This window comes from Croceivirga lutea (genome assembly GCF_014235875.1).
In the GTDB taxonomy this organism is placed as follows: domain Bacteria; phylum Bacteroidota; class Bacteroidia; order Flavobacteriales; family Flavobacteriaceae; genus Croceivirga; species Croceivirga lutea.
The window spans coordinates 230,517-288,187 of the sequence record NZ_JACJUK010000001.1 but is presented as its reverse complement, the minus strand read 5'-3'; the positions used below and the strand labels follow the sequence as shown (position 1 = coordinate 288,187).

The 57,671-nt window shown below is 34.0% G+C and carries 47 protein-coding genes and 1 tRNA gene (2 of these 48 cut by a window edge); 28 read left to right on the top strand and 20 right to left on the bottom strand.

The features are described 5' to 3' along the window. From H5V42_RS01370 to H5V42_RS01335, 8 genes are all read right to left on the bottom strand, one after another. On the bottom strand, positions 1-137 hold the start of the coding sequence (locus H5V42_RS01370; RefSeq protein ID WP_185781320.1) for a YifB family Mg chelatase-like AAA ATPase. The gene continues 1,399 nt to the left of window position 1, outside the view; only the first 137 of its 1,536 coding nucleotides appear in the window; the start codon lies at positions 135-137; its stop codon lies off the left edge, out of view. A gap of 48 nt (positions 138-185) precedes the next feature. Continuing rightward, entirely contained in the window at positions 186-1,940 is a 1,755-nt protein-coding gene (locus H5V42_RS01365) for a hypothetical protein (RefSeq protein ID WP_185781319.1), read from the bottom strand. A 7-nt stretch (positions 1,941-1,947) separates the two neighbouring features. Further along, a complete protein-coding gene (locus tag H5V42_RS01360) occupies positions 1,948-3,273 on the bottom strand; it encodes a DUF4249 domain-containing protein (protein ID WP_185781318.1) in 1,326 nt (441 codons plus the stop codon). Beyond that, positions 3,270-4,505 carry a DUF4249 domain-containing protein gene (locus tag H5V42_RS01355; RefSeq protein WP_185781317.1) on the bottom strand — a complete coding sequence of 412 codons (1,236 nt, stop codon included), beginning with the start codon at positions 4,503-4,505 and terminating at the stop codon, positions 3,270-3,272. The genes H5V42_RS01360 and H5V42_RS01355 overlap by 4 nt, the downstream gene beginning before the upstream one ends. 3 nt (positions 4,506-4,508) lie before the next feature. Further along, entirely contained in the window at positions 4,509-7,295 is a 2,787-nt protein-coding gene (locus H5V42_RS01350; RefSeq protein WP_185781316.1) for a carboxypeptidase-like regulatory domain-containing protein, read from the bottom strand. Between the two features lie 96 nt (positions 7,296-7,391). Next, positions 7,392-9,791: a penicillin acylase family protein gene (locus H5V42_RS01345; protein ID WP_185781315.1), complete on the bottom strand. Its 2,400-nt coding sequence runs from the start codon at positions 9,789-9,791 to the stop codon at positions 7,392-7,394. A gap of 44 nt (positions 9,792-9,835) precedes the next feature. After that, entirely contained in the window at positions 9,836-11,146 is a 1,311-nt protein-coding gene (tilS, locus tag H5V42_RS01340) for a tRNA lysidine(34) synthetase TilS (protein ID WP_185781314.1), read from the bottom strand. 13 nt (positions 11,147-11,159) lie between these two features. Beyond that, positions 11,160-11,693 (bottom strand): NADPH-dependent FMN reductase, encoded by a 534-nt coding sequence (locus H5V42_RS01335; protein ID WP_185781313.1) that lies wholly within the window; start codon positions 11,691-11,693, stop codon positions 11,160-11,162. 133 nt (positions 11,694-11,826) lie between these two features. Here H5V42_RS01335 and H5V42_RS01330 point away from each other — a divergent pair, with 133 nt between their 5' ends. Further along, complete coding sequence (locus H5V42_RS01330) at positions 11,827-13,017, top strand: heparan-alpha-glucosaminide N-acetyltransferase domain-containing protein (RefSeq protein WP_313792109.1); 1,191 nt, start codon at positions 11,827-11,829, stop codon at positions 13,015-13,017. Between the two features lie 28 nt (positions 13,018-13,045). Here the strand turns inward: H5V42_RS01330 and lpdA are convergent, their stop codons facing one another. Beyond that, positions 13,046-14,452, bottom strand: coding sequence for a dihydrolipoyl dehydrogenase (lpdA, locus tag H5V42_RS01325; protein ID WP_185781311.1), 1,407 nt, complete (start codon positions 14,450-14,452; stop codon positions 13,046-13,048). Between the two features lie 98 nt (positions 14,453-14,550). Next, complete coding sequence (locus tag H5V42_RS01320; protein ID WP_185781310.1) at positions 14,551-15,012, bottom strand: Lrp/AsnC family transcriptional regulator; 462 nt, start codon at positions 15,010-15,012, stop codon at positions 14,551-14,553. 156 nt (positions 15,013-15,168) lie between these two features. On the opposite strand from H5V42_RS01320, the gene H5V42_RS01315 reads away from it, so the two are divergent. The 11 genes from H5V42_RS01315 (at position 15,169) to ribB (ending at position 26,046) form a co-directional block, all read left to right on the top strand. Next, on the top strand, positions 15,169-16,389 hold the full coding sequence (locus tag H5V42_RS01315; protein ID WP_185781309.1) for an aminotransferase class I/II-fold pyridoxal phosphate-dependent enzyme: 1,221 nt from the start codon (positions 15,169-15,171) through the stop codon (positions 16,387-16,389). Positions 16,390-16,453: 64 nt separating this feature from the next. Further along, positions 16,454-17,935: a Na+/H+ antiporter NhaC gene (gene nhaC / locus H5V42_RS01310; RefSeq protein WP_185781308.1), complete on the top strand. Its 1,482-nt coding sequence runs from the start codon at positions 16,454-16,456 to the stop codon at positions 17,933-17,935. 213 nt (positions 17,936-18,148) lie between these two features. Then, on the top strand, positions 18,149-18,793 hold the full coding sequence (locus H5V42_RS01305) for a peroxiredoxin (RefSeq protein WP_185781307.1): 645 nt from the start codon (positions 18,149-18,151) through the stop codon (positions 18,791-18,793). A 9-nt stretch (positions 18,794-18,802) separates the two neighbouring features. Further along, positions 18,803-19,117 carry a thioredoxin family protein gene (locus H5V42_RS01300; protein WP_185781306.1) on the top strand — a complete coding sequence of 105 codons (315 nt, stop codon included), beginning with the start codon at positions 18,803-18,805 and terminating at the stop codon, positions 19,115-19,117. Next, positions 19,098-19,355 (top strand): DUF6952 family protein, encoded by a 258-nt coding sequence (locus H5V42_RS01295; protein ID WP_185781305.1) that lies wholly within the window; start codon positions 19,098-19,100, stop codon positions 19,353-19,355. The genes H5V42_RS01300 and H5V42_RS01295 overlap by 20 nt, the downstream gene beginning before the upstream one ends. 96 nt (positions 19,356-19,451) lie before the next feature. After that, positions 19,452-19,958: a thiol peroxidase gene (gene tpx / locus H5V42_RS01290; protein WP_185781304.1), complete on the top strand. Its 507-nt coding sequence runs from the start codon at positions 19,452-19,454 to the stop codon at positions 19,956-19,958. Next, a complete protein-coding gene (locus H5V42_RS01285; RefSeq protein WP_185781303.1) occupies positions 19,951-20,346 on the top strand; it encodes a diacylglycerol kinase family protein in 396 nt (131 codons plus the stop codon). Before tpx ends, H5V42_RS01285 begins: the two co-directional genes overlap by 8 nt. A 21-nt stretch (positions 20,347-20,367) precedes the next feature. Continuing rightward, the gene (locus H5V42_RS01280) at positions 20,368-22,767 is read left to right on the top strand and encodes a DNA translocase FtsK (RefSeq protein WP_185781302.1); all 2,400 of its coding nucleotides are present in this window, start codon (positions 20,368-20,370) and stop codon (positions 22,765-22,767) included. A gap of 7 nt (positions 22,768-22,774) precedes the next feature. Further along, positions 22,775-23,419 carry a LolA family protein gene (locus H5V42_RS01275; protein ID WP_185781301.1) on the top strand — a complete coding sequence of 215 codons (645 nt, stop codon included), beginning with the start codon at positions 22,775-22,777 and terminating at the stop codon, positions 23,417-23,419. A gap of 73 nt (positions 23,420-23,492) precedes the next feature. After that, positions 23,493-24,911, top strand: a complete 1,419-nt coding sequence (locus tag H5V42_RS01270; RefSeq protein ID WP_229665649.1) for an LptF/LptG family permease — start codon at positions 23,493-23,495, stop codon at positions 24,909-24,911. Beyond that, positions 24,904-26,046, top strand: coding sequence for a 3,4-dihydroxy-2-butanone-4-phosphate synthase (gene ribB, locus H5V42_RS01265; RefSeq protein WP_185781300.1), 1,143 nt, complete (start codon positions 24,904-24,906; stop codon positions 26,044-26,046). Before H5V42_RS01270 ends, ribB begins: the two co-directional genes overlap by 8 nt. Positions 26,047-26,054: 8 nt before the next feature. Here ribB and H5V42_RS01260 read toward each other — a convergent pair whose 3' ends face one another. Further along, positions 26,055-27,245, bottom strand: coding sequence for a DegT/DnrJ/EryC1/StrS family aminotransferase (locus H5V42_RS01260; RefSeq protein ID WP_185781299.1), 1,191 nt, complete (start codon positions 27,243-27,245; stop codon positions 26,055-26,057). A gap of 358 nt (positions 27,246-27,603) precedes the next feature. On the opposite strand from H5V42_RS01260, the gene H5V42_RS01255 reads away from it, so the two are divergent. The 7 genes from H5V42_RS01255 to H5V42_RS01225 all read left to right on the top strand — a co-directional run bounded on the left by H5V42_RS01255 (position 27,604) and on the right by H5V42_RS01225 (position 38,335). Beyond that, positions 27,604-28,326 carry a LytR/AlgR family response regulator transcription factor gene (locus H5V42_RS01255; protein ID WP_185781298.1) on the top strand — a complete coding sequence of 241 codons (723 nt, stop codon included), beginning with the start codon at positions 27,604-27,606 and terminating at the stop codon, positions 28,324-28,326. A 204-nt stretch (positions 28,327-28,530) separates the two neighbouring features. After that, complete coding sequence (locus H5V42_RS01250) at positions 28,531-31,428, top strand: gliding motility-associated C-terminal domain-containing protein (protein ID WP_185781297.1); 2,898 nt, start codon at positions 28,531-28,533, stop codon at positions 31,426-31,428. Positions 31,429-31,451: 23 nt separating this feature from the next. Then, complete coding sequence (locus tag H5V42_RS01245; RefSeq protein WP_185781296.1) at positions 31,452-32,336, top strand: PorP/SprF family type IX secretion system membrane protein; 885 nt, start codon at positions 31,452-31,454, stop codon at positions 32,334-32,336. A gap of 388 nt (positions 32,337-32,724) precedes the next feature. Next, on the top strand, positions 32,725-34,527 hold the full coding sequence (locus tag H5V42_RS01240) for a sensor histidine kinase (protein ID WP_185781295.1): 1,803 nt from the start codon (positions 32,725-32,727) through the stop codon (positions 34,525-34,527). Positions 34,528-35,056: 529 nt separating this feature from the next. After that, a complete protein-coding gene (locus H5V42_RS01235) occupies positions 35,057-36,493 on the top strand; it encodes a DUF1593 domain-containing protein (protein ID WP_185781294.1) in 1,437 nt (478 codons plus the stop codon). A 97-nt stretch (positions 36,494-36,590) separates the two neighbouring features. Next, complete coding sequence (locus H5V42_RS01230; protein WP_185781293.1) at positions 36,591-38,078, top strand: ArnT family glycosyltransferase; 1,488 nt, start codon at positions 36,591-36,593, stop codon at positions 38,076-38,078. Between the two features lie 119 nt (positions 38,079-38,197). Then, positions 38,198-38,335 (top strand): hypothetical protein, encoded by a 138-nt coding sequence (locus H5V42_RS01225; protein WP_185781292.1) that lies wholly within the window; start codon positions 38,198-38,200, stop codon positions 38,333-38,335. A 290-nt stretch (positions 38,336-38,625) separates the two neighbouring features. On the opposite strand, the gene H5V42_RS01220 is transcribed toward H5V42_RS01225, so the two are convergent. Further along, positions 38,626-38,710, bottom strand: a tRNA-Ser gene (locus H5V42_RS01220). A gap of 124 nt (positions 38,711-38,834) precedes the next feature. Here H5V42_RS01220 and H5V42_RS01215 point away from each other — a divergent pair. Next, positions 38,835-39,167: an ArsR/SmtB family transcription factor gene (locus H5V42_RS01215; RefSeq protein WP_185781291.1), complete on the top strand. Its 333-nt coding sequence runs from the start codon at positions 38,835-38,837 to the stop codon at positions 39,165-39,167. A gap of 242 nt (positions 39,168-39,409) precedes the next feature. Here the strand turns inward: H5V42_RS01215 and dnaK are convergent, their stop codons facing one another. Next, positions 39,410-41,323 (bottom strand): molecular chaperone DnaK, encoded by a 1,914-nt coding sequence (gene dnaK / locus H5V42_RS01210; RefSeq protein ID WP_185781290.1) that lies wholly within the window; start codon positions 41,321-41,323, stop codon positions 39,410-39,412. A gap of 198 nt (positions 41,324-41,521) precedes the next feature. Between dnaK and H5V42_RS01205 the strand changes: the two genes are divergently transcribed. Next, on the top strand, positions 41,522-42,946 hold the full coding sequence (locus H5V42_RS01205) for an L-serine ammonia-lyase (protein ID WP_185781289.1): 1,425 nt from the start codon (positions 41,522-41,524) through the stop codon (positions 42,944-42,946). 207 nt (positions 42,947-43,153) lie between these two features. Here H5V42_RS01205 and H5V42_RS01200 read toward each other — a convergent pair whose 3' ends face one another. Continuing rightward, positions 43,154-43,912 carry an NIPSNAP family protein gene (locus H5V42_RS01200; protein WP_185781288.1) on the bottom strand — a complete coding sequence of 253 codons (759 nt, stop codon included), beginning with the start codon at positions 43,910-43,912 and terminating at the stop codon, positions 43,154-43,156. Positions 43,913-43,932: 20 nt separating this feature from the next. Further along, entirely contained in the window at positions 43,933-44,397 is a 465-nt protein-coding gene (locus tag H5V42_RS01195) for a nuclear transport factor 2 family protein (RefSeq protein WP_194336932.1), read from the bottom strand. A gap of 66 nt (positions 44,398-44,463) precedes the next feature. On the opposite strand from H5V42_RS01195, the gene panB reads away from it, so the two are divergent. Genes panB through H5V42_RS01180 form a run of 3 tightly spaced genes read left to right on the top strand, consistent with a single transcriptional unit; the run spans position 44,464 to position 46,559 of the window. Next, positions 44,464-45,282: a 3-methyl-2-oxobutanoate hydroxymethyltransferase gene (gene panB / locus H5V42_RS01190; RefSeq protein ID WP_185781287.1), complete on the top strand. Its 819-nt coding sequence runs from the start codon at positions 44,464-44,466 to the stop codon at positions 45,280-45,282. Positions 45,283-45,304: 22 nt separating this feature from the next. Beyond that, positions 45,305-46,006 (top strand): RluA family pseudouridine synthase, encoded by a 702-nt coding sequence (locus H5V42_RS01185; protein ID WP_185781286.1) that lies wholly within the window; start codon positions 45,305-45,307, stop codon positions 46,004-46,006. Positions 46,007-46,037: 31 nt separating this feature from the next. Next, positions 46,038-46,559 (top strand): DUF4252 domain-containing protein, encoded by a 522-nt coding sequence (locus H5V42_RS01180; protein WP_185781285.1) that lies wholly within the window; start codon positions 46,038-46,040, stop codon positions 46,557-46,559. Here the strand turns inward: H5V42_RS01180 and H5V42_RS01175 are convergent. Both H5V42_RS01175 and H5V42_RS01170 read right to left on the bottom strand, forming a co-directional pair. Next, the gene (locus H5V42_RS01175) at positions 46,556-47,428 is read right to left on the bottom strand and encodes a DMT family transporter (RefSeq protein ID WP_313792107.1); all 873 of its coding nucleotides are present in this window, start codon (positions 47,426-47,428) and stop codon (positions 46,556-46,558) included. The two genes, H5V42_RS01180 and H5V42_RS01175, sit on opposite strands and share 4 nt — an antisense overlap. Before the next feature lie 3 nt (positions 47,429-47,431). Beyond that, positions 47,432-48,976, bottom strand: coding sequence for a hypothetical protein (locus H5V42_RS01170; RefSeq protein WP_185781284.1), 1,545 nt, complete (start codon positions 48,974-48,976; stop codon positions 47,432-47,434). A 145-nt stretch (positions 48,977-49,121) separates the two neighbouring features. Here H5V42_RS01170 and H5V42_RS01165 point away from each other — a divergent pair, with 145 nt between their 5' ends. Beyond that, positions 49,122-50,294 carry a 2-isopropylmalate synthase gene (locus H5V42_RS01165; RefSeq protein WP_185781283.1) on the top strand — a complete coding sequence of 391 codons (1,173 nt, stop codon included), beginning with the start codon at positions 49,122-49,124 and terminating at the stop codon, positions 50,292-50,294. An 8-nt stretch (positions 50,295-50,302) separates the two neighbouring features. Here H5V42_RS01165 and H5V42_RS01160 read toward each other — a convergent pair whose 3' ends face one another. After that, positions 50,303-51,532, bottom strand: a complete 1,230-nt coding sequence (locus H5V42_RS01160) for a peroxiredoxin family protein (protein WP_185781282.1) — start codon at positions 51,530-51,532, stop codon at positions 50,303-50,305. A 128-nt stretch (positions 51,533-51,660) separates the two neighbouring features. Here H5V42_RS01160 and pheT point away from each other — a divergent pair, with 128 nt between their 5' ends. After that, positions 51,661-54,090, top strand: a complete 2,430-nt coding sequence (gene pheT / locus H5V42_RS01155) for a phenylalanine--tRNA ligase subunit beta (protein ID WP_185781281.1) — start codon at positions 51,661-51,663, stop codon at positions 54,088-54,090. 11 nt (positions 54,091-54,101) lie between these two features. Here the strand turns inward: pheT and H5V42_RS01150 are convergent, their stop codons facing one another. Next, positions 54,102-54,668: a fasciclin domain-containing protein gene (locus tag H5V42_RS01150; RefSeq protein WP_185781280.1), complete on the bottom strand. Its 567-nt coding sequence runs from the start codon at positions 54,666-54,668 to the stop codon at positions 54,102-54,104. A gap of 221 nt (positions 54,669-54,889) precedes the next feature. On the opposite strand from H5V42_RS01150, the gene H5V42_RS01145 reads away from it, so the two are divergent. Next, a complete protein-coding gene (locus H5V42_RS01145) occupies positions 54,890-55,603 on the top strand; it encodes a hypothetical protein (protein WP_185781279.1) in 714 nt (237 codons plus the stop codon). Here H5V42_RS01145 and H5V42_RS01140 read toward each other — a convergent pair. Continuing rightward, positions 55,600-57,234, bottom strand: coding sequence for an ABC-F family ATP-binding cassette domain-containing protein (locus H5V42_RS01140; RefSeq protein ID WP_185781278.1), 1,635 nt, complete (start codon positions 57,232-57,234; stop codon positions 55,600-55,602). The genes H5V42_RS01145 and H5V42_RS01140 overlap by 4 nt on opposite strands. 165 nt (positions 57,235-57,399) lie before the next feature. Here H5V42_RS01140 and H5V42_RS01135 point away from each other — a divergent pair, with 165 nt between their 5' ends. Then, positions 57,400-57,671 carry the beginning of a transaldolase gene (locus tag H5V42_RS01135; protein WP_185781277.1) on the top strand. The gene runs 1,114 nt beyond the window's last position, so the window shows 272 of its 1,386 coding nt (coding positions 1-272); its start codon is at positions 57,400-57,402; the stop codon falls past the right edge of the window.

Below are 57,671 nucleotides of genomic sequence, written 5' to 3'. Positions count from 1 at the left end.
CTATAATTGCTCTCTTTAATGGCATTATCTGGTAAACCCACTAAGTGGTAACCAATACCTTTATCAATATTTACTTCAACGGTAATCGTAGTTGCCTCAACGCCAAAGACAGCGCTGCCGAAAACTTTAGTAAGCATGGTTTGTGTTTTAAACGAAAATAGTTCATTTCTTACTTAATGGCCTATTTACTCCACAATTATAGTTTGTGAATTGTATATGGGTTTACCATATGTTGTAAATCCGTCTAGAATTATTTCATATTCACCTTTACTATCAGATGTAAAAAATTCAAATTGAAGTTGATTGCTTTCTACCGCTATATGGGGTTGCCAAAATAAGATTCTTCGATAATCTGGAATATTTTCAAAATTGTTGTTTTCCGCAGCATATTCTTGTCTGTAGTAATTTTTTTTAGGGATGGGTTTCCAAATTTCAGCGGTTATTCCATACTTGGATTTGTAATTATTAAAATAATCACCTTCAAAGGTTTTTATAGCCATAATACCTTGATAATCTTTATCTGCTAATCTAAATTGGTCTCTTATCAAACTTATAGATTCTATTTTTTGGGCTTCAAAATCTTTAATTTCTTCGTGATTAGGAATAAATACGCCGTCTATTAATACAATTGCAGGATAACTATTGTAATCTTCATCAAAGGTTTCAAAATCTTGTGCTATTCGTATATAATCAGCGTCTTTACCATTATTTCGATAACCCGCTTTATTTAATAGTTCAACTAAGGTTTCTTGTAAGGTTTTAAAACGAGTATAATCATCTAAATACACCGTCTCTGGTACACCGCCATCGAATGGGTCTATAATATCACCTAATAAAACCGAATCTGGTTTTTGGGAAAAAAACTGATTCTCTAATTGATTGTCGATACTTCTTCTAAGTATTGCATTTTTATAATTCTTATCTAAAACTAAAGGCCTAAAAGATAAATCTGAAACATCTAATTTCGTTGGTGTCTTTTGTTGAATATTATAGTTAGTTTCTAAATCATTCACCTGAAAAACCGCATTGGAAGTTTTGTAATCTTTTTTTACATAGGTATAAAAATTACCATCATTATCAGTTTTAGCAAACTTTAAAAGAAACTCTTCTCCAGGTATGGAAATAACTACAGTTTTATCAACAGCTGGTGTTTTGGTGTTTGCATTTAAAACAGTTCCATAAAGCAATTCTCCACGTTGTTCTGGCAAGTAAATACTATCACCAATTCTATTAGTAATTGTTTTATCAACCTTCAAATAGTTATGGGTAAAACGTATTGCTGTATTGGTAGTTGTAAAAGGTAGCTCTTCCTTTTTTTGAACCCTAATAGTGTAATCACCATACCCTAATTGTCCTTTATAGTTTTTGAGGGTCAATTTTACCCTTTCTCTACTCTTAAAAATACTTTTTTCTACCTCAAGGGCAATTGTAGCAGAATCTTGTGAAATTTCTAGATTTTCTACTATTATATTAGCATCATTAGTATGGATATCATCTCGGCTGTTTTTATATGGATTAATAATTACCAAATCATCTTTAAAAACTTGCGAAATTCCGTTATTTTTCATCCATTGGGTATACCCTAATATTTTATAGATGCCCGACGGTAAATCTGTATTCACAAAAAAATCACCTTGAGCCAAGCCTTTTTCTAATTTTATTTTTTGCTCAAGAACGTATTCATTTTTATCGTTTATTACTGCTATGTAACCAACGGTACTTATTGCAGACTTTCTACTTTTTTGAGCATCTAAACAGTAAAAGGCATAATAAAAATATTCTCCACTAAAAATTACTGGTCCAGAATGATGCAGATAGACTTTCTCTTGGGGTAAACTTTTTAAATTCTCTAATTCGCTCGCATTTCTTACCACGTATTGGGCTTTCGATGAAAACGAAATCAATATAATGAGTACTAAAGAATAAAGTATCTGCTTCATAATTAAATTATTCTATCCAAAAATCGGGTACAACATTTTCACCTAATAGGGTACAATCACCACAAATACGTGGTGTAAAAACATATGGTCCTGGGCAAGATGCTGTAACTGCCACCCCTTCTTCATTAGGTCCATAGTAAGTAATTATTTCTTGGTCTACACTTTCTATAACCGATGGTGGGCAAGTATTCATTGTTTCACCTGTAAAACAATACGATACATGTGATTCTGGCGCAGAAAACAACCCGCAGTTAAAAGGATAGTCTGGTAATTCTTCACCAGGAAAAAAATCATCATAGTTAAAAAACAAGCGCTCTTGCGAAACACTAACCGCATCTATATAACCATAAACAGGCTCTTGACTGCCATTAACTCTAGAAACATTGGCATACAGTGCTCCAGGTTGCACTTGAGAAAAAAGGCTTTCTGATTCTGCAAAACTTTTCAATGCTTCAAAATATGAGAAGGCATCCGCAGACTGTATGTACTGTTTAACAAGAATGCTGTAGCGATGGCTTATTATAAAATTTTCTTTTCCTATAAACCGTACCAACTGTTTTTCAACCGAAGCATTTGCATTAGTTTTAGCATTGAATAGTTCTATGGTATTAGATGCTACCGTATTGTAACAAACTCTATTTTCAACAGTTCTTGGAACTATTTCTAAATCATAAGTTGGTACTGGCAATGCGCATGGGTCGTAGTTAGATAGCACAAACTCGTCTTCATCCCATAAAGGAGCAATAATTTTATAGGTTTCTTCATACCCAAATCGATAATACTTAGCGTTGCCGGAAACGGGAGCACTATCTACATAAATGGCTATACCTTCTACTCCTAATTCACTTGTGGTGCGTTCTGCATAAACATTTGCTATTTGTGATTCACCTTGTAATTGTAAGATATCAGAAACATACTCTGCTCCATTACGGGTTCTTATGTTCATTGTGTAAGTTGAATTTGTACTTAATCCAAACTCTTGATTAGATACATAGGTTCCGTTTTGCACCTCTGAAAATGTAAACTGATTATTATTAGAATCTGTGATAACAATCTCAGCTCCGGTTTCTACATTAATAGTATCCTTAGGCCGAATACCAGGAGTTATGTAGGGCGTATATGTAGTATCAGTTACTAAATCTAGTCTAGTATCAATTCTACTTAGTAAAACCTCTTGTCTTTTAACTTCATCAGTTAAAATTGCTTCAATAACTAAAGCACGTTCATCTTCTTCAATTTCAAAGGTTTCTATAGGCAATTCTTCTACACATGCCCAAAAACATCCCATAGAAATTACTACTAAAAGATATGTAAACTTTTTAATCAATTTCATTCTACCCAATATTCTGGTTTTATGTTACTTCCTAATTGTGTGCAATCGCCACAAGCTCTAGGTAAAGTATAATATGGAATTCTAAAATCATTCTCTCTTTCTCCTGCAAATACTAATAACCCAGCTAATATTTGTTCTATTAATGGAGACTCACAATTTCCATCACAAACACCGGGAGCGGCACAATGATAACCTTCTGGCCATAACAATGGTGTTCCTAAATTTTCGCAATTAATTGGGTATGGTGGTAAATCTTCTCCTGGGAAAAGGTCTTCATAATTAAAAAATATTCTTTTAGAACTGTAAGAACTTATCTCAAAAAAACCTATAGCCTCATCTGAAGAATTCATAGTAGAAGAAATATTACCAGCTATAAAACCAGGTTGAACTTGAGAAAACAGAAGTTCAGAAGAGGAAAAATCTTCTAGTTGTGCATAAAAAGTATACGCTTCTAAACTTTGTGCATATTGGTGCACCAAAATACTATACCTGTGTGAGATTATATAGTTATCACGTTTTATAAAGCGAATATTTTTATTGATTTCATTTTCGGTTTGGTCTGCTGTGGATGCTAAGATTAAATCTGTAGATAAATTACTTGAATAACATATACGTTGTTCTATTTCTCTTGTTTTTAAACCTACAACAAATGGATTTGGAAAGCAGGGCTCATATCTGATTACTTCAAATTCAAATGGATCCCATTTTGGGGCGATAATTTTATAACTTTCTTCATACTCGTACCTAAAAAAAGACGGACTGCCCGGTTGTGAAATACTGGATACATAAATACTAACGCCTTCTTCATCAAAGTTGTTTAATTCTCTGACAGGATTTATATTTTCAATTTCTACTTTTTGGGGTAAAAATTCTGGATTTGAAACAAATGATTCCCCGTTACTTAGAACTATATGTAATTGATAACTCTCTGTTTCAATTAAATTGAGTTCCGTTTCACTATAGTAGGACCCTTGTTCTTGTTCTATGAAGTTAAACCTAGCACCATTACTACCCGTGATATAAACTTGGGCTTTGGTTTCAAAAACAGGCTCTTCATTAAATTGAAAGGTTCTAGATAATAGTACTTTTTGTTGCACAGGTCTGTCAGAAATTCTAGCATCGACTACTAAATATGGTTCTTCGGCCGTAAATTTTACGGGTTGAATTTCTTCAACGCAAGATTGACACATTGTCATAATAATCATTGTATGTACAATACCTCTAACCTTCATAAATCAAAACTTAAAATTATAAGTTATTGAAGGTACAGGTACCGCAAATATGGAACTTTGCAATGCTTTTACTTCACCATCTTCTGTTACAAAAAATACTGAATATGGATTATTTCTACCCAATACATTGTATACCTGAAATGTAATAAAACTATGTGCTAATTTTTTCTTTTTGTGGTTTCCTTCAACATTAAAACCTAAGTCTAAACGATAATAATCTGGAATTCTAAACTCATTACGGTCACTAAAGACCACAAAATCTGCATTATTTAATCTAAAAGTTCCAACAGGATACGTTACGGGTCTACCTGTTTGATAAGCAAAATTCATAGAAAAACTAAATCGTCTAGTTAGTTTATAATTAGCTATAAGGCTTATATCATGCGGCTTATCAAAATTTGAAGGAAAATATGAACCGTCATTAATACGCTCTTCACTAAACTCACTATCAAATCTGTAAAAAGACCTTGAATAGGTATAACTCAACCAACCATTTAGGTCTCCCCTATTTTTCTTGAGCAAAAATTCAACGCCATAGGCCTTACCATCACCTTGCAACACTTCTGTTTCAACATTTTCATTTAAAAATAGATTAGCTCCCGTTTTAAAATCGAGTACATTTTGCATTCGCTTGTAATAGCCCTCTAAACTCAATTCAAACATGTTTTCATTTAAATTTTTAAAAAGCCCTAAAGACGCTTGGTAGCCTGTCTGTGGTTTTAAATTCAAATCGCTCAACTTCCAAGTATCTATTGGGGAAATTGTTGTGTTATTAGATAAGGTATGTAAAAACTGATAGGAGTTTTGCAGACTTGCTTTTACAGATAAATTTGGTTTTAACAAATATCTAGCTGAGATTCTACCTTCTGGCCCACCATAGGTTTCAATTAGTTCTCCACTATTATAACTAATGGTGTCATTAACCGTGGTTTCATTTCTAGGTAAACCTTCTTCATACGTTCGTTGTGTACCACTTCCAAGGGCGGCATAAAATGCATATCTAACCCCTAAATCTATCGTTAGTTTATCAGACAACGCTATTTCATCTCCTAAGAAAACGGCTCCTTCAACCGCCTGTTCATCTGGTATTGCAAAATTTTCAATATCAGATTCGGCCCCTTTAGGAGCAATACTACCTGGATTTACACTATAAAACTTTGATGAGATACCGTAGGTAAGTCTATGTTTTTCGTTTAGATTGGTTTTTAAAAGGTATTGCAATGCCGTTTCATTTATAGCATAATCTAATTCAAAATCACGATTACCCTCACCATCAAAATCGATTCCGAATTGATAATCACTATTGGCTAAATCTAAGACGCCACGTGTTTTTTCAGAGTGCTGATGATTCCATTTTAAAGAAAACAATCGGTTAGTGTAATTGTATAAAGAATCTGATGTTATACTAAAACCGTCTCTACTGTAGTATCCTGTGAATTTTATATCGCTGTTTTCATTAAATCGATGATTGTACTTTACAATGCCATCAAAAAATGATGCGCTACTATTCTTTAAATCTTCATCATCTAATGAATTTAAAATCCAATCTGCATAAGCTCCACGAGCTCCTACAATTAAAGCAGAAGTATCTTTTTTAACCGGAATCTCCAAAGCCAAATTACCCGTTACAGGGCCAATAGAGCCTTCTGCAGCAAACTTTTTGTTGTTGCCGTTTTTAGTTTCTATATCTAATACTGAAGAAAGTCGACCTCCAAATTCAACAGGTATTGAACCTTTATAAATATTAACGCGTTCTGTTGTAAACGGATTTAAAGCCTGAAAAATTCCAAAAAAGTGTGTTGGGTTGTAAATAACAGCATCATCTAGTAAAACCAAATTTTGGTCTGTTTTACCACCCCTCACATTCAATCCGGTTGCGCCTTCTCCTGCCGATGAAATACCAGGTAAGGCTTTAGCTACTTCTAAAATATTACGTTCACCTAATACTAATGGAATATCTTTTGCTTCTTCTGATGTTATTTGCTCGGCGCCTGTTTGGGTATCTTCTACGTTACTAATAGCATCAGCAGCAACTATAACTTCATCTAGTTCTTGTAAACCTTCATTCAGCTCAAAATTTGCAACACCATCATTAAACATTATTACTGGTCTCACTGCACTTTCTATACCCATGGCGGTCAACTCTAAGCTGTTGTAACCTGCAGGTATTTCCATAGCATATATACCATTTACATTAGTTACTGTTACGTTATTAGACCCTTGTATTCTTATGGCTAAATCTTGTATAGGTTCTTTTGTTCTTGCATTTACAACGCTCCCACTAAGTTGGTAAAATGATTTGAGGTTGTTTTTATCAGACTTACCAACTTTAACCGGTAAATACTTTTTTTGTTGCTGTTGATTAGGTACATCATAAAAAGATGGCGGCGGTATATTGGTATTAGTAACTACCCTATTTACAGTTTGCACAGTGTCTGTGATTCCAAAAAATTGTGCTGGCAACTCATCATAAACAATACTGTTCTGAAGTAAGAATATTCTACCCTCTTCTTCACGTATAAAGTAATTCAAGGTAGTTTCATCTAAAATCTGCGAAAGAAACTCGTCTAAACTTGTCAACGTGTAGGTTCCACTAACTAGATTTTCTGGTAACCAATCTTTGGAATAGAAAAATTTATAGCTAGTTTTTGATTCTACAGTGGTTAAAACATCATAAAAGGGGGTGTTTTCAAAAGTGACAGTTTCTGTAGACTTTTGCGCATTTGCTAAATTACAAACAAGTATACAGCACCAAATAAGTGCTGTAGCCAGAAAAGTTGTTATTCGCATTCTCGTTTTTTGGTTGGCTTTAAGTAAGTAAAGTAGTGATTAAACTTATAACATCTGCAGTCTTACCCAGAAAAAAACCAAAAGAAAAACGAACAACTAGTTTTTTTGTATAAATGTTAATTTAAGCTCGGAGGTTTTTTTAATCTCATTTTCATTCATCATCATTTTTCTAAATTCCCCATTGACATACATTTCTGCTTGGTCTTTGTAAAATTGGCTTAACGGATTACCTGACTGACCCGTTGGTAAAATACTAATGCTATTTTCAATATCTGAAAAATCAACAATTCTTCTTGTTGAGGGAATACTTGTAACCTTAAAACTTCCATCTGGCATATCTTTAAATCCTTGATTATTTAAAGTACCGCCTGTGCCAGGTGAAGGAAACGGACCAACATTAAAATACGCTCGTAAAGAGGCTACTCTCCCTATAGGATGGTCATGTTCTAAAAAGTGAACTTTATTCCATTTCCATTCCTTTGGGTTATCACCAAACCTTTCAGAAACTTCTTGCCATGTAGTATTAAAAGTCTGGGCAAGAATATCAGATTTGGTTTCTTTAATATTTTCTGTTTTCTGGTTGTCCCACCAAAGAGAGGTATCATTTTTAAATACTTTATCTAGTTTTAATTGAACACCATAAGAACTATATACTTCAATAGATTCAAATTCATCTGCAAATAATGCTGCATGTAAATTTTCTCTTAAATATTCGTAAAACAATCCAAGGCTGTCTTCTTTGCTAAAAGTACCGTTCCAAGCTTTAAAAGCTTCAATAAAGTTTAGCTGCTCATCTGAAAAATCAGTTGTTTCAAATTCCGCAAAATAACTGTCAACAAAGCTTTCTGCTGGTCTTAGCTTAACATCGTTAGCTAAATTGGCCATATCCTCTTTTGACCAACCGCTTGGTTTAGCGTTCATGGCATCTAAAATTCTACCTGCCCTTTTTTCTGAACTCGCAAAATATCCGGGGACAAACATACCCGAAGTAGAATCTGGTTGATTATTTGCAGAATATACATAATTGGATTTAGGATTAATGGCATGTGGATTGGCTGAAAATGGTAAAAATTCTACGGGGTCATCTTCTCCTGAAGCACCATCTAGAATAAATTTTGTACTCACACCCTCTGCTAATCTATATAATTTGGCTGTGCCCCACCATGCTACGTTTCCTTCTTTATCACCATACATAACATTTAAACCTGGAGCATGAATTTTTGGTAACGATTCTTGAAACTCTTTAATATTTGCGGCATGATTGATACCATAAAGACCATGAAGTAATTGGTTGTCAAACTGGGTAAATAACCAATACATACTCACTGGTTTTTCTCCTTTAACTCTGGTTCTATTAGCATAATTTTCATTAACAATTGGACCTCTATGAGTTCTTTTAACCGTGAAGTTTACATCTTCTGCATCTTTAACTTTTATAACATGCTCTACATATTTATAACTCAGCCACTCATCTTTATACCTATATAAAGTTGTATCTGAAGGATGATTTTCTTCATAATAAAAATTGGTATCGTCATTGGCTAACATGGTAAAACCGTGTGCCATATTTCTATCGTGTGATAATAATGGAAAGGGAACTCCAGCTAAATAATAACCATATTTCTCATAATTTGGAGTTACCAAATGAGCTTCATACCAAACTGATGGTTGCGCTTGGGCAATATGCGGGTCGTTTTCAAAAAGTACCTTACCTGTTGCGGTTTTCTCTGGAGAAAGCACCCAGCTATTACTTCCATAAATTTCTGGAATTGGTAAATTTTCTAAAGCTTTTTGGATTTGATTGTGATACACCATGGCCGTTGTGGTGATAGAATCACTGTTAGTTACCGGTATTTTAATTGCGTCATTGGGATTTTCATTAAATAATTCTTTGGTATAGACAGAATCTAAACTATGAACCAAATTGGTGTTTACAATATCTCTAGCGCCTTTATTAAAAGTAAAACCCATGTAAGAAACCGCATTCATTACATCTTTAAGGGTAAACTCACTTTTATCTAATCCTGTTAAATAGAATTCTACTGGGGTTGGGCCTTCTGCGATAAACTGATTAATACCATCTAAATAGGCTTCTGTTAGCTTCAAAACAGGGTCATTAGTATCTGTGTTTGCTAAATTTCTGGCGTTGTGTTCGTCTATACCTAAAGACCTAAAAAACTTATCAGTTTCTACGGTTAGTTCCCCAAAAACCTCTGAAAGCCTACCTGAACCAGCTCTTCGCAGCAATTCCATTTGCCACAATCTATCTTGAGCATGAACATAACCTAAAGTTCTAAGGGCATCCTCTTCATTTGTAGCATAAATATGTGGAATTCCGTAGGTATCAAAATATACGTCTACTTTGTCTGACAAGTCTTGCAATTCTTTTTCTCCCTCGTAGGTCGGTGTTAGCGAGTTTACAAAGAGAAATCCGATTAAAAGCACGAGTCCTACTATAATTAACAGCCCTAAAAGTAGCTTCTTTACGATTTTCATTTTAATATGTTTAGTTTAGAATAGTATTAGTTTGTTTACTCAATTCAATTGCCTTTTAAGGTTATTTTTAAGACTTTTTTTGTGTCTTTATCTACTTTAAATCTATTATCTGAACGCTTACCTACTACCCAAATAATTTCATCTTTGTTACACAAAACCCAAATGTTCTCTTTGGCAAAAACATCAAGTTTTTCATCTTTTAAAAGCTTTGCTACTTTTTTCCTTCCTGACATTCCAAAAGGTACAAACCAATCTCCTTCTTTCCATTTTCGTAATACCAAAGGAAAATTAATCTTGTTATAATCTACATAAATAATATCTGCTCCTAGTTCTTTAATACCCGTTGTGCTTTTAAATTCAAGACTAAGGGGTTCTTCTATAGATGCATCTTCTTCACCTATAAAAAAGATAGCATCTTGTATTGATTTTAGTTCTCTAAGTAACAAATGGTTTCTATCTTTTAAAAGTCTATGCGTTTGTGAACGTATTTCTTTACCACTTTCAGCATTTAACAATGCTAAAGCATCTGCCCACTGCGTAAAACCGTAATCTGAAAATAAAAAATACATCCAGTTTTGGTCTGGTTTATGCTTTTTTAATTTTTCAATTTCAATTGAAATAATATCATCCTCAATTTTGAACAATTCTTCTTGCAATTGTATTTTGTAATGATGGAGCAAGCGCTCAGAAACCGTTAATCTATTTAAGGTGTTTTCGAAATTTTGTAAAAATGTTGGGTGGAGTTCATTAAGTTTTGGTACTAGCTCATGCCTTATTTTATTGCGCAAATACTTAGTGTCTGTATTGCTACTATCTTCTCTCCATTCTAACCCTTCGGACTTGGCGTAGTTCCAAATTTCACCTCTACTAAAAGGTAATAGCGGTCTTCTTATTGCTCCATTATGTTCAGGAATACCTGTTAAACCGGCAAGACCCGTTCCCCTACTTAGGTTTATTAAGAAAGTTTCTAAGCTATCATTTGACTGATGCGCGGTTAGTAACGCCTTGTATCCATATTTTTCCATGAGTTCATCAAACCAGTCATATCTAAGTTCACGGGCAACCATTTGAATTGAACCTCCTATTTGTTCAGTAATTTTTTTAGTGTCAAATGATTTTATAAATGTTCTTTTGTGAAGCTTTTCACCTAATAATCGAACTAAAACTTCATCTGCATCACTCTCTAATCCTCGCAGATTAAAGTTACAATGGGCAATGGCAAATTCTAGATTTAATTGTTGGCATAAATGAACCAAGGTTACGCTATCTAAGCCGCCACTACACGCAATAAGTAGTGGTGTTTTATTTTCTTGCCATCGCCATTTTTCTATATGTTTTTCAAATTTTTTAAGCAATACATTGGGGGAATTATAAACTATTGATAAATGTTTCTAGCGCTTTTTTATGAGACGCTGCTAAATCTGCATCTGAAATACCGTTTTCGGAAGTAAAATTAGTGTGGAAAGAAGGTAAAGAAAAGGTGCTTACTGTTTCACCTCCAAATCTTGGTATACTAGATTCAATAACCGTCAAAGCTCCTGCAGCACCACGCTTACCTCCGGAAGTTGACATTAGAAAAACTTTTTTGCCTTCTAAAAATTTTCGTTCTAATCTAGAGAGCCAATCCAAAACGTTTTTAAAGTATGCAGAAGGATTACCGTTATGCTCGTTAACTGAAATAATTAGTCCATCGGCATTTTGTATATCATCTTTTAACTCTACCAAAGAATTTGAGAAACCATCTTCTTTTTCTACATCCTCACTATACATAGGAAATGGAAAATTAGCCATGTTCAAGGTCTGTACGTTGTGACCCTTTAACTGAGAAACCGTGTATTGTACAAGTTTGTAATTGATAGATTTAGAAGAATTACTTCCTGCGAATGCTAATAGTTGAGCCATAAGAACAAATTGTTTTGAATTTCACTAAAATAACTCAATTACAAGATTTCACACAGATTTTTAGCTAATTTCGCGTTGTTAAAAATCCAAACTACCTGAATACGAGTATATAGGGTGTAAAATGGGAGTTAAATTGCAATCGAACCGACTTTACTTTATAGACGCTATGCGTGCTTGGGCTATCTTAATGATGCTTCAAGGCCATTTTATTGATAGTTTGTTAGACCCAATCTTTAGAGACGAATCTAATATCATATTTTCTGTTTGGAAATATTTTAGAGGTATAACTGCTCCAGTATTTTTTACAGTATCTGGTTTTATTTTCACGTATTTATTAATAAAAGTTCCAACAGTTGGATTTGAAAATCCTAGGGTAAAAAAAGGTATTAAAAGAGGTTTACAGCTACTAGCTATAGGTTATCTATTACGACTAAATATTTTAGGCCTCTTTCAAGGGCATATTTACAGTAGTTTCTATTTGGTTGATGTATTACACTGCATAGGTTTATCAATTTTAGCTATTATTGGTTTGTACCTTGTTTCAGCCAATAAAAAAACATTTGTTTTTCCATTACTATTGGTAACTATAACCATGGTGTTATTTCTATTTGAACCCCTATATAAATCTTATTCTTTTAGTTTTTTACCTAACGGAATTGCTAATTACTTTACAAAAGCCAATGGTTCTGTATTCACAATAATACCGTGGCTGGGGTATGCAACTGCTGGTAGTACATTGGCACTGTTATTTAAGAAGTTTAAAAATGCTAGAAACCTTTATCCTACAGCAATTACATTGGCTATAGTTTTAGGTCTTACCTTAATTTTTTATTCTTCTCCGTTTTTTGAATGGTTGTACATAGCTACTGATATTTCACTTTTTAAGTTGATTTTAGACAATAACTATTTATTTATTAGACTAGGAGATGTTTTTACGGTATTTGCCGTTTTTATGTTAATTAGAAGTGTTTTAACCAATAAAACAGTTTTAAAAATTGGCGGTAGTACACTTACCATATATGTAATACACTTTATTGTGCTATATGGCAGTTTTACTGGCTTAGGACTTTACAAATTTTTCCACCACCAGTTAAGTGCTGCTGCAGCAATTCCTGCAGCCATATTATTTATGATTGTATGCGTTATTGCTTCCTTACAATACGTAAAATATGAAGCAGAAATAAAAGCACAATTAAATACTGGTCTGGTATTTATAAGAGAACAATTACTATTTGGGTATGAAACTGCTGTACCCGTCTTTAAAGAAATTACAGTAAGAATTCGATTGGTGATACAACGTATATTTAAATTGGCGAGAAACTAATCTCGCCAATTTAAAATTGTCTACTTTTTTAAACGTGTAGCGCTCTATCATCTGTAGCTGCAAGCGCAGCTTCTTTAACAGCCTCAGCATATGTTGGATGCGCGTGACTCATTCTAGAAATATCTTCAGCAGATGCTCTAAATTCCATAGCAGTAACAGCCTCGGTAATTAAATCTGCACAACGTGCACCAATCATATGTACTCCTAAAACTTCATCTGTCTTTTTATCCGCAAGAATTTTTACAAAACCATCAATATCCATACTTGCTCGAGCTCTACCTAAAGCACGCATTGGAAACTGTCCTACTTTGTATTCAATACCTGCTTCTTTTAATTCTTCTTCGGTTTTTCCTACAGCAGCAACTTCTGGCCATGTATAAACTACACCAGGTATTAGGTTATAATCTATATGTGGCTTTTGACCCGCTATTATTTCAGCAACCATTGCGCCTTCTTCTTCAGCTTTGTGGGCCAACATAGCACCTTTAACAACATCACCTATTGCGTAAATATTAGAAACATTGGTTTTCAAATGACCGTTAACCTCTACTCTACCTCTATCATCTAATTTTACACCAGCTGCTTCGGCATTTAATCCATCAGTATATGGTCTTCTTCCTACAGAAACAAGGCAATAATCACCCTTAATCTCAACTTCTTGACCTTTTTTATCATCTGCCTTAACCACAATTTCATCTCCATTACGTTCAACCGATTTTACTTTATGAGATAAATTGAATTTTACTTTCTGCTTTTTCATCACTTTCATTAATTCTTTTGAAAGTGCAGCATCCATACCTGGTATAATACGGTCCATGTACTCCACAACAGTTACCTCTGCACCAAGTCTTTTATACACTTGACCAAGCTCTAAACCAATTACTCCCCCTCCAATTACGATAAGGTGTTTTGGTATTTCTTTAAGTTTTAAAGCTTCTGTAGAAGTTATAATACGTTCTTTATCAATTGAAATAAATGGTAAAGTAGAAGGTTTAGAACCTGTAGCAATAATAATGTTCTTAGCTTCTATTGTTTCTGTTTTACCGTCTGCTTTTTTAATGTTAATATGGGTGGCGTCTTTAAAGCTACCAACACCTTCAAAAACCTCAATTTTATTTTTATCCATTAAAAATTGAATTCCCTTAGTCGTCTGGTCTACAACTCCATCTTTACGAGCAATCATTTGCTCAAGGTTCACTTTTATTTCACCCGGAATTTCAATACCATGTTCTTCAAAATGCTTTACAGCATCTTCGTAGTGGTGAGAGGAATCTAATAACGCCTTTGATGGTATACACCCTACGTTAAGACATGTTCCACCCAAGGTTGAATACTTTTCTATAATTGCAGTTTTCATTCCTAATTGGGCACATCTAATTGCGGCCACGTAGCCACCTGGTCCTGAGCCTATCACGGCTACATCATATTGACTCATATATATTTTGAATTTATAATCGAAATGATTCTTAAAAGAACTTCAAAAATACGAATGTTTACGCAAAACATTTATATGTAACAAGCATCATTATATTACTACTCTAAAACAAATTGGGTTGTTGATTTTATAACATCAATAGAAAAAGAACTTTGTGTACTTCCAATCTGGTCTATTGCTGTAAGCTTATTTACCATAAACTCCCTATAAGCCTTCATGTCTTTTACATTAATGGTTAAAATATAATCGTAATCACCACTTACATGATGGCAATTAGAAACCTCTTGTAATTGTTGAATTTGTTTTTCAAAACGAAGAATATTTTGCTTGGTATGTTGTACTAATCTTACTTGACAAAAAACAGTAAAGTCTTTTTGTACCATGCTATTGTCTAGTAAGGCTACATATTTTTTTATGAATCCCCCATTTTCAAGCTTTCGAATTCGCTCAAAAACCGCCGTAGTAGATAATTCTAATGCTAGCGCATATGCTTTAGTGGTTCGTTTGCAATCTTCCTGTAATAGGTTGAGTAGCCTTTTGTCAATCTTATCTAAACGCATACAATTTTTTTTCGTGTCTGAGCACCAATTTGATACTTATTTAGAATTATATTCTATTTATATAACTATACAAAGAAAATATATCTATATTATTTTATATGTGTTGATAAATATAAATGTATTTCGGAATTTAGATGTAAAATCAACTACAATAAAATGAAAAGCAAAGCAGCACAATCGGTACAAGATTTACATTATTTTGGTGAATTTGGTGGGGTTAATCCCTCTATTTCTGATTCATCTACATATACCTTTTTATCAGCAAAAACTATGTTTGATACTTTTGAAGGTAATACTGAAGGCTGCTATCTCTACAGCAGACATTCCTCACCCTCTAATTTATATTTGGGTGAAGCAATGGCAGCTTTAGAAAACACTGAAAGCGCAAATGTTTATGCCAGCGGAATGGGTGCAATCAGCGCTGTAGTTATGCAGTTGTGTAATGCTAATGAACATATAGTTTCTAGCAGAACTATTTACGGAGGAACTTATGCCTTATTTAAAAACTTTCTGCCTAAACTTAATATAGAAACTAGTTTTGTTGATATTACCAAACTATCTGTAGTTGAAGCGGCCATCACTGAAAACACTAAACTTATTTATTGCGAGGCAGTTAGTAACCCGTTGTTAGAAGTAGCAGATATTGAAGCATTAGCTATTCTTGCTAAAAAACATAACATTCCTTTGGTGGTAGATAATACCTTTTCGCCTTCAAACATATCTCCCGCAGAATTGGGAGCAGATATTGTAATTCACAGCCTAACTAAGTTTATTAATGGCACTAGTGATTGTGTGGCTGGCGCTGTTTGTGCTTCAACTGATTTTTGTTTGAGTCTTAAGGATGTTAATGATGGTGCCGGTATGTTGTTTGGAAGTACGCTTGATAGTCTGCGTGCTGCATCTATACTCAAAAATATGCGTACCTTACATATACGCATGAAAAAGCACAGTGATAATGCCTATTATCTTGCACAACATTTTGAAAAAGATGGCCTAAAAGTTGTTTATCCTGGTTTGCCTTCTCATCCTGGTCATGAGACTTTAAAAAAGCAAATGAATGAAGAATTTGGCTTTGGTGGGCTATTAACCATAGATGTGGGTTCTCTAGAAAAAGCCAACAGTTTAATGGAGTTATTACAAAAAGAAAATTTAGGCTATTTAGCAGTAAGTCTTGGTTTCTATAAAACGCTATTTAGCGCTCCTGGTACTTCAACTTCATCTGAAATACCTTTAGAGGAACAAGAAACGATGGGACTTTCTACAGGTTTAATTCGTTTTTCAATTGGTTTAGACCATGATATTACTGATACTTATAAAAGAATGAAATCTTGCATGCAAAAATTAAACATTCTTGACAAGCAAAAAGAGTTGGCGTAAACAAAAGTTGTTTGCTTAAAATGGGTATTAATTGTAATATTAACCTCCAACTAACTCTCAAACTATGTCAAAAACCAACGATACCAACTCTAGAGCAAATGAAAATGTTGTAGAAAACAAGGAGTTAAACATTTGGGAAGCTTTGATTCCAGTGTTTGCTTTAGTTGCCATGCTTTTTTTTAATGTTTATTATGCGTTTGGTGATGATGCGTTGAGCGGAAGTAATCAGTTTATTCTTTTGCTTGGGGCAGCTGTAGCTGCAATAGTTGGTTTTTTTAATAAAGTTGATTATCAAACCATGATTGATGAGGTTGCCGAAAACATAAAATCGGTAACAGGAGCTCTATTAATATTGTTATTTGTTGGTTCACTAGCGGGTACCTGGTTATTGAGTGGCATAATTCCTTCTATGATTTATTACGGACTTAAAATTTTAAATCCGACTATATTTCTACCTGCTTGTATTATAATTTGTGCAATTATTTCAATTGCTACAGGTAGTAGCTGGACAACTTCTGCAACCGTGGGTATTGCCCTAATCGGAATTGGAAATGCTTTAGGTATTGATGCTGGCATGACGGCTGGTGCTGTAATTTCTGGTGCTTACTTCGGAGATAAAATGTCTCCCCTAAGCGATACCACCAACCTGGCACCCGCCATGGCTGGTGGAGAATTATTTAGTCATATTAAATATATGACCTACACCACTGTACCAACAATTGTGGTAACCTTAATCATCTTTGCAATTATAAGTGTTTCTATAGATGTATCTGGTAGTACTGATACTAGTGCAATGCTTTCATCTATAGAGGAGGCTTTTTATATAAGTCCGTGGCTATTTTTAGTACCCGTTATTGTTGTGGTCATGATTGTAAAAAAAACACCACCATTAATTGCACTATTAGCAGGTACTCTTTTAGGCGGACTTTTTGCGTTAATTTTTCAACCAGATATTGTTGCAAAAGTTGGAGGTTCAGAAGAACTAAATTTAATTTCTGGTTACAAGGGTGTCTTTAATGCAATGACTGTTGATACTGCTGTTGAAACCTCAAATTCAGTTTTAAATGATTTATTTTCTTCTGGAGGAATGTCTGGTATGTTGGGTACAATTTGGCTAATAGTTTGCGCAATGGTTTTTGGTGGTATTATGGATGCTATAGGAGCATTATCAAGAATAAGTAAGGCAGTTTTAAATCTATTTGACTCTATTTTTGGGCTTTTCTTAAGCACAGTAATAAGCTGTGTTGGTTTAAATGCCATTGCATCTGACCAATATTTAGCTATTGTAATACCAGGTAGAATGTATGCTAAAGCTTTTAAAGACAAAGGTCTTGCTCCAGAAAATTTAAGTAGAACATTAGAAGACTCTGGTACGGTTACTTCGGTATTAATACCTTACAACACCTGTGGAGCTTATCAAAGTGGCGTTTTAGGTGTAGATACGCTTTCTTATGCAGGTTATGCGTTTTTTAATTGGTTAAGTCCGTTTACCACGTTACTTTTCGCTGCCTTTAGAATAAAAATTAAAAAAATAGTAACCGAATAATTTTTTATTTAAGGATTCTCACTTTTGAGTACATAAATCTTTTTTGTCAAAAATATATCCATTTAAATAGTGCTATAATCGTAGAAAAATAGGCGGATTATTATGCCATTATTTTCACCTATTTTAAAATAGGATTTACTTATTTTATCTTTCTTTCTCAGCTTTTAACCTAATGTAATTTTGTGTTATAATTTATAAATAACACTTTTCATTATGGCAATTGTAGGAAGAAAATTTCCAAATATCGAGGTTAACGCAATAGACGAACTAGGCGATGTTTTTAAGTTAAACGTGCTTAAAAAAGCTCAAGAAGAAAACAAAAAGGTTGTACTATTCTGGTATCCTAAAGATTTTACATTTGTTTGCCCAACAGAACTACACGCTTTTCAAAAAGCGCAAGCAGAATTTGATAAAAGAAATACAATAGTAATTGGTGCTTCTTGTGACACCGCTGAAGTACATTTTGCTTGGTTAAATACCGAGAAAGACAACGGTGGTATAGAGGGTGTTACTTACCCAATTATTGCAGATAGCAACAGAAATTTAGCAACAGCTTTAAATATTCTCGACAATACAACTGAGGAATATAATGAAGAAACTAACTCTATTCTTTTAGATGGTGATAATGTAACTTTTAGAGCTACTTATTTAATCGATGAAGAAGGTACCGTGTTCCATGAAAGTATTAACCACATGCCTTTAGGTAGAAACGTAAATGAGTTTTTACGTTTAGTTGATGCCTATACACATGTACAAGAAAAAGGTGAGGTTTGCCCTGCAGATTGGGAAGAAGGTAAAGAAGCTATGAGTGCAGACCGTAATGGCGTTGCAGACTATTTAGCTAATCATGTAAATTAATTTAGAACTATGCTTTTAGAATTAGAACAAGATAATTTACAAGACATTATCTCAGAGAATGATAATGTTATAGTGCAATATTCGGCATCTTGGTGTGGAAACTGCAGAATAATGAAACCTAAGTTCAAAAAAGAATCTAGGGAGAATGAAAACGTAACGTTTGTTATGGTAGACGCTGAAAAATTTCCTGAATCTAGAAAATTGGCAACGGTTGATAATTTACCAACTTTTGCCGCCTTTAAAAGCGGAAGTTTAAAAAACCAAGTGCAAACCAATAAGTATGATGTGCTAAAAACCCTAATTAATGAAGTTACCCATAATTAAACACTTGGTTGGCTTTGCGGAAAACAATGATGAAGACTTCTTAATTGAAACCGCAGAAACGTTAGAATATTTAACTGAGAGTCCTTCTTTAAAAGATGAAGAATTAGACACCATTGGTGAACTAATCTCAAACCTGTATGGTGCTATTGAAGTTTACAAAGAAGTAAAACATGGTACACCAAAAAAAGAAGCTCTTAATGGTTTTATGAACAGAGTTACTGGAGCTATAGACAAGTAATTCAGTAAATATTTAAATAATCAGAAACCTTCCGTAATTCGTTATGGGAGGTTTTCTTTTTATAGTATTTTTGAAAAAAATCGAAAAAACACTATCATGGCAACAGTAACCTTAAAAGGAAACCAAATACATACCGCCGGAAATTTACCCCAAACCGGAAGTCAAGCACCAGATTTCACCCTTATTAAAAACGATTTAAGTGAAACATCACTAGCAAACTACAAAGGAAAAAAAGTTGTGCTTAATATTTTTCCGAGTATAGATACAGGTACATGTGCACAATCTGTAAGACAATTTAACCAAGAAGCTGCTGAATTAGAAAATACAGCGGTATTATGCATCTCAAAAGATTTACCTTTTGCACAAGCTCGTTTTTGTGGAGCGGAAGGTATTGACAAAGTAGAAACATTGTCTGATTTTAGAGATGGTAACTTTGGTAAAAACTACAATTTAGAGTTTGTTGATGGACCGTTAAAGAGTTTACATTCACGTGCGGTTGTTGTGCTTAATGAAGAAGGCAAAGTTTTGCATACAGAACAAGTTTCAGAAATTGTAGACGAGCCTAACTATAAAGCAGCACTTGAAGCTTTAATGAATGCCTAAAGAATCGCTACTAGAAAATAGAATTAAAGGAGTAAAAGTTGCACTGAAAGGTGCACTTTTACTTTTAAAAACAGAAAATAGCATCAAAGTGCAATTTGGTATTGCTATTCTGGTAACTATTGCCGGTTTCGTATTCAAAATTTCTAATACCGAATGGGCAATACAATTATTAGCCATTGGGCTAGTTATGAGTATTGAAGGTTTGAACACTGCAATTGAAAAGATTGCCGACTATGTACAACCTAATTTTGATGAAAAAATTGGATTTTTAAAAGATATAGCTGCAGGTGCTGTAATGATTGCAAGTATTATTGCAATTATTGTGGGCTGTATTATTTATGTGCCAAAAATTATTGCGCTAACATCCGTTTCTGGCACACATCCGTAAATTTGTTAATTAAAGCTTTTTATGGCTAAAAAAAGAAGGACAACTAAAACAAAAGCAACTCCAAAAAAATCTAAATCGGTTTTTAAGGTTACCAAACAGAATAAAATCATTTTTGGTAGCCTACTCATTTTATTGAGTATTGCATTGTTTTTTTCTTTTCTGTCCTATTTTTTTACTTGGCAAGAAGACCAAAGTTTGCTAACCGAGTTTTCTGACCGCAATGCCAACGCTAAGAACTTACTAAACAAATTTGGTGCTGCAGTAAGTCATTTTTTTATGTATAAAGGCTTTGGACTAGCAGCTTTTGTATTCCCATTATTATTAGCAATTACCGGTCTTTACCTGTTTTTAGGTTTAAAGACTAGTAAATTATGGAGTAAATGGATATGGGGATTACTTGCTGTTGTTCTAATTTCGATTTCGTTAGGCTTCTTCTTTTTTGAGAAGCCACTTTTAGGGGGTACTGTTGGGTATGAAATGAATGATTTTCTTCAAGATTACATTGGTAAGATTGGAATTTTCTTAGTACTGATTTTTATGCTCATTGTAGTCATGGTGCAATTATTCAATTTTTCTCCAGAAGCAATTGGCAACTATTTTAGAGAAAGAAACTTTAGCATACCTAATTTTAAATCAACCAAAAACTCAACAGAAAATTCTGCATACGATAGCAATGCAACCAATGTTGAAATGGATTTAAGCACCACAACTACTAAAGAAACCATTAGTGTTAACGATGCTTATACCCATAAACAAGACATTCCAAAAATTAAACCTGAAAATGAGCTAGATGTCACCATTGCTACCCCTGAAGAGGAAGAAGAGCTCGATTTAAAGGTGGAAGAGATTACTCAAGAACTAGAAGAAACAGATAGCAAAGCAAATGAACTTGTAAAAAAACATGGATTATTTGACCCCAAATTAGAATTGGGTAATTATAAATTTCCGCCACTAGATTTACTAGACCCGCATGGTGTTTCTGGCGGAATTACAATTAATCAAGAAGAACTCGAAGAAAACAAAAATAAGATTGTTTCTACCCTTAAAAATTATAAGATTGGCATAGCTCAAATTAAAGCTACCATTGGGCCAACAGTAACGCTTTATGAAATTGTGCCAGAGGCAGGAGTTCGTATTTCCAAGATTAAAAATTTAGAGGATGATATTGCCCTATCACTTGCGGCCTTAGGCATTCGAATTATTGCACCTATTCCTGGTAAAGGAACCATAGGTATTGAAGTGCCAAACAAAAGTGCTACCATTGTATCAATGCGTTCTGTTATTGCATCGAGCAAATTTCAAAAAGCGGAAATGCAACTGCCAATTGCTTTTGGTAAAACTATTAGTAATGAAACCTTTGTAGTTGATTTGGCTAAAATGCCGCATTTGCTAATGGCTGGTGCTACTGGTCAAGGTAAATCTGTGGGTTTAAATGCGGTAATTACCTCTTTACTTTACAAAAAACATCCTGCAGAAATAAAATTTGTTCTTGTTGATCCTAAGAAAGTAGAACTAACTTTATACAATAAAATAGAGCGTCATTTCTTAGCCAAACTTCCAGATTCTGAAGAAGCAATCATTACAGATAACACCAAGGTTATCAACACTCTAAATTCACTTTGTATTGAAATGGACCAGCGTTACGAGCTACTCAAACTTGCCATGGTACGTAATATCAAAGAATACAATGCCAAATTCAAGGCAAGAAAATTAAATCCCAACGACGGGCATAAATTTTTACCATACATAGTTCTTATTGTTGATGAGTTTGCTGATTTAATTATGACCGCTGGTAAAGAGGTAGAAGCACCAATTGCAAGGCTCGCACAATTGGCTAGGGCTATTGGTATACACTTAATTATAGCAACCCAAAGACCTTCTGTTAACGTTATAACGGGTATTATTAAAGCAAACTTCCCTGCTAGAGTTGCCTTTAGAGTTACCTCTAAAATTGACTCTAGAACTATCTTAGATTCTCAAGGCGCTGACCAACTTATAGGTCGTGGAGACATGCTATTTACCCAAGGTAATGATGTTATTAGATTGCAATGTGCATTTGTAGACACTCCAGAAGTTGCTAAAATAACAGAGTATATTGGGTCACAACGCGCATATCCAGATGCACATTTATTACCAGAATATGTTGGAAATGACGATTCTGGCACAGCTATTGATTATGCTATTTCAGATAGAGATTCTAAATTTAGAGAAGCCGCTGAAGTAATTGTTATTGCTCAGCAAGGTTCAGCTTCTTTAATTCAAAGAAAATTAAAATTAGGATATAACAGAGCGGGTAGAATTATTGACCAATTAGAGGCCGCCGGAATTGTAGGACCGTTTGAAGGTAGTAAAGCAAGACAAGTTCTTGTTCCAGATATGCTCAGTTTAGAACAATTATTACAAAATGAAACAAGTAATTAATTTGAAAATGAAAAAGATATTTACCGTTATAGTAATAGTAATTTTTGGGTTTTCAGTGCAGGCTCAAGATGCCCAAAAAGCAAAAGATTTACTGGAAGATGTGTATAGCACAGTAACTTCTTATGACAATATTAAAATTGATTTTACCTACGTTTTAGAAAATCCAGATGCTGGTGTAAAACAAGAAACCCAAGGTAATGTGACCCTAAAAGGAAATAAATATATTGCCAACTTATTTGGTTCTACTCAAATGTTTGATGGCACCAAAGTTTACACCATTGTACCAGACAATGAAGAGGTAACCATTGAAGACAAAACAGATGATGACGATACCGTGACTCCCTCTAAAATGCTAACTTTTTATAAAGAAGGTCATAACTACGCTTGGGATATCTTACAAAATGTTTCGGGGAGAAAAATTCAATTTGTAAAGCTTACACCTATTGATAGTAATTCTGAAATTAAAACTATTTTACTAGGCGTAGACGCGCAAACTAAACACATTTATAAACTAATTGAAACCGGCAAAAACGGTACCAAAACCACTATTACCGTTAATTCTTTCAAAAGCAATCAGACCTTATCAAAAAGCTTGTTTACCTTTGACGAAGCCAAATTCGAAGATGAAGGCTACTATATAATAAAAAACTAGCGTGCTGCCCATAATTGACCGATACGTTTTATCGCGTTTTCTATATAATTTCTTTAGCTCGTTTGCCATATTAATGGTCATATTTATATTTCAGACCATTTGGCTTTTTATAGACGACTTGGCTGGTAAAGATTTAGACTTGCTAATTATTGGCAAGTTTTTGCTTTACTATACCCCTACACTTATAGATAAAGTACTGCCCTTAACGGTTTTACTTTCTTCAATTTTAACCTTTGGAACATTTGCTGAGAATTATGAATTCGCAGCCATGAAAGCTTCCGGAATTTCTTTACAGAAAGCCATGAGAAGTATAGTTGTTTTTGTAACCTTACTGGGTATTGGCACCTTCTTTCTTGCAAATAACGTAATACCTATTTCTGAGCAAAAGATTTATAATATGCGTAAGAATATCGCTAAAGTAAAACCAGCGGCGGTTATTGTCGAAGGCGTTTTTAGTGATATTGAAGGTACGGATATGAATATGAAGGTTAGTAAAAAATCTGGGGATAAAGACCAATTTCTAGAAGATGTTATTATTCACCAAAAAGAAAAATCAATTAATAAAACCGTTATTAAAGCTAAAGATGGTGAATTGGTAAGTAGTGAAGATTCTGATTTAATTTCTTTGGTTTTAAATAATGGGTATTACTATGAAGAAATACGTTCTTCTTCCTCTAAAAATCAACGAAAGCATCCTTTTGCCAAGTCTGAATTTGAAACCTACATCAAAAACATTGATATTTCTGATTTAAACAACCAAGACCTAGAAGCGGAGTCTGATGTTACTACAGATAAAATGAAAAATGTTTCTCGATTACGAAAAGATATTGATTCACTTTACGATAATAATGTGAATCAGGTAAATGCCTTTTCTAAAAATATAACTGCCAGAATGGGGGCATTCCCCGTAGCTAAAGAAAAAGATAGTATTCAACTAAAACCCTCTCAAAAAGTCGCAAAAGCGTTAAATAAAATTGAAGACACTACCGCTACTCAGACAAAAGATTTGTTGTCAATTTTACCAGAATGGCAGCGGTCTCAAAGCTTAACAAACGCAAAAAATTCAGTAACTAATATTTTGAATACCATTAGAAGTAAGAAAACTGAACTTAATAAGCGATACGAAATTTATAACCGTCACATTTTATCATTACATAAAAAATTCGCCTTAGCATTTTCATGCATTATACTATTCTTTGTAGGTGCACCCTTAGGCGCAATTATTAGAAAAGGAGGAATTGGCTTACCAATGGTAGTGGCTATATTGTTATTTCTAGGCTATTATTTTTTGGGAGTTTTTGCTGAGAATTATGCAAAAAAAGGAAACATGGAGCCTGCTCTAGGTGCATGGTTTGCAACGTTAATTATGTTTCCGTTTAGTATTATTCTAACCCGTAGGGCAACCAACGACAAAGGCCTTATGAGTATAGGTAATGTATTTGATAGAATTACCAGTATTTTTAAAAGAAAAAAGAAAACGTCAGATGAGTAAAATAGCTGAACATAAAATACAGCTCAATACTATTGAAGAAGCCATAGAAGATATTCGTCAAGGAAAAGTGATAATTGTAGTTGATGATGAAAACAGAGAAAATGAAGGTGATTTTTTGGCCGCAGCCGAGTTGGTTACTCCTGAAATGATAAATTTTATGGCTACCCATGGTCGTGGTTTAATCTGTGCACCATTAACTGAAGGTAGATGTAATTCGTTAGGATTACATAAAATGGTAACCCACAATTCTGACCCTCTAGAAACCGCATTTACCGTATCTGTTGATTTAAGAGGTAAAGGAGTAACCACAGGTATTTCAGCTGCAGATAGAGCCAAAACCGTTTTAGCACTAACTGATGATGGTTGTAAACCTCACGAGTTAGCAAGACCTGGCCATATTTTTCCTCTAATTGCCAAAGAGGGCGGTGTGTTAAGACGAACTGGCCATACAGAAGCAGCCATTGATTTTGCTCGATTAGCTGGCTTAAAACCTGCTGGAGTTATTGTTGAAATCATGAATGAAGATGGCACAATGGCTCGCTTACCAGAGTTAGTCACTGTAGCCAAAAAATTCAATTTAAAATTAGTGTCAATAGAAGATTTAGTGGCTTACCGAATGGAGCACGATAGCTTAATTGACAAAAAAGAAGACTTTACCATCAGTACTCGCTTTGGTGATTTTAGGTTACGTGCATACAAGCAAACTACAAATGATGAAGTGCACATTGCACTTACTAAAGGTAGCTGGAATAGTGATGAGCCCGTACTTACAAGAATTAACTCAACGCTTGTTAATAATGATATTCTTGGAACGTTAACCAAAAACCCTGACAAGCAACTAAAGGCTATGTTTGAAGCCATCAATAGTGAACCTAAAAGTGCTATGGTATTTATTAACCAAAGTCAAAAAGGGTCTAACTTATTAAGTCGCTTAGCAGAGTTTAAAGACATTCAAAAACAAGGAGTACATGAAGCGCCAAAAATTGAAATGGACGCAAAAGATTTTGGTATTGGCGCACAAATACTGCACGACCTAAACATTTCAAAAATAAAATTACTCTCCAATTCTCAACAAACAAGACGCGTTGGTATGGTGGGTTATGGTTTAGAAATTGTAGCGTATGTAGGTTATTAAGTGCTTCTTTACAAGTTACTTAATACCGTTTTCATTTTTTGAGCTCTTTGCTGTACTTCTTCTTCGGTCCAACCAATTTTTATTAGACAAGAGATGTTTCTACCCATCCAATGGTCAGAAACAGAAAAATCTGAAGTGTTGTAATCAGGTAGTTGCTCAAGAACCTCTTTAGGCAATTTTCCTAACGAAATTTTGCTAGTTAAATGTTCCCATTTTCTATAATAGTGCCAGTTATTATCAAACCAATAAAAGCAGGCATCAATTCCAGCATTAGAAAGTGCTTGGTGTCCAATGCGCGCTGTTTCTTCATCTTTTAGAAAGAAATTTAAAAAAGAATAGTTTTCAACACCACCTTCAGGCACTGTTCTAAATTGTAAATTAGTAACCGCTTCTAAGGCATTTCTCAGAATAGTATAATTACGTTCTTGTATAGCTAAAAACTCGTCTAAACGCTCAATTTGAGCGCAACCTACAGCAGCATTCAACTCTGATATTCTAAAATTATAACCTAAAAACGGATGCGCCTCTGCTCCCCTATTATTTCCAATATGGTCATGCCCATGGTCAGCATACATATGAGCGTTTTCATAATAGGTTTTTTCATTTGTAATTAACGCTCCACCCTCTCCACAAGTAATTGTTTTAACATAATCAAAAGAGAAACAACCTAAGTCTCCTATACTACCCAAAGGTTTACCTTGGTAACTTCCTCCGATTGCTTGGCACGCATCTTCTAAAAGCAGCAAGTTATGTTTCTTACAAATGGTTTTTAAAGCAGATAAATTGGCCATAGAACCACACATATGAACCGGCATAACCACTTTTGTCTTTTCGGTTATTGCTTTTTCTACCGCTTCGGGCTTAAGGGTTAATGTATCATCAATATCTACTAAAATAGGTATAGCTCCAATAGCTAGAATAGATTCAAAACTTGCAACAAAAGTAAATGTGGGCATAATTACTTCATCACCAGCACCAATACCCGCACTTGCTAAGGCTACCGTTAATGCAGCCGTTCCACTACTAACCGTATGAACATAAGTACTTTGCATTCGTTCTCCTATGGCCTTTTCTAGTTCTAGAGCTTTCCAATGGTTATTACGCATTGCATCAAAACCGTAACGCATTAAAACCCCGTTATCAAGAACATCTTGCACTTGTTTTTTCTCTAAATCACCGAAAAGCTCGAATCCTGGCATGTAGTATTTTTTTGTAAAATAAATGCATAAAATAAGGCTTCACAAATATTTGTAAAGCCTTTTATGCGGAGAAATAGGGTCTCAACAAAAAGTAAACAGGGTAAGCAACCAAGTTTTTCATCTCAAAGAGTACTAAATCGAACTCATTTATTGATTAGATTTTATATTCTAATTATGCCCCTATTCATAGCTTTTAAACGAATTTTAAACATATCTATTTAATTATTTAGAAACATTAATTACTTTCTAAATATAGTGTCATCTTATTGCATTGACTCAATTTTATTTAAATAGCATAGCATTTTAATGTCTATTCGTTATATTTTTACTCGCCTTCTAATACGTTAAACACTAAATCATGGACAAAGTTTCAATCTTAGTAGTTGAAGATGAAATTCTTATAGCTGAATCTATTTGCAAAAACCTAACGGCATTAGGTTATGAAGTTTTTGAACCGGTATTAAATTATACCGATGCTTTAGCAGCTATTAAATTGAAAAAACCAGATATTGCGATTTTAGACATTCAATTATCAGGTCAAAAAAGTGGAATTGACCTTGGTAAAAAAATTCAGGATGATTATGATTTTCCTTTTCTATTTCTAAGTTCCAACGTAGATTCTTTAACGGTAGATGAGGCTAAAAAAGTTAATCCGCAAGCGTATTTAGTAAAGCCTTTTACCAAAAACGAGCTTTATACGGCGGTAGAACTTGCACTTTACAATTACGCAAAAATAACTGGTAGTGTTGAAGATGAAAACTTGCTTATTAATGATGCACTTTTTTTAAAATCTGATGGTGTTTTTTCTAAAATAGGTTTTGATGATATTATTTATGTTAAAAGTGCGCATGTTTACATAGAAATATTCTTGAAAGATGGCTCCAAAAAATTGGTTAGATGTAGCTTAAATGATATCATCGAAAAACTTGGCAACTATTTTGTAAGAGTACATAGAGGATTTATCGTTAATTCTAGAAGCATAACTGGTATAAAAAATGATTCTTTAATGCTTGATGAAATAGAAATTCCAATTGGTAAAAGCTTTAAAGAAAAGTTATTTGAAAAGGTTCTCCTAATCTAAATTTTCATGAACATTACCCAATCTTTCAAATTTTACTACACCGTTGAGAACAACAAACTATAAGGTTAGAACTGCATATTTATGGTTTAGAACATTGATGTAAGTTAAGATAATGTTTTAAGAGGTTAAAAGTTTTAATAGCTAGTGAAAAGCATAGTGTTTTTCTAAAACTTCAAACGCTAACAAAACTTTAAATCAACAAACATGAACCAAAACTACGGTCATCTCTTTAAAGACCATTTATTATCCTTCTTTCTTATTTTACTATTTGGAGGTATGTATACCAGTAATGCGCAGTCTATACCTGCCTCTGATGGAAGTGCTAATTGTGCAATATGTGCACCTCCGGGCTGGAACGTAATTTTAGGTACGCCAGACGTTTCTGATAGAAATACAGCAGCAGCTTCAGGTACTAGTGGTGGTGGAACTCCTTGGTTGGGCGCACCACTACCCTTACCACCAAATGGTCATACCAATTGGATTTCACTACGTGATTTAGGACCATCTGGTACTGAAGAAATTGTAGGAACCACAATGACTGGACTTGTTCCGGGTGTGCTGTATGAATTACAACTATACACCTTAACTTCCCAATCTACGCAATACTCTCCTATATTTAACGACTTATTTAGATATAGAGTTGGCACAGGAACCATACAAACCGTAAATGGTATTAATCAGAATACTTGGGGTACCCAAACAATTCAATTTACGGCAACAAATACTTTTGAAACGCTTGAATTGTACCCTGGTAACAATTCAGGTGGTTCAGGAAACTTTGAGTCTATTCAAATTTCGGTCACCTTAAATGCAATTTCAGTTGTAGATTCTGATAACGATGGTATAGATGATAATAACGATATATGTCCTGGTGGCGATGATAATGTTGATACTGATAACGATGGTGTTCCAGATTTTTGTGATGGTGATACCGATGGAGATGGTAATCCTAATGGTAACGACCCAAATCCAAATCAACCAACTGCTAACAATGATTTTGGAAATGGATTTTCTGGCGTTTCCGGTAGTTATGATATTCTTGGCAACGATGACTATCTATTAAATTCTGATACAAACAACCTTGGAAATACCACGGTAACATTCATTGGTGGAACGGCTAGTGGTAGCTTTAATTACGATGCATCTACAGGCCAAGTTAATTATACACCAACTTCTGGTGAGGCAGGAAATACTGTAACTGGTATTTATCAAGTTTGTAATGATGCTAGTGGTAGCAATATTTGTGATAATGCAACTATTTCAGTCTCTGTAACCGACCCAGATGATGATGGCGATGGTATTCCCAATAGCGTAGATATTGACCCTAACGACCCTTGTCTACCAGCACAAGCTGTGGGTTATACGGGGTATGATAGTGGTAATACGGTTTGGGCCGCGGCCGATTGTGATGGCGATGGCTTAAACAATGGTGACGAAGATAGTGCTGGTACCGACCCTTATGATAACGATACCGATGGAGATGGTAATCCTGATGATAGTGATGCTAATCCTACTACACCTACGGCAACGGCAGATAGTGCTTCTGCAGCTGCTGGCAATGCGCAAGTTGTTGTTATTCTTGCCAACGATGATTTCTTAACGAATTCTGATACCAACAATCTAGGTACTACTTCTTTAAGCGATACTGGTAACGGCTCTGCCGCTGGTACGGTAAATTTTGATGCCAATACAGGAGAGTTAACTTATACGCCTACCTCTGGCGAAGCTGGGGCTACTGTGACTGTTGAATACCAAGTTTGTAATGATGAAAGTGGCGCTGCTATTTGTGCTACCGCTGTTGTTTCTTTCTCAGTTACCGACCCAGATGATGATGGGGATGGAACTCCCAATAGTGATGACCCTGAACCAACTAATCCATGTGTTGATAACGGAATAACTGGTGACGAGGTAATTTCAAACCCAATATGGTTAGATTCTGATTGTGATGGTGATGGTTTAACCTATGGTGAAGAAACTACCGGAATTGATAATCCTTCTACGCCAAATAATCCTAACGGAACTATTACCAACCCAACAGATATTGATTCTGATGATGATGGTATCTCAGACGGTCAAGAAGCTGAAGACGAAACTGACCCGAATAACGACTGTGAATCTGTTGATGGTACACCGTTAGGAAACTCTGATTGTGATGCTGACGGATTAACAAATGACGAGGAAATTGCCCTTGGTACAAATCCTAACGCGCCAGATTCTGATGGAGATGGTATTGAAGACGGACAAGAAGTTATTGATAATACTAATCCTGTAAATGATTGTGATTCTGTAGGGGGAACACCTGTTGGAGCATCTGACTGCGATAATGATGGATTATCTAATGATGAAGAGATTGCTCTAGGTACAGACCCAAACAATCCTGATTCTGACGGTGACGGTATTGAAGACGGACAAGAAGTTATCGATAATACAAATCCTACGAACGTATGTGAATCCAATGGTGGAACACCGCTAGGAAACTCTGATTGTGATGCTGACGGATTAACAAATGATGAGGAAATTGACCTTGGTACAGACCCAAATAATCCTGATTCTGACGGAGATGGAGTTCAAGATGGTCAAGAAGTTATCGATAACACTGACCCTGTAAATGATTGTGATTCGGTTAATGGCACACCTTTAGGAAGTTCTGATTGTGATGGAGATGGACTTACCAACCAAGAAGAATTAGATATGGGAACTAACCCAAACAATACTGATTCTGACGGAGATGGCATTAGTGACAACCAGGAGGCTATTGACGGTACCGACCCAAACAATGATTGTGAATCAATTGGAGGTCAGCCTTTACCTACATCAGATTGTAGTATTGGTAAGTTAACACCTGCTGAAGCTTTTACTCCAAACGGTGATGGTATTAATGATACTTGGGTGATTAGAGCTGTTGATGAATTTCCAGATGCAATTGTTAAAGTATTTAATAGATACGGACATGAAGTTTTTAGTGCAACTGGATATCAAAATGATTGGGAAGGGTATTACAAAGATTTCTCAACAAAATTACCTGCCGGTTCGTATTACTATGTCATTGACCTTGCCAATGGTACAGCACCAATAGACGGATGGATATTTATCAATTATTAATTCCCAATCAAAAAAACAAAACAATGAAATTTCGTAATATATATACAATACTTATAATTTTATTAACCGCTTTTGTGGCGAGTGCACAACAAGACACACACTACACGCTTTACCGCTACAATATGAACTTGGTTAATCCTGCTTATGCGGGTTCAAACGGAGAAACCGTATTAGGCATAAATTTTAGAAGTCAATGGTCTAGTATAGAAGGAGCTCCTGAAACCCAAAGTTTCTTCTTTAGCACCAATACAGGTAATAATGTTGGCCTTGGCGTTTCTGTAATTAATGATAGAACGTTTATAGAACAACAAACATTAGTTATGGCAGATTTTTCTTATAAATTAAAGCTTTCTGCAACTAATACATTGTATTTAGGTATGAAGGCCGGAGGAAATTCTTATAATGCTAACACCGCTGGTTTACTCACCTTTGGAGACTCCCAAGACCCCTCATTAACAAATTTAAGAGGAGGATTTAAATTCAATCTTGGTTTAGGAGCCTTGCTTCAAGGTGAGCAATATTTTGTTGCTATTTCTGCTCCTAAAATTTTAGCCTCTGAACGGTTAAATGATGATGAAGGAGAATTAAGCCTAGATGAAAATAGATTACATACCTATTTGACAGCTGGTTATGATGTAGCTATTTCAACTGATTGGATGTTTAAGCCTTCGGTAATGGTTAGATACATTAATGCTACACCTTTATCATTAGACGTAACCGCCACTATGGAATATAAAGAAGTTGATTTTGGACTTTCATACCGATTAAATGAAGGCATTGGCGGAATGTTTATATGGAATGCCTCGGAATGGATTAATATAGGCTATGCCTATATCACAGAGTTTGAAAACGCTATAGCGAGAAATGGAAATGGTTCTCATGAAGTGTTTATGAATTTTAGTCTTTAAACATCACATTGAAATAATGTTAGGTTAAAGATTTGGGAAGAAGAGGAGCGTTTGCTCCTCTTTTTATTTTTTATTTCATTTAGAACAGATTTTTGAATATTTGGAACATTATTTCAGAAACTGGTAACATTTTAGTTTTTCATAAGTACATTTCGGATTTAGAATAATAAAACCTCCAACTATTCGGAGTTATCAAATTCGTAAATAAATGTTCCTATTTAGCTCAAAAATAATTCGAAGAATATTCAGCTTACTATTATTTTTTGCCTTAAATTTTACGTTTGGTCAGGATAATTTACAAAACAAGATATACCAAAATAATCTCCAAAAAATTGAAGAATTAATACTTAAAAAAGAGTATTTAAACGCTGTTAAATTGTTCAAAATAATGGAATTTGATAGCTTAAATCAATACCATAAGATTCTTAATAAAATTGCGCTACAACAACCCACTTCTTACAAAGAATACTATACGTTCTTAATAAGTGCTTCTGCTATCCCGGGTAGTAATAATCAATTATCAGATTTTATAAATAACACTATTCAAATACCTGAAACTTCTGATGATTTCAATTATGAGTATGTAAAAATTAAATGGTTGCAAATGATGGCTTTAGCAGATGAAACTGCCACCTTAGACGAAGCCAGAATAATTAAGGTTGAATTGCTTAAATACATAGATAGTTATTCTATTGAAACAGACAATGTAAATAAAGCAAGAGCTTTGGTAGAAACCTTTGAAATGGTAATCTATGTTATTCAAAATAAAATTGAATTAGGTAAGGAGCTTTGTCAGAATACTTTTGAAATTGGTAAAGAATTAAACGATAAATTAATTCAAATAACCAGTTTATACCATTTATGTGATTTTCTTGTTGCAGATAGAAATTTAGAAGAATTTATAACGCAAAGTGAAGTAGTACTTGAGCTTGAATCTGGATTAGCTACTCCAAGTCCGTACAAGGCAAAAAATATGGTGCACTTAATTGATGCCTATATTTTTAAAGGTGGTAACCATAAGAGAGTGTCTCAACTATTAAACCAACTATACAATGATGTTAAAACAAGACCACACTCCTACTCTTTATATGCTCAATTTCTTACATATTTACCAAAAGACCATAAATTACAAAAAGAAATATTTAAAATATTTAACGTAAAAACTTACCCAGAATTTGGTAATAAAATCGATTCTATTTCTCAAAATGTATTAGTGCCGAATGATTATTACCATGTTTTAAATTTTACTTCAAAATTGTTATATAGTAAAAAACTATATGCCGAAGCGTTTAGATTTAAGGATAAAGCTATTGATGTTACCAGAAAAACATATTCTGAAGATTTATCGCAATCCTTAGCTGATTTCCAAACAGAAAAAGCAGTTCAACAAAAAGAGCGAGAATTATTATTATCTAAACAAAAAAGTAAATACTACGGTATTATAGCCAGTTTAGTTGCCGCGCTTTTTGGGGTTTCCTTACTCTTGCTTTATTTCAACACCAAAAAGAATAAAATTTTAAAGCAAAAAAATAATCTAATTAGTAATACCCTTTTAGAAAAAGAACGCTTATTAAATGAAAAGCAATTACTTTTTAAAGAAATGCATCATAGAGTAAAAAACAATTTTCAATTACTCTCAAGTTTATTAGAATTACAGGTTACAGGTATTGAAGATAAAAATGCATTAAAAATGGTTGAAGAAGGTCAAAATAGAATTAAATCTATGGCGCTTATTCATCAAAATCTTTATAAAGATGATAGTTTAAAAATCTCCTTAAGTGAGTATGTAAATAAACTCATAGCTGAAATATCAGCTATTGGAACCATAAACCCAAGAATTTTACTGAATATTCCGAATTATAAATTTGATATTGATACAGCCATACCCTTAGGTTTAATTTTAAATGAGCTTATCACCAATTGCTTTAAGTACGGGTTTACTAATAAATATCCGTCACTAACAATAAGTATTGAAAAAGAAAAAGAAAGCTCATTTTATAAGCTTATCTTAAAAGATAATGGTAATGGTTTAAATAGTAAAGAACAATTTTTAAATCCTAACAATATGGGATTATGGCTTGTACAACGTCTAGTAAAACAGTTGTCTGGTAAATGCCGTTACAGTTATGATAACGGAGCAGTTTATACCATCACATTTAAAGATACTGGAGAAAGATTAAAAGTTGCCTAAATCTTTACGAGTTGTATTAAATGAAAATCGAAATAATTAAAAACTTTAGTTTCAGTGTCTTAGGTTAGGTATTATTTACCCTAATACCTAATTGAAAATGAGTGCAATAGTTTTAAACCATTAGAACCAAAAAATTATTAGTCAAATTAGAATTATTGAAGGAATATTGAAGAGTTAATTGCCTAAAACTTTGATTTAAAAACCACTAAATAAACCTATACTTTTATAGTGAAAGGTTGCATTACCCGAATTTATGGTTGAAATCGAACTTGAAGTATATAAATCGGAATAAATAGTACGAAAGCGCAACAAAGTATAACTGCAGTTTATTCATTTCCTTTTTATTGTTTTCCATAAGAATTCATTGGTAGCTTCGCTAATGTCGGCCGATTTGACTACGCAAAGAGCTGGCTGAATCCACACGGAATTACTATCTTAAATGCTAAACCGAAAAATAGTAGCTTAAAACCGGTATCTGAGACCTAGTAAAACCTTTAGCGGCAATCGAAGAGCAAAATATAAAATAAATATGGGAAGAGTAAAACTAATTCTATTGACCATTGTTATTGGGATTTCAATTCAAGTTCTAAACGCTCAAGCTTTTCAAAAAAATAGGGTGATAATTTTAACCGATATTGAAGCCGACCCAGATGATACCCAATCTTTAATTAGACTTTTATTATACTCCAATCAAATAGATATCAAAGGGTTAGTTGCTACTACATCTTGCTGGCATACTGATAAAGTGAATCCAGAGTTTATAATTAAAGTAATTAATGCCTATGGTAAAGTTCAACCTAATTTACTTAAACATGAAGAAGGTTTTCCTACAGAAAATGAGTTACTAAACATCGTAAAGAGTGGATTGCCTAATTATGGTATGACCGCCGTTGGAGATGGTTTTGATTCGGAAGGGTCTGATTGGATAATTCAAGAATTGGAAAAAGAAGATGCCAGACCACTTTGGATTTCGGTTTGGGGTGGCGTTAATACTTTGGCGCAGTCGCTTCATAAAATAAGGAAAACTAAGAGTAAAAATGAGGCACGTAGATTGATTTCTAAATTGCGAGTTTACACAATTTCTGACCAAGATGATAGTGGTATTTGGATTAGAAATAACTTTCCTGACCTGTTTTATATTGTATCTCCAGGAGATAATTATAATAGTGCTACATGGACAGGCATTAATGTAGTATTTGATAAAATAGATAACTCTTCAATTAGCAATTCTTGGCTTGCTGAACACATCCAACAAGGTCATGGCCCTCTTGGAGCGGCATACCCTGATGTTTCGTGGGGAGTAGAAGGTGACACACCAGCATTTTTATCATTAATTCCAAATGGATTGCATAATGCTGAACACCCAAATTGGGGTGGCTGGGGAGGTAGATATGAATTATATAAACCAGATTTTTCAAAAACAATAGAAGGTGGGTCAATTGTTCAAATTGCACCTGAAACAAGACCTATCTGGACAAATGCCATTGACAACTACATACGCTATATTCCAAGTAAATATGGACGAAATATTAAAAAAGATACCACTGTTTTTAAAGGATATAAAGAAACCTTATGGAGATGGAGGGATGACTTTCAAAACGACTTTGCTGCACGAATGGATTGGAGTATTATGTCATATAAAGAAGCTAATCATCCGCCGATACCAAAATTATCACATGCTGATAAAATTACTATTAAATCAAGGGAATCATTCGGGTTAGATGCTTCTAACTCAATTGACCCTGATGGTGATAATTTGAGTTTTTTGTGGTTTCCTTATCTCGAAGCAGGTACATACGATGGAGAGTTTGAACTGGGTCAACCAGAAAATGCACATACTACATATGGAGTAACTCCTGAGGTTGATGAAATTGAAACAATTCACATTATTTTAAAAGTGACAGACAAAGGAAAGCCTCCTTTGTCTAGATATAAGAGAATCATAATTGAAGTTGAACCTAAATAGAACAAATACAGCTGTTAACAGTGTATATAACGGTCATGCCCACCAAAAGCTGGTGACGCCGCATATACATACTTTACCTATAAGCTGAACTCAACGAATGAAAAAATTATCTGCAATAATTGTAACCTTATCTTTTATAAAATTTATCATTCAATTGCTTGGGAATAGAAACTATGGCTTTCATAGAGATGAACTCCTACATTTATCAGTAAGTGAACATTTAATTTGGGGTTTTATGGAGTTTCCGCCATTTATAGGTGCAATTGGAAAGCTATCGTATTGGTTTTTTGATTATTCTCTTTTTGGAGTAAGACTTTTTCCAACTCTTGCAGGTGTTGCAATTCTGGTACTATGCTGTTTAATTGCAAAAGAACTTGGTGGTAAATCAAAAGCTATTTTGCTTAGCGGTATTTGTATACTAGCGTTTCTTCCGTTTTACAGAAACCATACCCTATTTCAACCTGTAGCGTTTAACCAGCTATTTTGGACACTCGGGTTTTACTTCACAATCAAATTTATCAACTCGCAAAACAAGAAATTTCTCATCCTCTTGGGAATTACGTTTGGTTTAGGGTTAATGAACAAATACACCATATTAGTTTGGGCTTTTGGGCTTTTTATTGGATTGTTTTTTTACAAGAAAGGGAATTTATTTAAAAACAAATGGCTGTATATATCTGCATTTATTTCATTGTTGATTTTCTTGCCTAATTTGATATGGCAAATTCAAAATGATTTCCCGCTTTTAAAACATTTGCAAGTACTAAATGAAAATCAGCTAAATAAAATTAACCCATTAGAATTTGGGCTTGAACAATTGAATTTTCCATTTACACTGATTATAAGTCTTTTTGGTATTGTTGCACTGCTAACAGACAAAAATTTAAAAAAATATAGAACCATCGGGGTTGCATCGCTAGTAATATTTTCCACAATGTGGCTTCTCAATTCTAAAGCGTATTATGTATTTGCAATTTATCCTGTACTCTTTGCAAGCGGAGCGGTTAAAATAGAGGGTTTATTGGCTAAAAAACCTGTTTGGGTTTATGTAATTGCTTTTGTTACGCTGGCACCTACTGTCTATTTTATTCCAGAAGCGACACCTATATTACCAATTGAAAAATTTGTCACCTATAAAAATCTTGAAGAAAAGAATGGACGAATTGAATTGACAGGAGATTATGCCGATATGTTTGGCTGGGAAGAGCAGATAAAATTGGTAGATAGCGTGTACCAATCATTAAACCCTAACGAGAAAAGAAATTGTGTTTTGTGGGCAGAAAATTACGGGGAAGCGGGAGCCCTTAAAATATTGGGGAAGCAATATAACTTACCAAATCCAATAAGTAGACACGGTAGTTTTTGGACTTGGGGATATGGGAATAAAGATGCAGATGTTTGGATTAGTTTGGGTAATGAAAAGCCATCTGTTTCATATATTTTTGAAGAAGTCGAGTTAATTCAAATAATTACTCACAAATATGCAATAGAAGAAGAGAACGGAATTCCCCTTTATGTTTGTAGAAAACCAAAAGTGGACATTGAAAAATGGTGGAAAGATTATGAAGAGCACATATTCGACTGAAAATAGCCAGTAGGTAAAAATGTGATTATGTACTGCAGGTATTCAATACAAACCTTTAATTTAATTCTGTTTCAGTAAAGGAATATGAAAAGGAACGAAAAGCAGAACTTGGAGATTTCATGGGGACTGTTATTACTGGAATTTACAATGGAATTAAGAACGGTGTAAATAATGTGCCTTCTGACTTTGAAAAAGCTGCAGGTAGACCCCACAAATCGCCTATTGAAATGATTAAGGCTTTTAAGAAACTAAAATAACCTTGCTTAACTTAATCTACGCAAAAAGTTCATAGGAAAACTGCTGATATTTAGACCTTGATAGTAAGCTGAAAAAATACGCTTCATTTTTTAGATTGTGAAGAGAACTGTATAAGTGTTGTTTTGCTATTTAAGTGTAGATAGGTGTCAATTGAGTTCTCATTAGTACCGATACCTAATTAAAGCCTTTTTAACTTAATTTTATTTGTTATAAATGAAAGTGTTAAAAATTAAAAACCCTGTAAATCATAAGATTACAGGGTTTTTTTATTTGAGAAGGTATCTCTGAGCGGAGAAAGAGGGATTCGAACCCCCGGAGGTGTGACCCTCAACAGTTTTCAAGACTGCCGCATTCGACCACTCTGCCATTTCTCCTTTTGCGGGTGCAAATATACTAACCTTTTTTATATGATAAATAACATATTCCAAATTTTTTAAAATTAACCTAAAATCAATTTAACTATTTAAATTAATCGTAATATTGCTATGAATAGAAGGTATGGGTTTAGCTAAAACAGAAATTTTTACAGATAAGCAGAATGAGTTATCACTTATTGGTAAAGTATTTGCACATCCTGCTCGTATAGCCATATTACAACACCTATTTAAGGTAGACGCCTGCGTATGTGGTGATTTGGTTGATGTAATTGGTCTTGCCCAACCTACCGTTTCTCAGCATTTAAAAGAGTTAAGAAATATGGGGCTTATAAAAGGTGATGTTGAGGGTACTAGTGTGTGCTATTGTATTAATAGAAATAATTGGAATTCAATGAAAATTAAATTCTCAGAATTTCTTAATCAAGAATTAAAAAACACAGACGACTGTTGCTAGTGCTATTTTAATTATTCCATGGTTTTAATGGGTTAGAATACGATAAAACATTAAAACAACTATTTCTCTTTTGACCCATAATATTCATCTAAAGAAATCATTCAAATAGAAATGCTATTGGCACACGCAGTGACTAATGCTTTACTTAAGAAAACCATGAAGGTTGACTGCTTATAAATTGAAAAAGAAAAAGCCCCTTAATTAATAATTAAGGGGCTTTTAACTATATAAATAATCGAAATTTACTTAACCTCTTCGAAGTCAACGTCTTCAACATTGTCACCTTCTGTTGCCCCGCCAGCTTCTGCTGAACCTGCATCAGCGGTATCTGCACCACCGGCTTGTGCCGCTTCTGCTTGAGCTTTATACATTTCTTCAGAAGCAACTTTCCAAGCTTCATTTATTTTATCTAAAGCCGGTGTTATTACAGCCAAATCTTTAGTTTCATAAGCTTTCTTTAATTCTTCTAAAGCGTCCTCGATAGGTTTTTTCTTATCATCTGACAATTTATCTCCAAACTCGCTTAATTGCTTTTCTGTTTGAAAAATCATACCATCAGCTTCATTTAACTTATCGGCTTTCTCTTTAGCAGCTTTATCTGCCTCTGCATTAGCTTCAGCTTCTGCCTTCATTTTTTGAATTTCCTCATCTGTTAAGCCTGAAGAAGCTTCAATTCTAATGTCTTGAGACTTACCAGTTGCCTTGTCTGTTGCTGAAACTTTTATAATACCGTTTGCATCAATATCAAAAGTTACTTCAATTTGAGGTGTGCCTCTAGGCGCTGGTGGAATACCATCTAAATGAAATCTACCAATGGTTTTGTTATCTGCTGCCATAGGGCGCTCACCTTGTAATACATGAATTTCAACGGATGGTTGATTGTCAGCAGCGGTTGAAAATACTTGCGACTTTTTGGTAGGTATTGTAGTGTTTGCTTCAATTAACTTTGTGTTTACACTACCCATAGTTTCTATACCTAATGATAGTGGGGTTACGTCTAAAAGCAATACATCTTTTACATCACCTGTTAATACCCCACCTTGAATTGCAGCTCCTACAGCTACAACCTCATCTGGGTTTACACCTTTACTTGGTTTCTTATCAAAAAATTTCTCTACAGCTTCTTGTACCGCTGGTATTCTTGTAGAACCACCTACCAAGATAATTTCATCTATATCACTTTTAGAAAGTCCTGCAGATTTTAAAGCACTTTCACAAGGTTCAATTGTTCTCTTAACCAAGTCAGCAATTAACTGTTCAAATTTTGCTTTACTTAATGTTCTTACCAAGTGTTTTGGTCCTGAAGCGGTCGCTGTAACATATGGTAAGTTAATTTCTGTTTGTGCAGATGAAGACAATTCAATTTTAGCTTTCTCAGCGGCTTCTCGAAGTCTTTGTAATGCCATTGGGTCTTCACGCAAGTCAATAGCTTCATCACTTTTAAACTCTTCAGCTAACCAATCAATAATTTTTTGGTCAACATCATCACCACCTAAGTGGGTATCACCATCTGTAGCTAATACTTCAAATACTCCGTCTCCTAATTCAAGGATAGAAACATCATGTGTACCACCACCAAAATCAAAGACTACAATTTTTTGGTCAGTATCTTTTTTATCTAAACCATACGCTAAAGATGCAGCAGTTGGCTCATTGATTATACGTTCTACCGTTAAACCAGCAATTTCACCTGCTTCTTTTGTAGCTTGTCTCTGAGAATCGTTAAAGTACGCAGGCACCGTAATTACTGCTCTAGTAACATCTTGCCCTAAATAATCTTCAGCTGTTTTCTTCATTTTTTGAAGAATCATTGCTGATAACTCTTGTGGTGTATATAAACGCCCATCTATATCTACTCTTGGCGTATCATTATCACCTTTTACCACTTTATAAGGAACTCTTCCTGCCTCTCTTGAAGACTCAGAAAATTTGTTCCCCATAAATCTTTTTATAGAGTATATTGTTTTATGTGGATTGGTTACTGCCTGGCGTTTTGCAGGGTCACCAACCTTTATCTCACCACCTTCTACGAATGCAATCATAGAAGGGGTAGTTCTTTTTCCTTCAGCATTGGGAATCACAACTGGCTCGTTACCTTCCATCACCGAAACGCAGGAGTTGGTTGTACCCAAGTCAATACCAATTATTTTACTCATTTTCGCTATTTAAAGTTGTTGAATTCTTTTTAACTCGCTTTTGAAATGTCAATGACCATGCCATGTCAAATATTATGACAAGGTGACAGTTTTACAAATAAGAGTAGTCTGATTACATTGCATAATTCAATAATTCTCCACCTTCTAAAAATTTAAAATTAGGATTACCATTATCTTTGATTAACTAAACTAAATTACATGGAGTGTATAAGCGTATTTGATATGCTCAAAATTGGGGTGGGTCCTTCTAGTTCTCATACCCTAGGCCCTTGGAGAGCAGCCGAACGCTGGATTGAAGAACTCAAATCTGAACATCCTCTTGATACCGTAAAACAGTTAAAAATTCACCTGTATGGCTCCTTATCACTTACAGGAAAAGGACATGCTACTGATGTGGCAATTATTTTGGGTTTACTGGGTGAAGACCCTGTTACCATTGACTGTGACACTATTTCAGATAAAATAGAAACAGTTAAACTCAAGAACGAACTTTGGTTAAATAAAAATCATAAAATAGCTTTCAATTTTTCTAAAGACATCCATTTTCATAAAGATTTTTTGCCGTTTCATTCTAACGGAATGCGATTAGAAGCATTTCTTCTTAACAACACTGTTTTTACAGAAACATATTATTCTATTGGTGGTGGTTTTGTAGTTAAAGAAGAGCGTGAAAATGCCAAGGAAAACAACTTGATCTTTAAGCAATTCCCTTGTCCGATTAGAACGGGAGAAGAGTTGTTGAAATTTTGCTCAGAAAAGCATATGAGTGTTTCTGAAGTGGTTTTAGAAAACGAACTTTCGTTACGTAATAGTGAAGAAATTAACCAAGGTATTCAGCACATATGGGAAACCATGCTTGAATGCATGTATATTGGCTGCCATACTGAAGGTAAATTACCTGGAGGACTTAACGTAAAAAGAAGGGCTTTTGAGCTCAATCAAAAACTTTTAGGAGCACAGTCTTACAACACCCCTAAAGAATGGTTAGAAGCCATTAGAAATACTGAAGTTAAATTCAGACAAATAATTAAATGGGTGAGTTGTTTTGCACTAGCGGTTAATGAAGTTAACGCCTCTCTTGGCAGAGTTGTTACTGCCCCAACAAATGGTAGTGCGGGAGTAATACCTGCTGTGTTAATGTACTATATGGTTATTGAGAACCATGATGCCAACTTTGATGATGTTAAAACCTTTTTATTAACGGCAAGTGAAATAGGTAGTATTTTTAAAAAGGGTGCTACCATAAGCGCTGCTATGGGTGGTTGCCAAGCAGAAATTGGTGTATCTTCAGCAATGGCGGCAGCCGGCTTGACAGAACTTATGGGCGGAACTCCTGAACAAGTTCTTATGGCAGCGGAGATTGCCATGGAACATCATTTAGGTTTAACCTGTGACCCTATTGGTGGCTTAGTTCAGGTTCCCTGTATTGAACGTAATGCAATGGGAGCTATAAAGGCAATAAATGCATCAGAGTTAGCTTTAGATACAGACCCTAGTGATGCTAAAGTTCCTTTAGATAAAGTTGTTAATACCATGTGGGAAACCGCAAAAGACATGAGCAGTAAATACAAAGAAACTTCAGAAGGTGGTTTGGCCGTGGGAGTTTTCTTGTCTGATTGTTAACTGAATGCCATTTTAACTATACTGATTGCCAGCAAACCTATAGATACCAAAGTTGAACAAGCTAAAAAAAATTTCTTTAGAACCTTTAATGCTTAAATTATAACAATTCAACATATACAAAAACAAGCTTAAAGAAATTAAGCCTGTTAGATGTTCTACAGAATACTAGTAAAGTACATGTAATAAGCTTTTAGTGCTCTAATATATTTACAATTGAGAAATTGCGAGTGGTTTTAGAAAGACTCTGGTTATTTCATTCATTGATTGCGCATATTCCTCTTCAGCTACCAATGTTTTCCAATCTGGATGTTGTAAAAAATTACTCCATCCTATTGCATGTGCTTCCATACTTTCAACAGCTAGCAGGTACGTTAAACATGGCATTTGAGAACCTGCAATATTGTATCCAAAAAATACCATTTCTAATCCTGCATCGTTAAATATGTTAAATTCACTTTGAAACATTTTCACCTTTCTACGTAAGGCATCTTCATTGTGACTATTGTAAATCCGTAGTTCCAACACATCTAATCCTTCTTTGGGTTTTCTTAGTTCAGGAAAACCAAGTGTGGAACGTATTAAATTGGTGTCATAACGGTCGAAGGGAATTTCACTTTCACCCGCATTCAAATATTTTTCTCCATTTTGTTGATATTCTTCATCTTTAGTTAGGTTTTCAAATGAGACTACATAATCTTCAATGGAATTATACGGTATCAATACATAGATTTTTCTAGGTAAGGCTTGGGCAGTTTCTTCAAAAACACCAACATGTTTTACCCCTTGTTTATTTAAAGCAGGAATTAAAGCATCTTCAAAATAATTCAATAAAAGCTCATCTGACTTAAAAAACTCAAGTTCATACGTGCGTAATTCATACACTTCTTTTTGAGCTAAGACAGCGGTTTGTATAAGTAAAACTACCGCTGTAAGTATTCTTTTTAATTGTATTTTACCTACCACCATGCATAAATTAATTTTAACTTTTATTCAAGACACCCTTCTCTACCGCGTGTATCAATAAGGTAAATTATTTTCCAATCGCCATTAAAATTCACCATTTGAAAAGAGTTTATGCCACAATGACTAAATTGTTTGTTTAACCAAAATTCATAACCAACCCATGCATTAGCCATAGTTCTATCTACTTGTATATTCCAAGAAGTTAGTTTTTCTTGAAACTCAACGCTATCTGGTATACTTACAATGGATTCATATAACTTTTCAATTTTTTGAGTTTGCAATATGGTCTCCCCTTCTTTGTTTTTTCCTGTGGTTTGTAATACTACTTCATCGGCCATAAACTTTTTCATGCTTACCGAATCTTGTTTATGAAAAGCTTCAAAAAAACCTTCAACCACTTTTCTAACTTCTTGTTTTTCGGCATCTTGAGCACTAACAGATACAAATAACAGCAGAAAAACAACGCCTAAAAGATTTTTAAATATCAAAACTAGAATTTTTTAGTTGCTAACAATTTAAGTAAATCTGCTTACATTAGACACAAAGATTTTTAAATGTCTACAGCTAAGAAAGAATACAAAAGGGTTACGGTTAAATCATTAGTAGAAATGAAACAACATGGACAAAAAATTTCCATGTTAACGGCGTACGATTATAGTATGGCAAAAATTGTTGATGCGGCTAATGTTGATGTAATTCTTGTTGGAGATTCTGCAAGTAATGTAATGGCGGGGCACGAAACTACTTTACCAATTACGCTAGATCAAATGATTTATCATGCCACTTCTGTTGTAAGGGCTGCTGCTAGGGCATTGGTTGTAGTTGATATTCCTTTCGGCAGTTACCAAGGTGATTCTAAAGAAGCTTTACGCTCTGCAATACGAATAATGAAAGAAAGTGGTGGCCATGCGGTAAAAGTAGAAGGTGGTTCTGAAATTCAAGTATCAATTGGTAGAATACTAGAAGCTGGTATACCTGTAATGGGGCATTTGGGATTAACACCACAGAGCATTTATAAATTTGGCACTTATACGGTTAGAGCTAAAGAAGAAGAAGAAGCAGACAAACTAAAAGCGGATGCAAAACTTTTAGAACAAATAGGATGTTTTGCCATTGTTCTTGAAAAAATACCCGCAAAACTTGCAAAAGAGGTTGCAGAAAGTGTTAACATACCCGTTATTGGTATTGGAGCTGGAGCTGGTGTTGATGGCCAGGTTCTTGTTGTTCATGATTTACTAGGAATGACACACGAGTTTAATCCAAGATTTTTACGCAGATATATGAATCTATATGATGATATGAGTGCTGCAATTGGACAATATGTTAACGATGTAAAAAGTAGTGATTTTCCGAATGAAAGTGAAAGCTATTAGAATTTAGAAATCAACTTTTCCTTTGTCTAATAAAACCGTCCATTCTAATCCTCAAAACCTTCAAGTTTTATTTGAAGACAATCATTTAATTGTTATCAACAAAAGACCTGGAGATATTGTACAAGGTGACAAAACAGGAGATACGCCTCTTTCTGATGTAGTTAAAACATATCTTAAAATAAAATATAACAAGCCTGGTAATGTTTACTTAGGGGTTGTTCATAGATTAGACAGGCCTACTTCTGGTATTGTTGTTTTTGCTAAAACCTCTAAGGCCTTACCTAGATTAAACAAGTTATTTGCTGAAGGTAAAACTCAAAAAACATATTGGGCCATTGTCAACGCGGCACCTCCCCAACAAAAAGATAAACTCACGCATTGGCTGGTTAGAAATCCAAAACAGAATAAATCATATGCCCATAACAGTGAAGTACCAAAAAGCAAAAAAGCTATTCTTGAATATCAACTGGTGAAAACTTTAAACAATTACTTTTTACTTGAAATTGATTTAAAAACTGGGCGACATCATCAAATACGTTCGCAACTTTCCTTTATAGGTAGTAGTATTAAAGGAGATTTAAAATATGGTGCCAATAGAAGTAATAAAGACGGAAGTATTCACTTACATTCTCGAAGTCTAACTTTTGAGCACCCCGTTAAAAAAGAAAAAATTACCTTGGTAGCACCTCCACCCCATGACCCTCTTTGGAGTGCGTGTCTCTAATTTTTTTCTATTTTTAGCAAAACACTTTACCATGAGATATTTAATAATCTGTATACTACTACTAACCTTTACCGCATGTGGTAGCTACAATTCTATTGATAGTTTTTACGAAGCACACAAAAACGACAACCAAGTAACTGCATTTAGAGTTCCACAATTTATGTTTTCGTTAATAAGCGGTATTTCTCCAGAAATGAAAGCTATGGTAGGTAACACTAGAGATTTAAGATACATGCAGTTTCCCAGTAAGTCTGATTCTAGGACCCGGTTTTTAAACGGACAGATGGATGGTTTTACTTCAAATTCTTTCATTGAGATTTTTAGAAATAATGATAATCTAAAACGAAATATAGTTTCGATACGAGAGAAAAGAGATGTTGTAAAAGAAATTTTGGTGTACAACAACAATGGCAACTTTGGAAGTTTTCTCTATTTCAATGGAAATTTTGACCCTTTAAAAGTAAGAGAATTTGCTAAAAATCAAGAGTTTGATAAGTTTACTGAAGGGCTTTTACCTCAAATGAATTTAGACACTCCAGGCATCACAAATTAAGCGGTTTTTTGTGTTCTTAAACTTTCAATTACTACAGCGGCTAGTATTAATATGCCACCTATAATTGTTTGAAAAGTAGGAATTTCTTTCAAAAATATAGCTCCAATTATAATGCCATAAATTGGCTGAATACTACTTAAAATACTTATTGAAGTAATTGAAAAGTACTTAAAACACATTAAGAATAAAGTGTGACCAAGCACTGTGGTTACAATTGCTAAAGTAAATATCCAAGGTAATTGAGATACTATCTCACTACTATCTTCAATCCAAAAAAAAGGCGATAAAACAATTGCAATAACTGCCATTTGCCAAGCCATTAAACTTGAGCCATTATAAGCAGAAACTTGTTTTTTAAGAATAACGTTTCGTAATGCATAAAGTAACGCAGAAAACAATCCTATAAGAACGGCCAACGTATTACTATTCTCTAAACTAAAATCTGGAACTAAGTAATAAATACCAATTAAGACCAAAACACCTAATAGTAAGTGCATTCGTTGTAGTTGTGTTTTTAGAAAAATGGGCTCTAAAAAGGCTGTTAGAATTGGATAAGTAAAAAGAGATAACATACCTATTGCCACATTCGACCATTGAAGTGAATAGAAATAGGTAACCCAATGCCCGCCCAAAAATAAACCACTAAGTACTATTGGAATTATATGAGATTTAGACACTTCTAAAGAAACACCCTTAATTTTACAATACCCAAAAAGAATTACAAAAGCTATCGCAGCTCTTGCTGCAATGGTTAGGGCTGGAGCTAGCTGTATATATCGTCCTAAGGCCCCAGATGTACTTACCAAGAGCATAGCCAAATTAAGCTCCAAAAAGCGCGAAAGATTGCCTTCTTTTAGATTCAAACTCAACTATTACCGGGTTACTGCTAACGCTTTTTCTCTAATAATTTGACCCACTGGTTTGTTTTGAAGATGACTTTCTAACCAAGACAAAATATCTAAATATAAAAATGCCCTTTTCTCATATGGGTGATTTTCGTATTGCTTAAGGTTGTCATATAATTTTTGGAACTCATTTTTTAAATCAGTTGGATATATCTCTCCTAACCCGCGTAAAAACTTAATCATTTCTTTTTGAACGGCGTGTAAATCGTTCATTTTTAATAAGAACTTGTAGGTACTTTTTAGTTGCACTTCTAAATGATAATCCATACCCGCTTCATAATGTGCAACCAAGCTCAATACTCGAGCAAAACACATTAAATCTTCTCTCATTTTTAAATTCTTGTTATGGATTATTCGCTTTAAATATTCAATACAAGTTTTGTTATCCCCTACCCCAAAATATAAACATGCAATTTTATAATACAACAACATAATATGATGCTCATCTATTCTTGCGCGGTGTTTTTTAATACCGTATTCAATTATAGCTACTAAATACAGCCCTTTTTCAAAGGTTCCTTCAAGAAAATGTAGATTGAGTTTATTAGAATTAAGGTACAGAAATACCAAAGAGGTAATATTATCATTTTGAGGAAAATCTTTTCTAGATACAACCTCTTCTAACATGGTTAAGGTGTTTCTGAACTGAGACGCATATTTTACAAAAAACTGCGATTCTAATAAATAATTATTTCCTTTTAAGAAAAAAACAGGATTTAGTGCAATCATCTCTTCGTTCTCATAAAACAAGTCTACCCATTTACTGGCGTACTTATAGGAGGAAAGAAAATCTTGTGTTAATAAACTATGCCAAAGATGAGCCTTATAATACCATAACTTTTCTCTAAAACCCAGCTTTTTTAAATCACATTCTGGCATGTTTTCAGTAAAATAGCTAGTTACCTTAGAAAGGTCCTCATCATTTCTAACATAACCCAATTTTAACATCATACCATACAATTGCAATGATAAATTGGATAGTTTACTAGTAATGACATTTTGCTGTGATAATTCTTTAGCCTGGTTGACTAATTCTTCGGCACGTTGAGGTATACTTCTGGTTATATATTGAGTTTCAATAATTTTTTCTAATTCAACAATCTCATAGGCAACATTTTTTTCTTCGTTGTCTACGGCCATGTTTTTTGCCTTGTCTAAAAGTTTTAAACTTTGTTTATATAAACCCTTTTGGTAAAGAATGGTAGCAAAATCTAGTTGCTCACGAATTTGAACTCTTATATTTTGATTTACAGGATTAAGCCTTAAACTAATTAATATCTGTTTGTATAAATGCGCTTTAAGATTTGATAATTGTGCCTTTTTTACAATACCATTCTGTAATATTTGCGATTCATCGTACTTTTTAAGCTTATCCAATAAATTGAATAATGCCAAAAATTTGGCGTCAGCATTTACACCTAGCCTACCAACATATAATTTAAATTGTCTTTTTTCTGACTTAGAAAGCGATTTTACTAATACAAATAGAGGGTCGGTTTGGGTATTTGTCATCGTAATAAATATTACCTAACTTATTTTAAATCAAATATTTAAAAATATCATTTTAAAACTCAACATTGTATCATCTTTTAGAAATGACACTACGCATTTTATTTGAGTCTTATTTTCGTTTATTCAGTTAAAACCAAGAACTACAATGGGTAAAGATAGGGTACATATTTTTGATACAACATTACGAGATGGCGAACAAGTGCCTGGTTGTAAATTAGACACCAAACAAAAGTTAGTTATTGCGGAACGTTTAGATGTTTTAGGTGTTGATGTTATTGAAGCTGGTTTTCCTATTTCAAGTCCTGGTGATTTTAATTCAGTTAGTGAAATTGCCAAATTGGTTAAAAACGCTACTGTTTGTGGTTTAACGCGATCAGTAAAAAAAGATATTGAGGTTGCTGCTGAGGCCATTAAATATGCTAAAAGACCTAGAATTCATACTGGTATTGGTACCTCTGAATCTCATATTAAATATAAGTTCAAATCTAATCAAGAAGACATCATAGAACGTGCTGTAGCGGCCGTAGCCTATGCCAAAAAGTTTGTTGAGGATGTTGAATTCTATGCAGAAGATGCTGGTAGAACAGACAATGAATATTTAGCACGAGTCTGCGAAGCGGTCATTAAGGCAGGAGCTACGGTGCTTAACATTCCAGATACTACTGGTTATTGTTTGCCTGAAGAATATGGGGCAAAAATGAAATACCTTAAAGAAAATGTAAAAGGTATAGATAAAGCCATTTTATCTTGCCACTGCCATAACGATTTAGGTTTAGCTACTGCAAATTCTATTGCCGGAGTTATTAATGGTGCAAGACAAATTGAATGTACTATCAATGGTATTGGTGAACGTGCAGGTAACACTTCTTTAGAAGAAGTGGTTATGATTATGCGTCAACATCCAGATTTAAACTTAGATACCAATATCAACAGCAAATTGCTGAATGATACTAGCCAAATGGTCTCTGACAAAATGGGAATGTTAGTTCAACCTAATAAGGCTATTGTTGGTTCCAATGCTTTTGCGCATAGTTCTGGAATTCATCAAGACGGGGTTATTAAAAACAGGGAGACTTATGAAATTATAGACCCTGCAGACGTTGGCGTAAGTGAATCTTCTATTGTACTTACTGCCAGAAGTGGTAGAGCTGCCTTAGCATACAGAGCTAAAAATGTTGGCTATGAGCTAACTAAAGTGCAATTAGATGCTGTTTATGATAACTTTTTAAAGTTTGCAGACCGCAAGAAAGAAATTGTAGATGAAGATATTCACCAAATTATTGAAACCTCTAACATTGAATTAAAGAATCTTGCCTAGATTGTTTACTATTCCGTCAATAATTTATTTAATGTCTCTTTAAATTCATTCTGAAACTCTACATATTTTTCTCCAGTTGCTGGACCGTTAAACCCGGTATGAATTTTTCTCACATTACCAGATTTATCAATGTAAATCGTAGTAGGGTAAGACAATACATGATTTAGCATAGGTAACTTTTTATTTGCCTTGTCTTTATCCGCACCACCATATTGCGCCAGTAATACAGAATACGGCACACTTTCTTTGTTTTTGAATCTTTTAAGTTTTTCTAGAGCCTTTTCTTCGGTTTTTGCATACTCAAAGGCTAGAGCCACTATTGCTAAGTCATCATTAGGATTATTCTTAAGATAATCTACGTAAAACCTAGACTCGTCTAAACAATTGGGGCACCAAGTACCCATAATTTGTACAAGCACCACCTTATCTTTAAATCTTTCATCAGATAGACTTACTTTGTTTTTTGCGGTATCTATAAATGAAAAATCAAATTTGGAATACCCTTCTTTTAAATAAGTAAGTTCATCAGCATTTGGTAATTCAAATGCTTCGTTACGTTTAGCCTTAAATTTTTCAATGGAATGTGTTCCTGAATAGAATGTACCAGTTAACGTGCTATCAGAGGCATTTGCTAAAAACAAAAATGCATGTGTACCATCAAATGTGGATAGTTTTAATTCTTCACCATCTACAACACCTTCTAAATACCTGTAATCACCGGTTGGAGTTCTAAATGTACCCGTTACAACACCATCGTTTTGGGTGAAAATTCCTTTAGCTGGATAAAAATCTTCTTCATTTTCATAATTAAAACTCACTTCCCAAATTCCAGAAACATCAATCTTAGCTTTGTCGACATCTTCAAACCTTGGCGAATCTGTAAATGTGGCTTTAAATGGCACTACTCTATCTCTAGGTTCCTCAATGAAACTGCCATTAATGCTATTGTCAGTAAAAGTTCCTTTAATGATACCATCAAAAACAGACATTTTAATAAAAATACTATCACCTTTATATGCTATTTCATCTAGCACAACCTCTTCATCAGCATTTGAAACTCTTAACTCTAATTGATTATTTAATGCATTTACAACTTGAAAATTAAATGGAAGCTCATGATTTTCAGAAACCGTCATAATCCCCTTCCAGGCACCCACTTTTAATTTTGGATTTTCGGTCTCTTTTTTACATCCAACAAATAGCATTATTACTATAAAACCAAGGAGCGATTTCTTCATTTTAAAAAATTTTTTCAAGTATAAATAAAATATAATGGTTCACTTTTAAATATATGATAAAACTTGATTGGGTTTGCTTTTGAAAGCTTTCTATCAAAGATTATCTTTGCTGACGTTAATTTTGATCAATGAAAATCTCTTATAACTGGCTCAAGCAATTTTTACAATTAGATTGGGATGTTGAAAAAACCTCAGAACTCTTAACTGACCTTGGTTTAGAAGTAGAAGGTGTAACTGAATTTGAGTCTGTGAAAGGAGGATTAAAAGGTATTGTAGTAGGTAATGTCTTAGCCTGCGTTCAACACCCTAATGCAGATAGACTTAAACTAACCACCGTTGATATTGGTACAGCAAGTCCAGTGCAAATTGTTTGTGGTGCACCCAATGTAGCTGAAGGTCAAAAAGTACCAGTAGCTACCATTGGAACAATTTTATATACTGCCGAAGGCGAAGCTTGGAAAATTAAAAAAGGTAAAATTAGAGGTGAAGAAAGCCACGGAATGATTTGTGCTGAAGATGAGCTTGGTTTAGGTACCAATCACGACGGAATTATGGTTTTAAATAATGACCTAAAACCTGGTACGCCTTGTATTGACATTTTTGATGTAGAAAATGATTATACCATTGAAATTGGTCTTACGCCTAACCGCTCAGATGCTATGAGTCATATGGGTGTTGCCAGAGATTTAAGAGCAGGATTAATACAACAAGAGATAAATCTTGAATTAATTTCCCCATCAGTCAGTGCTTTTGCTGTGGACAACAGAACCCTAAAAATAGATGTTGAAGTTGAAGATGAAAAACTTGCTCCAAGATATTGTGGGGTAACTATTGATAATATTTCTGTACAAGAATCACCATCTTGGTTACAAAATAGATTAAAAGCTATTGGCTTAAGTCCAATTAACAACGTAGTTGATGCTACAAATTACGTGTTGCATGAATTAGGACAACCACTACACGCTTTTGATGCAGAGCGCATTAAAGGAAAACAAATTAAAGTTAAGACCTTAGCAAAAGATACCGAATTTGTTACCCTTGACGGAGAAAAGAGAACCTTGCACCAAGATGATTTAATGATTTGCGACGGTGAAAAACCCATGTGTATTGCTGGTGTTTTTGGTGGAGAATTTTCTGGTGTTACTAAGAATACTACTTCTATTTTTTTAGAAAGCGCTTATTTTGACCCTATTTCAATAAGAAAAACAGCAAAAAGACATGGTTTAAATACCGATGCCTCTTTTCGATTTGAAAGAGGAATAGATATAAATCTTTGTAAATATGCACTTAAAAGAGCTGCTATTTTAATTCTAGAAATAGCCGGTGGAGAAATAAGCTCAGAAATTGTTGATTTATTTCCTATTAAAAAAGAAGAATGTCAAGTCTTTCTAACCTTTGAACGTATCAATAAATTAATTGGTCAAGAGATTCCACGAGAAACCATTAAATCAATCTTAACAGCGCTTGAAATTAAAATTAATAATGTAACTGAATCTGGATTAGGCCTTACAGTACCTTCTTACAGAACAGATGTTACCAGAGAAGTTGATGTTATTGAAGAGATTTTGCGTGTTTATGGCTATAATAATATTGATTTCAAACAAAAATTTACTACATCTGTAGCTCCTACGGCTAAAGTAGAAAACCATAGTTTACAGAATGTAGTTGCCAATTTGCTAGTTGGTCGAGGTTATTTTGAAATTTTGACCAATAGCTTAACAAGTAGTCAGATTGATGGCTCTATCACTTCCAATTCTGAAGAAATTGCAGTTTCAATGTTAAATCCGTTAAGCGCGGATTTAGCTATTTTACGAACAAACACCTTACAGTCTGGCTTGGAAGTCTTAAGGCATAATTCTAATAGAAAAAATAGCGATTTAAAGTTATTCTCTTTTGAAAAAACCTATCAAAAAGTAAATGATAAGTATGTCGAAGAAGAACATCTTTCGCTTTTTGTTACAGGCAACTTAACTCCTGAAAATTGGGCCATTAGTCAGCAACCTACAGATTTTTTCTACTTTAAAGGTCTTTTAGAAACCGTTTTTGAAAGATTAGGTATTACCAACATAAAACAAAAGGCTTTAGAAGCAACAAATATTTTTTCAGAAGGACTAGAATTTGTCTACAAGAAAAAAAAGATTGCTCAACTAGGTATAGTTCAGAAAAAACACACCAATTCATTCGAATTAAAGTCTAGCGTATTTTATGCTGATATTTCTTGGAAAACGGTTTTAGATTTGGTTAAAAATAATGCTATACAATTTAAGGATATTCCAAAGTTCCCAGCTGTAAAGAGAGATTTGGCATTACTTGTTGATGAAAATATTTCTTATAAAGAAATTAATGAATTGGCCTTAAATACTGAAAAGGGCTTATTAAAATCAATGAATTTGTTCGATGTTTACGTAGGTGATAAATTGCCACGAGGCAAAAAGTCGTATGCGGTTAGCTTTATGTTACAAGATGAAAATAAAACGCTAACAGACAAACAAATTGATAAAACAATGCAGAAACTTCAGAAGTCTTTTGAAACTAAACTTGGAGCCGAACTTAGATAGAAATAAAAAAATTAAATTCTTGATGCAACCATTACGCTGTCTATCTCATGAATAACAGTGTTATCTTGTTTTAAATCTGCAGTTGTAATCCTCGTTTTATTACCAGTACTATCAGTTAAAACAATATCAACACCAGACATGGTAGCTGTTAACTTATTTCCTTGTATGGTAGTAAAAACCGCTTTACCCCCACCATTACACATTGCCTTTAAAATCTTTGAGGCAGTTAACTTGCCTGGAACAATATGAGAAGAAAGCAGATAATTCAATGCTTTTTTATCATCTGATAGAAATAACTCCCTAAGCTTTGTTGCTGAAAATTGAGAAAAAGCATTTTCTGTAGGTGCAAAAATGGTAAACGAACCACTATTTTTTAATAAGTCGTCTAGCTGCGTAATTTTCAAAGCAGCATTAAATGTGCGATGTTTTAAAGAATCTGAACCAGAAGAATTGTGTAATGAACCACCGGTTAAATATATAGCCGCAGGAATAGTATTTAAACTATTGTTTTGACTATATACTGATAAAGAGATGGTTAGCAAAAAGCAAACCAAAAAAATAGTACGGGGGAAGTTCATTTTTCAGTAGTTAGATTGTTTGTCAAGTGTTCAAATTAGTATAATGTATCGTTGAAATGCACATTAATGTCGACAAAATAACAACTTTTAAGAATTATTGGGACATTTAGCCTATGCAGTTTATCGGTTTTAACAATTTATTAACATATTGATTCTTACTCCTACAATTTGAATCAAAAGAGATATTTTTCTAACTTTGAGTTAATTGCTAAAAAAAGAAAATGAACAAGACTAATATTGAAGAAAAACTTCGTGTTTTTCAGTCCAAATCAATTCCGGATGTTGATGTTTTGGAACAAGTAGCTCAAATTTTAAAAGAAGATGAGTTATGTAGACAGGGAATTGAAGATAAGTTATCTTCTAATAGCGTTATAAAGGAGAATAACTTCGATTTTGATAACCTAGAGTCAAATCGAATTTATCATATCAATACTATAAGAAATATATGTATTGATTATCGTTTACGCTTTTTAGATTCAAAATATTTTAAAGGGGAAATTCCAACAGAAGCAATTTCTCAGATTAAACAACTAGAAAAAGAGCACAGCACATCACTTCAGGGTTTTAAAATTATGGCGCCTTCTAAGCTTTTTAAATTAGCTGATAAAGACGACCCGTTATTATTTGCTCCTATTGGTAACGGTTATTATTACCTAATTCATAAATGGGGTAATGACTTACATCCTTTAAGAAAAATGCTGGTTTGGCCATTTAAAAACATTATTAACCTTGCGCTAGTAACAATGTTGGTTAGTTTTTTAATCACCTTTTTAGTGCCATCTGGCCTATTTTCTAAAACAGATACCACAGCCGAGTTTGTAATGATTTTTCTTTTTAATTTTAAAATGATTGGAGCCATTGTTATTTACTATGGCTTTGCAAGAGGAAAAAACTTTAACCCGGCTATTTGGAACAGTAAATATTTTAACGCTTAGCCTACAGAAACGGTAGTGTACATTTTTGTACGCTGCTCTCTGATAGTTTTATCTGTCATGTAATCATCAAACGATAAATACCTATCAATTACACCCTTAGGCGTTAACTCTATTACTCTATTTGCTACAGATTGTACAAAGGCATGGTCATGTGTTGTCATTAGCACCGTGCCTTTAAAGTTTTTAAGTGAATTATTAAAGGCTGTAATACTTTCTAAATCTAAGTGGTTTGTTGGTTCATCTAACAATAAAACATTTGCTCTAAGCATCATCATTCGGCTGAGCATGCATCTTACTTTTTCACCTCCAGACAATACTGTACATTTCTTTAAAGCTTCCTCTCCGCTAAATAACATTTTACCCAAAAACCCTCGTAAGAAAACTTCTTCTTTTTCTTCTTCAGTCTTTGCCCATTGTCTTAACCAGTCTACAAGGTTGATATTTTCCTGAAAATACTCAGCATTATCTGCGGGTAAATAAGATTGACCAGTAGTAACACCCCACTGAAATTTACCGCCTTGTAACTCTTTATTACCTGTGATAATTTCATAAAACGCTGTGGTGGCCCTAGAATCTTTAGAGATAATAGCTACTTTATCTCCTTTAGCAAGGTTTATATCAACATTTTCAAATAATATTTCTCCTTCATCTGTTTTTGCTGAAAGCCCCTCAACATTCAAAATTTGGTCGCCAGCCTCTCGCTCTCTTTCAAAAATAATTGCAGGATATCTTCTACTTGATGGTTTAATTTCATCAACTTTTAGCTTATCTAGCATTTTTTTACGTGATGTAGCTTGTTTACTCTTAGCAACGTTAGCACTAAAACGTTGAATAAACTCTTGCAATTCTTTGGCTTTTTCTTCCGCCTTTTTGTTTTGCTGTGCTCTTTGTCTAGCGGCTAATTGGCTACTCTCATACCAAAATGTGTAGTTACCAGAAAATAAATTGATTTTACCAAAATCTATGTCAGCAATGCTGGTACATACCGCATCTAAAAAATGTCTATCGTGAGAAACTACAATTACAGTATTATCATACATGGCTAAAAAATCTTCTAGCCATGAGATGGTTTCATAATCTAAATCGTTTGTAGGCTCATCCATGATTAGTACATCAGGATTTCCAAATAAAGCTTGCGCCAATAAGACCCTAACTTTTAATTTGCTATCTAAATCAGCCATAGGAGTAAAATGGTATTCTTCAGCAATTCCTAAGTTGCTCAATAAGGCAGCAGCATCACTTTCTGCATTCCAACCATTCATTTCTTCGAACTGTACTTGTAACTCCCCTATTTTTTCAGCATTTTCATCCGTATAGTCAGCATATAACTCATCAATTTGAGTTTTAATCTTAAATAAAGGCTTGTTACCCATCATCACCGTTTCTAAAACCGGATTTTCATCGTACGCATTATGGTTCTGTTCTAGAACAGACATGCGTTTTCCTGGTTCTAAATGTACATGACCAGAAGTTGGGTCAATTTGCTTTGCTAAAATTTTTAAGAAGGTAGATTTACCTGCCCCGTTTGCACCAATAATGCCGTAGCAATTACCATCTGTAAAGGCAACATTAACCTCATCAAATAAAACGCGTTTACCAAACTGTACAGATAGATTTGAAACTGATAACATAAATGTATTCTAATTTTTTTGCAAAAATAACCAAATTAAACTGGTATTCTTAAATTAATTCCTAGGCTTTAAACCACTATAAATCTGATATTTACAACATTTAACTAGCTGTTAACAAGTCTACTTAATACCGATTGTTAGATTTGTTATCCTCTAAAGATTTGAATGAAGAATTTTTATTTGTTACTTGCTTGTTCCCTATTGTTCTCCTGCAATACAGAAAAAAATAACAATTCGGAATCGGCCTATTTTGCGGGCGAAATTGTTAATCCAACTAGTGATTATGTTGTGCTTTATAAGGACGATATTGTTGTTGATTCTGCCAAAATAGACACTAACAATCAATTTAAGTTTGTTGTTAATGAAGTAAATGAAGGCCTTCATCATTTCAATCACGCTCCAGAATTACAATATGTTTACTTAGAAAAAGGAGATAG

Coding starts and splice junctions, on each gene's coding strand:
- ribB (WP_185781300.1), top strand. CDS start 24,904: ATGAGTAAAATAGCTGAACATAAAATACAGCTCAATACTATTGAAGAA.
- H5V42_RS01315 (WP_185781309.1), top strand. CDS start 15,169: ATGAAAAGCAAAGCAGCACAATCGGTACAAGATTTACATTATTTTGGT.
- H5V42_RS01160 (WP_185781282.1), bottom strand. CDS start 51,532: ATGAAGAAATCGCTCCTTGGTTTTATAGTAATAATGCTATTTGTTGGA.
- H5V42_RS01355 (WP_185781317.1), bottom strand. CDS start 4,505: ATGAAGGTTAGAGGTATTGTACATACAATGATTATTATGACAATGTGT.
- tpx (WP_185781304.1), top strand. CDS start 19,452: ATGGCAACAGTAACCTTAAAAGGAAACCAAATACATACCGCCGGAAAT.
- H5V42_RS01335 (WP_185781313.1), bottom strand. CDS start 11,693: ATGGCTCAACTATTAGCATTCGCAGGAAGTAATTCTTCTAAATCTATC.
- H5V42_RS01150 (WP_185781280.1), bottom strand. CDS start 54,668: ATGAACTTCCCCCGTACTATTTTTTTGGTTTGCTTTTTGCTAACCATC.
- H5V42_RS01165 (WP_185781283.1), top strand. CDS start 49,122: ATGGGTAAAGATAGGGTACATATTTTTGATACAACATTACGAGATGGC.
- H5V42_RS01140 (WP_185781278.1), bottom strand. CDS start 57,234: ATGTTATCAGTTTCAAATCTATCTGTACAGTTTGGTAAACGCGTTTTA.
- H5V42_RS01145 (WP_185781279.1), top strand. CDS start 54,890: ATGAACAAGACTAATATTGAAGAAAAACTTCGTGTTTTTCAGTCCAAA.
- H5V42_RS01260 (WP_185781299.1), bottom strand. CDS start 27,245: ATGCCAGGATTCGAGCTTTTCGGTGATTTAGAGAAAAAACAAGTGCAA.
- H5V42_RS01240 (WP_185781295.1), top strand. CDS start 32,725: ATGGAATTTGATAGCTTAAATCAATACCATAAGATTCTTAATAAAATT.
- H5V42_RS01205 (WP_185781289.1), top strand. CDS start 41,522: ATGGAGTGTATAAGCGTATTTGATATGCTCAAAATTGGGGTGGGTCCT.
- lpdA (WP_185781311.1), bottom strand. CDS start 14,452: ATGAGTCAATATGATGTAGCCGTGATAGGCTCAGGACCAGGTGGCTAC.
- H5V42_RS01350 (WP_185781316.1), bottom strand. CDS start 7,295: ATGCGAATAACAACTTTTCTGGCTACAGCACTTATTTGGTGCTGTATA.
- H5V42_RS01225 (WP_185781292.1), top strand. CDS start 38,198: ATGGGGACTGTTATTACTGGAATTTACAATGGAATTAAGAACGGTGTA.
- H5V42_RS01215 (WP_185781291.1), top strand. CDS start 38,835: ATGGGTTTAGCTAAAACAGAAATTTTTACAGATAAGCAGAATGAGTTA.
- H5V42_RS01235 (WP_185781294.1), top strand. CDS start 35,057: ATGGGAAGAGTAAAACTAATTCTATTGACCATTGTTATTGGGATTTCA.
- H5V42_RS01255 (WP_185781298.1), top strand. CDS start 27,604: ATGGACAAAGTTTCAATCTTAGTAGTTGAAGATGAAATTCTTATAGCT.
- H5V42_RS01305 (WP_185781307.1), top strand. CDS start 18,149: ATGGCAATTGTAGGAAGAAAATTTCCAAATATCGAGGTTAACGCAATA.
- H5V42_RS01285 (WP_185781303.1), top strand. CDS start 19,951: ATGCCTAAAGAATCGCTACTAGAAAATAGAATTAAAGGAGTAAAAGTT.
- pheT (WP_185781281.1), top strand. CDS start 51,661: ATGAAAATCTCTTATAACTGGCTCAAGCAATTTTTACAATTAGATTGG.
- nhaC (WP_185781308.1), top strand. CDS start 16,454: ATGTCAAAAACCAACGATACCAACTCTAGAGCAAATGAAAATGTTGTA.
- H5V42_RS01270 (WP_229665649.1), top strand. CDS start 23,493: ATGGTCATATTTATATTTCAGACCATTTGGCTTTTTATAGACGACTTG.
- H5V42_RS01300 (WP_185781306.1), top strand. CDS start 18,803: ATGCTTTTAGAATTAGAACAAGATAATTTACAAGACATTATCTCAGAG.
- H5V42_RS01180 (WP_185781285.1), top strand. CDS start 46,038: ATGAGATATTTAATAATCTGTATACTACTACTAACCTTTACCGCATGT.
- H5V42_RS01295 (WP_185781305.1), top strand. CDS start 19,098: ATGAAGTTACCCATAATTAAACACTTGGTTGGCTTTGCGGAAAACAAT.
- H5V42_RS01245 (WP_185781296.1), top strand. CDS start 31,452: ATGAAATTTCGTAATATATATACAATACTTATAATTTTATTAACCGCT.
- H5V42_RS01345 (WP_185781315.1), bottom strand. CDS start 9,791: ATGAAAATCGTAAAGAAGCTACTTTTAGGGCTGTTAATTATAGTAGGA.
- H5V42_RS01320 (WP_185781310.1), bottom strand. CDS start 15,012: ATGCGTTTAGATAAGATTGACAAAAGGCTACTCAACCTATTACAGGAA.
- panB (WP_185781287.1), top strand. CDS start 44,464: ATGTCTACAGCTAAGAAAGAATACAAAAGGGTTACGGTTAAATCATTA.
- H5V42_RS01230 (WP_185781293.1), top strand. CDS start 36,591: ATGAAAAAATTATCTGCAATAATTGTAACCTTATCTTTTATAAAATTT.
- H5V42_RS01280 (WP_185781302.1), top strand. CDS start 20,368: ATGGCTAAAAAAAGAAGGACAACTAAAACAAAAGCAACTCCAAAAAAA.
- H5V42_RS01275 (WP_185781301.1), top strand. CDS start 22,775: ATGAAAAAGATATTTACCGTTATAGTAATAGTAATTTTTGGGTTTTCA.
- H5V42_RS01365 (WP_185781319.1), bottom strand. CDS start 1,940: ATGAAGCAGATACTTTATTCTTTAGTACTCATTATATTGATTTCGTTT.
- H5V42_RS01250 (WP_185781297.1), top strand. CDS start 28,531: ATGAACCAAAACTACGGTCATCTCTTTAAAGACCATTTATTATCCTTC.
- H5V42_RS01200 (WP_185781288.1), bottom strand. CDS start 43,912: ATGGTGGTAGGTAAAATACAATTAAAAAGAATACTTACAGCGGTAGTT.
- dnaK (WP_185781290.1), bottom strand. CDS start 41,323: ATGAGTAAAATAATTGGTATTGACTTGGGTACAACCAACTCCTGCGTT.
- H5V42_RS01360 (WP_185781318.1), bottom strand. CDS start 3,273: ATGAAATTGATTAAAAAGTTTACATATCTTTTAGTAGTAATTTCTATG.
- H5V42_RS01170 (WP_185781284.1), bottom strand. CDS start 48,976: ATGACAAATACCCAAACCGACCCTCTATTTGTATTAGTAAAATCGCTT.